The organism is Bifidobacterium sp. M3-N-101 (assembly GCF_023656805.1).
GTDB classification, from domain to species: Bacteria; Actinomycetota; Actinomycetes; order Actinomycetales; family Bifidobacteriaceae; genus Bifidobacterium; species Bifidobacterium breve.
This window is the reverse complement of the sequence record NZ_JAMOKQ010000013.1, coordinates 1-57,671: the sequence shown is the minus strand read 5'-3', so window position 1 is coordinate 57,671 and position 57,671 is coordinate 1. Positions and strand designations below refer to the sequence as shown.

The 57,671-nt window shown below is 57.3% G+C and carries 45 protein-coding genes, 1 tRNA gene and 2 pseudogenes (1 of these 48 running past the window's edge); 26 read left to right on the top strand and 22 right to left on the bottom strand.

The genetic code is table 11. The features are described from left to right. Positions 1-949: the 3' portion of a LacI family DNA-binding transcriptional regulator gene (locus tag NBH12_RS10345; RefSeq protein ID WP_250819459.1), read on the top strand. It extends 65 nt beyond the left edge of the window; only the last 949 of its 1,014 coding nucleotides appear in the window; its start codon lies beyond the left edge, outside the window; it ends in the stop codon at positions 947-949. A 73-nt stretch (positions 950-1,022) separates the two neighbouring features. Here NBH12_RS10345 and NBH12_RS10340 read toward each other — a convergent pair whose 3' ends face one another. The 7 genes from NBH12_RS10340 to dnaA all read right to left on the bottom strand — a co-directional run bounded on the left by NBH12_RS10340 (position 1,023) and on the right by dnaA (position 11,596). Next, on the bottom strand, positions 1,023-1,574 hold the full coding sequence (locus NBH12_RS10340) for a DUF3566 domain-containing protein (protein ID WP_003833080.1): 552 nt from the start codon (positions 1,572-1,574) through the stop codon (positions 1,023-1,025). A 68-nt stretch (positions 1,575-1,642) separates the two neighbouring features. Then, the gene (gene gyrA / locus NBH12_RS10335; protein ID WP_250819458.1) at positions 1,643-4,333 is read right to left on the bottom strand and encodes a DNA gyrase subunit A; all 2,691 of its coding nucleotides are present in this window, start codon (positions 4,331-4,333) and stop codon (positions 1,643-1,645) included. A 174-nt stretch (positions 4,334-4,507) separates the two neighbouring features. After that, the gene (gene gyrB / locus NBH12_RS10330; RefSeq protein WP_003827872.1) at positions 4,508-6,646 is read right to left on the bottom strand and encodes a DNA topoisomerase (ATP-hydrolyzing) subunit B; all 2,139 of its coding nucleotides are present in this window, start codon (positions 6,644-6,646) and stop codon (positions 4,508-4,510) included. 134 nt (positions 6,647-6,780) lie between these two features. After that, a complete protein-coding gene (locus NBH12_RS10325) occupies positions 6,781-7,251 on the bottom strand; it encodes a DciA family protein (RefSeq protein WP_003827871.1) in 471 nt (156 codons plus the stop codon). Then, the gene (gene recF, locus NBH12_RS10320; RefSeq protein ID WP_003827870.1) at positions 7,248-8,405 is read right to left on the bottom strand and encodes a DNA replication/repair protein RecF; all 1,158 of its coding nucleotides are present in this window, start codon (positions 8,403-8,405) and stop codon (positions 7,248-7,250) included. Before recF ends, NBH12_RS10325 begins: the two co-directional genes overlap by 4 nt. A gap of 24 nt (positions 8,406-8,429) precedes the next feature. Next, the gene (gene dnaN / locus NBH12_RS10315; RefSeq protein WP_250819457.1) at positions 8,430-9,554 is read right to left on the bottom strand and encodes a DNA polymerase III subunit beta; all 1,125 of its coding nucleotides are present in this window, start codon (positions 9,552-9,554) and stop codon (positions 8,430-8,432) included. 575 nt (positions 9,555-10,129) lie between these two features. Beyond that, the gene (dnaA, locus tag NBH12_RS10310) at positions 10,130-11,596 is read right to left on the bottom strand and encodes a chromosomal replication initiator protein DnaA (protein ID WP_003827867.1); all 1,467 of its coding nucleotides are present in this window, start codon (positions 11,594-11,596) and stop codon (positions 10,130-10,132) included. A gap of 318 nt (positions 11,597-11,914) precedes the next feature. Between dnaA and rpmH the strand changes: the two genes are divergently transcribed. The 8 genes from rpmH (at position 11,915) to NBH12_RS10270 (ending at position 17,693) form a co-directional block, all read left to right on the top strand. After that, the gene (gene rpmH, locus NBH12_RS10305; RefSeq protein ID WP_003827866.1) at positions 11,915-12,049 is read left to right on the top strand and encodes a 50S ribosomal protein L34; all 135 of its coding nucleotides are present in this window, start codon (positions 11,915-11,917) and stop codon (positions 12,047-12,049) included. Between the two features lie 31 nt (positions 12,050-12,080). After that, entirely contained in the window at positions 12,081-12,431 is a 351-nt protein-coding gene (gene rnpA, locus NBH12_RS10300) for a ribonuclease P protein component (RefSeq protein WP_014484450.1), read from the top strand. Between the two features lie 3 nt (positions 12,432-12,434). After that, on the top strand, positions 12,435-12,752 hold the full coding sequence (yidD, locus tag NBH12_RS10295) for a membrane protein insertion efficiency factor YidD (RefSeq protein WP_003827864.1): 318 nt from the start codon (positions 12,435-12,437) through the stop codon (positions 12,750-12,752). Further along, a complete protein-coding gene (yidC, locus tag NBH12_RS10290) occupies positions 12,752-13,759 on the top strand; it encodes a membrane protein insertase YidC (protein WP_025263371.1) in 1,008 nt (335 codons plus the stop codon). The genes yidD and yidC overlap by 1 nt, the downstream gene beginning before the upstream one ends. A 122-nt stretch (positions 13,760-13,881) precedes the next feature. After that, positions 13,882-14,418: a Jag family protein gene (locus NBH12_RS10285; RefSeq protein ID WP_015439373.1), complete on the top strand. Its 537-nt coding sequence runs from the start codon at positions 13,882-13,884 to the stop codon at positions 14,416-14,418. 123 nt (positions 14,419-14,541) lie between these two features. After that, on the top strand, positions 14,542-15,207 hold the full coding sequence (rsmG, locus tag NBH12_RS10280; protein ID WP_021648866.1) for a 16S rRNA (guanine(527)-N(7))-methyltransferase RsmG: 666 nt from the start codon (positions 14,542-14,544) through the stop codon (positions 15,205-15,207). Between the two features lie 252 nt (positions 15,208-15,459). Continuing rightward, positions 15,460-16,428 (top strand): ParA family protein, encoded by a 969-nt coding sequence (locus tag NBH12_RS10275; RefSeq protein ID WP_021648865.1) that lies wholly within the window; start codon positions 15,460-15,462, stop codon positions 16,426-16,428. Next, the gene (locus NBH12_RS10270) at positions 16,428-17,693 is read left to right on the top strand and encodes a ParB/RepB/Spo0J family partition protein (protein ID WP_021648864.1); all 1,266 of its coding nucleotides are present in this window, start codon (positions 16,428-16,430) and stop codon (positions 17,691-17,693) included. Before NBH12_RS10275 ends, NBH12_RS10270 begins: the two co-directional genes overlap by 1 nt. A 116-nt stretch (positions 17,694-17,809) precedes the next feature. On the opposite strand, the gene NBH12_RS10265 is transcribed toward NBH12_RS10270, so the two are convergent. From NBH12_RS10265 to NBH12_RS10250, 4 genes are all read right to left on the bottom strand, one after another. Beyond that, entirely contained in the window at positions 17,810-18,829 is a 1,020-nt protein-coding gene (locus tag NBH12_RS10265) for an NAD(P)/FAD-dependent oxidoreductase (protein WP_021648863.1), read from the bottom strand. A gap of 201 nt (positions 18,830-19,030) precedes the next feature. Then, positions 19,031-22,810, bottom strand: a complete 3,780-nt coding sequence (gene murJ, locus NBH12_RS10260) for a murein biosynthesis integral membrane protein MurJ (RefSeq protein ID WP_250819456.1) — start codon at positions 22,808-22,810, stop codon at positions 19,031-19,033. After that, complete coding sequence (locus tag NBH12_RS10255; protein WP_003833069.1) at positions 22,807-24,876, bottom strand: DUF6049 family protein; 2,070 nt, start codon at positions 24,874-24,876, stop codon at positions 22,807-22,809. Before NBH12_RS10255 ends, murJ begins: the two co-directional genes overlap by 4 nt. Before the next feature lie 80 nt (positions 24,877-24,956). Further along, entirely contained in the window at positions 24,957-25,928 is a 972-nt protein-coding gene (locus tag NBH12_RS10250; RefSeq protein ID WP_014484443.1) for an NUDIX hydrolase, read from the bottom strand. Positions 25,929-26,014: 86 nt separating this feature from the next. Here NBH12_RS10250 and NBH12_RS10245 point away from each other — a divergent pair, with 86 nt between their 5' ends. Then, positions 26,015-27,433: a CCA tRNA nucleotidyltransferase gene (locus NBH12_RS10245; protein WP_052789025.1), complete on the top strand. Its 1,419-nt coding sequence runs from the start codon at positions 26,015-26,017 to the stop codon at positions 27,431-27,433. A 128-nt stretch (positions 27,434-27,561) separates the two neighbouring features. Here the strand turns inward: NBH12_RS10245 and NBH12_RS10240 are convergent, their stop codons facing one another. The 7 genes from NBH12_RS10240 to NBH12_RS10210 all read right to left on the bottom strand — a co-directional run bounded on the left by NBH12_RS10240 (position 27,562) and on the right by NBH12_RS10210 (position 35,435). Continuing rightward, the gene (locus NBH12_RS10240; RefSeq protein WP_014484442.1) at positions 27,562-28,191 is read right to left on the bottom strand and encodes a LytR C-terminal domain-containing protein; all 630 of its coding nucleotides are present in this window, start codon (positions 28,189-28,191) and stop codon (positions 27,562-27,564) included. 45 nt (positions 28,192-28,236) lie between these two features. Next, positions 28,237-29,184, bottom strand: a complete 948-nt coding sequence (locus NBH12_RS10235; RefSeq protein ID WP_003827850.1) for a 4-(cytidine 5'-diphospho)-2-C-methyl-D-erythritol kinase — start codon at positions 29,182-29,184, stop codon at positions 28,237-28,239. Next, the gene (rsmA, locus tag NBH12_RS10230; protein ID WP_250819455.1) at positions 29,181-30,110 is read right to left on the bottom strand and encodes a 16S rRNA (adenine(1518)-N(6)/adenine(1519)-N(6))-dimethyltransferase RsmA; all 930 of its coding nucleotides are present in this window, start codon (positions 30,108-30,110) and stop codon (positions 29,181-29,183) included. The genes NBH12_RS10235 and rsmA overlap by 4 nt, the downstream gene beginning before the upstream one ends. Positions 30,111-30,130: 20 nt before the next feature. After that, complete coding sequence (locus tag NBH12_RS10225) at positions 30,131-31,621, bottom strand: aggregation-promoting factor C-terminal-like domain-containing protein (protein WP_025332548.1); 1,491 nt, start codon at positions 31,619-31,621, stop codon at positions 30,131-30,133. Positions 31,622-31,937: 316 nt separating this feature from the next. Continuing rightward, positions 31,938-32,011 (bottom strand) — tRNA-Thr (locus NBH12_RS10220). A 132-nt stretch (positions 32,012-32,143) separates the two neighbouring features. Next, the gene (locus NBH12_RS10215; protein WP_025301510.1) at positions 32,144-33,121 is read right to left on the bottom strand and encodes a DsbA family protein; all 978 of its coding nucleotides are present in this window, start codon (positions 33,119-33,121) and stop codon (positions 32,144-32,146) included. Between the two features lie 112 nt (positions 33,122-33,233). After that, complete coding sequence (locus tag NBH12_RS10210; RefSeq protein WP_065464004.1) at positions 33,234-35,435, bottom strand: serine/threonine-protein kinase; 2,202 nt, start codon at positions 35,433-35,435, stop codon at positions 33,234-33,236. 552 nt (positions 35,436-35,987) lie between these two features. Between NBH12_RS10210 and NBH12_RS10205 the strand changes: the two genes are divergently transcribed. The 6 genes and pseudogenes from NBH12_RS10205 (at position 35,988) to NBH12_RS10180 (ending at position 43,920) form a co-directional block, all read left to right on the top strand. Beyond that, the gene (locus tag NBH12_RS10205) at positions 35,988-38,954 is read left to right on the top strand and encodes a beta-glucosidase (protein ID WP_250819454.1); all 2,967 of its coding nucleotides are present in this window, start codon (positions 35,988-35,990) and stop codon (positions 38,952-38,954) included. Positions 38,955-39,107: 153 nt separating this feature from the next. Next, positions 39,108-39,506, top strand: coding sequence for a response regulator (locus NBH12_RS10200; protein ID WP_021648855.1), 399 nt, complete (start codon positions 39,108-39,110; stop codon positions 39,504-39,506). A gap of 133 nt (positions 39,507-39,639) precedes the next feature. Further along, positions 39,640-39,843: pseudogene (locus tag NBH12_RS10195) on the top strand (DUF3990 domain-containing protein); the annotation flags it as partial. Further along, positions 39,824-40,474, top strand: a complete 651-nt coding sequence (locus tag NBH12_RS10190) for a helix-turn-helix transcriptional regulator (RefSeq protein WP_014484433.1) — start codon at positions 39,824-39,826, stop codon at positions 40,472-40,474. The pseudogene NBH12_RS10195 and the gene NBH12_RS10190, both read left to right, overlap by 20 nt. 298 nt (positions 40,475-40,772) lie before the next feature. Next, positions 40,773-43,274, top strand: a complete 2,502-nt coding sequence (locus NBH12_RS10185) for a glycoside hydrolase family 3 C-terminal domain-containing protein (protein ID WP_052828939.1) — start codon at positions 40,773-40,775, stop codon at positions 43,272-43,274. Further along, entirely contained in the window at positions 43,267-43,920 is a 654-nt protein-coding gene (locus NBH12_RS10180) for a hypothetical protein (RefSeq protein WP_016461976.1), read from the top strand. The genes NBH12_RS10185 and NBH12_RS10180 overlap by 8 nt, the downstream gene beginning before the upstream one ends. 47 nt (positions 43,921-43,967) lie before the next feature. Here the strand turns inward: NBH12_RS10180 and NBH12_RS11050 are convergent, their stop codons facing one another. Continuing rightward, positions 43,968-44,063, bottom strand: coding sequence for a hypothetical protein (locus NBH12_RS11050; RefSeq protein WP_115775816.1), 96 nt, complete (start codon positions 44,061-44,063; stop codon positions 43,968-43,970). Positions 44,064-44,470: 407 nt separating this feature from the next. On the opposite strand from NBH12_RS11050, the gene NBH12_RS10175 reads away from it, so the two are divergent. The 4 genes from NBH12_RS10175 to nrdF all read left to right on the top strand — a co-directional run bounded on the left by NBH12_RS10175 (position 44,471) and on the right by nrdF (position 48,735). Next, positions 44,471-44,737 carry a glutaredoxin family protein gene (locus tag NBH12_RS10175; protein WP_015439360.1) on the top strand — a complete coding sequence of 89 codons (267 nt, stop codon included), beginning with the start codon at positions 44,471-44,473 and terminating at the stop codon, positions 44,735-44,737. Next, positions 44,734-45,231, top strand: coding sequence for a class Ib ribonucleoside-diphosphate reductase assembly flavoprotein NrdI (gene nrdI / locus NBH12_RS10170; protein WP_250819453.1), 498 nt, complete (start codon positions 44,734-44,736; stop codon positions 45,229-45,231). Before NBH12_RS10175 ends, nrdI begins: the two co-directional genes overlap by 4 nt. Before the next feature lie 11 nt (positions 45,232-45,242). Then, entirely contained in the window at positions 45,243-47,438 is a 2,196-nt protein-coding gene (gene nrdE / locus NBH12_RS10165; RefSeq protein WP_065465591.1) for a class 1b ribonucleoside-diphosphate reductase subunit alpha, read from the top strand. A 304-nt stretch (positions 47,439-47,742) separates the two neighbouring features. Continuing rightward, positions 47,743-48,735: a class 1b ribonucleoside-diphosphate reductase subunit beta gene (gene nrdF, locus NBH12_RS10160; protein WP_003827836.1), complete on the top strand. Its 993-nt coding sequence runs from the start codon at positions 47,743-47,745 to the stop codon at positions 48,733-48,735. A gap of 3 nt (positions 48,736-48,738) precedes the next feature. On the opposite strand, the gene NBH12_RS10155 is transcribed toward nrdF, so the two are convergent. Together NBH12_RS10155 and NBH12_RS10150 are read right to left on the bottom strand one after the other, a co-directional pair. Next, a complete protein-coding gene (locus tag NBH12_RS10155; RefSeq protein WP_134859124.1) occupies positions 48,739-50,061 on the bottom strand; it encodes a sensor histidine kinase in 1,323 nt (440 codons plus the stop codon). Beyond that, positions 50,061-50,852, bottom strand: coding sequence for a LytR/AlgR family response regulator transcription factor (locus NBH12_RS10150; RefSeq protein ID WP_134859123.1), 792 nt, complete (start codon positions 50,850-50,852; stop codon positions 50,061-50,063). Before NBH12_RS10150 ends, NBH12_RS10155 begins: the two co-directional genes overlap by 1 nt. Positions 50,853-50,955: 103 nt before the next feature. Here NBH12_RS10150 and NBH12_RS10145 point away from each other — a divergent pair, with 103 nt between their 5' ends. The 6 genes from NBH12_RS10145 (at position 50,956) to NBH12_RS10120 (ending at position 56,966) form a co-directional block, all read left to right on the top strand. Beyond that, positions 50,956-52,116, top strand: coding sequence for a glycosyltransferase family 2 protein (locus NBH12_RS10145; protein ID WP_015439357.1), 1,161 nt, complete (start codon positions 50,956-50,958; stop codon positions 52,114-52,116). Between the two features lie 278 nt (positions 52,117-52,394). Then, positions 52,395-52,829 carry a PTS sugar transporter subunit IIA gene (locus NBH12_RS10140; protein WP_003827832.1) on the top strand — a complete coding sequence of 145 codons (435 nt, stop codon included), beginning with the start codon at positions 52,395-52,397 and terminating at the stop codon, positions 52,827-52,829. Between the two features lie 48 nt (positions 52,830-52,877). Further along, complete coding sequence (locus NBH12_RS10135; protein WP_003827831.1) at positions 52,878-53,174, top strand: PTS sugar transporter subunit IIB; 297 nt, start codon at positions 52,878-52,880, stop codon at positions 53,172-53,174. 96 nt (positions 53,175-53,270) lie between these two features. After that, positions 53,271-54,650: a PTS ascorbate transporter subunit IIC gene (gene ulaA / locus NBH12_RS10130; protein ID WP_052792154.1), complete on the top strand. Its 1,380-nt coding sequence runs from the start codon at positions 53,271-53,273 to the stop codon at positions 54,648-54,650. A 127-nt stretch (positions 54,651-54,777) separates the two neighbouring features. Beyond that, positions 54,778-55,518, top strand: a complete 741-nt coding sequence (locus NBH12_RS10125) for a GntR family transcriptional regulator (protein ID WP_014484428.1) — start codon at positions 54,778-54,780, stop codon at positions 55,516-55,518. 320 nt (positions 55,519-55,838) lie between these two features. Continuing rightward, positions 55,839-56,966: an ABC transporter ATP-binding protein gene (locus NBH12_RS10120; protein ID WP_003827827.1), complete on the top strand. Its 1,128-nt coding sequence runs from the start codon at positions 55,839-55,841 to the stop codon at positions 56,964-56,966. Between the two features lie 221 nt (positions 56,967-57,187). On the opposite strand, the pseudogene NBH12_RS10115 reads toward NBH12_RS10120, so the two are convergent. Further along, positions 57,188-57,487: pseudogene (locus NBH12_RS10115) on the bottom strand (IS3 family transposase); the annotation flags it as partial. Between the last annotated feature and the right edge of the window lie 184 nt (positions 57,488-57,671).

Below are 57,671 nucleotides of genomic sequence, written 5' to 3'. Positions count from 1 at the left end.
CAACGGCGATCCGACGTTCTCCGTCAAAGAAGAGACCCGCCGCAAGATTCTGCAGGTCTGTGAAGAACTCGGTTACGAAACACAGGAAAGGCGACTGGTGGCTCCGCACGATATCGCCGTACTGGACGCCATTCCCAGTGATGAGGAGCTGAGTAACGCCTATTACAGCGAGCTGCGCAGCACCTTGATCGCCACAGCGCAGCAGATGCATATCACCCTGTCGTTCTACACCGATATCAACAAACTCATTGACAACAGCACCCAGTATGACGGCTTCGTATCCATCGGCCCCGAACCGCACTCCTACGAGAGCCTGGAAAGGCTTCATGAAGTACTGCCACATGGTGTGTTCATCGATGTGAACCCAGCCCCGAATCTTTTCAGCTCCGTGCAGCCGGATCTGCTGCAAACCATACTGGACGCCTTGAGCGAAGCCAGAGCCCGCGGCATGACCAGAATCGGATTTATCGGCGGCGAAGGCCGCATGATGGGCACCTACGAGTACCCCGAAGACATCCGTACGATGGCATACCGCGACTGGTGCGAACGCCTTGGCCTGGAAACCGCAGGGCTGATATTTACCGGCGGCCAGGTCAGCGTGGAAACCGGCCGCAAGCACGGCGAAACGATTGTGGCCAAGCTCGGCAGCAATATGCCTGACTGCTTTATCGTGGCCACTGATTCCCTGGCTGTGGGCGTGATTCAGGCCTTTACCAAGGCCGGCATTTTGGTGCCGCGCGATGTCAGCATCATCAGCATCAACAACCAGTCCATCGCCCAGTACATTTCACCGCCGCTGACCACGTATGCCATCGATCAGACGGCATTAGCCAGAAACGCGCTGCTGATGCTTTCCCAGTCGATCAGTTTCAATGATGACATCACCTGCCATACCATGCTCTCGACCAAGCTGGTCGCCCGCGAAAGTTTTGTGCCGGCCGAGCACTAATGACTATGAATATACGAAACTCCCCTCAGTCCATGAATCGGACTGAGGGGAGTTTTGTTGGTATAGCTAAAACTCAGTCATCGCCGAGGGTGACGTGCACGCCACCGACCAGCGAGCTGACCACGTTGTAAATCAACGCAATAATGGTGGCCAGAATGGTGAAAATCACCACTTCGATAATGGAGAAGATGGTCACACCAGACACCACGGTGGTCAGGGACAGCACATTCTTCAGATCAAGACCGCCAGCATCCAAGCCAGTGGAAGAAACAATCTGGGTAATCTGACTGAATACACCAACCAAATCGAGCAGCAGCCAGACGACGGCTGCGGCGACAATCTGGATAATGGCGCCGGCAATCGAAAGCATGAATGTCACCTTGGCCACGGACCAAGCATCCACACGGGTCAGGGATAGGCTCATGCGGCGGGCGCGTGGAGTGCTGCGACGAGCTGCCGGACGAACAGTCTTCGGGCTGCTGGTAACCTCTTCCGGCTCGCTGGAAACAGAACGGGCCTTGCGCGGTGCCTCCCGAACGGGTTCAGGTGTCACCACATCATTCACCGTATTGTCGATATTGGGCTGAATCACCTCGGACTCGTTATTGTCGAACTGATCGTTCATCGTTTCTCCTTAAGAGCCTGCTGGTAGCCTCTGCTGTTAGTGAGGTTACCAGCCTTTCGGGACTCGGCTCACGCCTCGTCCACGTTGTTCACATTCTCACCGGATTGTGCGGTCTCGTTGGACTCGTTCACCGGTTCGGCGGGGGACTGGCCTGCTTCGGCAGTGCCGTTGTCGGCGACCTCCTCTTCGGGGCCATCCTTTTCTTCGTTGCGTGCGATGGAAAGGATTTCGTCGCCCTTATCAGGCTTGGCGAAGGTAACACCCTGGGTGTTGCGCCCGGTGCGCTTGACCTCGTCCACGTTGGAACGAATCACCTTGCCGGACTTCATGATGGCCATGACCTGATCGTCTTCGGACACCACGAGCGCGCCGACCAGAGAGCCGCGGCCTTCGACCAGCTGCACGGCCTTGATGCCCAGGCCGTTACGGCCCTGCAGGCGGTATTCGCTGATGGCCGTACGCTTGGCGAAGCCTTCGTTGGTCACTACGAACAGATCCTTGTCGGAGTCGCCCCATACCACATCCATGGCCAGTAGCTCGTCGCCCTCGCGGAACTTCATGCCCTGCACACCGGCAGTCTGACGACCCATCGGGCGCAGCTGCTCATCGTTGGCCTGGAACTTCAGGCTCATGCCGAGCTTGGAGACCAAGATGATGTCATCCTCGGCGTTGCACAGCGCGGCACCGATCAGCTCGTCGGCATTCTCGCCATTCTCGTCGGCCATCAGGCGCACGGCGATGAGGCCGCCCTGACGCGGGGAGTCGTACTCGGCCAGCGGGGTCTTCTTGACCTTGCCGGAACGGGTGGCGAGCACCAGATACTTGGCCACCTCGTAGTTCGGGATGGACAGCACGGCCTGGATGGACTCGTCGGGCGCGAATTGCAGCAGGTTAGCCACGTGCTGGCCCTTGGAATCACGAGAACCCTCGGGCAGCTCATAGGCCTTGATGCGGTAGACGCGACCCTTGTTCGTGAAGAACAGCAGCCAGTTGTGCGTGGAGGTCAGGAAGAAGTGATCCACCACGTCGTCCTCGCGCAGCTTGGTACCCTTGATGCCCTTGCCGCCACGGTGCTGGGCGCGGTATTCGTCGGCCTTGGTGCGCTTGATGAAGCCGGAGTGGGTCACGGTGACCACCACGTTCTCTTCGGCGATCAGGTCTTCGACGTTCATCTCACCGGAGAACGGCAGGATCTTGGTACGGCGTTCGTCACCGTACTTGCCCACAATCTCGTCGAGTTCGTCACCGATGATCTTGCGTTGGCGTTCCGGCTTGGCAAGAATGTCGATGTAGTCGGCGATCTTGCGCTGCAATTCCTCGTGTTCGGCCACGATCTTGTCGCGGTTCATGCGGGTCAGCGTGCGCAGCTGCATGGCTAGGATGGCATCGGCCTGCACCTGATCGATGTCCAGAAGCTCCATCAAACCGGTACGGGCGGTATCGGTGTCTTCGGAGGCTCGGATCAGGGCGATGACCTCGTCCAGCATGTCGAGAGCCTTGAGGTAGCCCTGCAGGATGTGGTCGCGTTCCTCGGCTTCACGCTTCAGGTATGCGGTACGGCGGGCGATCACGTCGAGCTGGTGGTTCACCCAATGGCGGATGAAGGCGTCCAGGCTCAGCGTGCGCGGCACGCCGTCGACCAGGGCCAGCATGTTGGCACCGAAGGTCTGCTGCAGCTGGGAGTGCTTGTACAGGTTGTTCAGCACCACCTTCGGCACGGCGTCACGCTTCAGCACCAATACGAGGCGCTGGCCTGTACGGCCGGAGGTTTCGTCGCGCATGTCGGCGATGCCCTGAATCTTGCCGTCGCGCACGGCCTCACGAATGGAGACGACCAGACGATCCGGGTTGACCTGGTACGGCAGCTCGGTGACCACCAGGCACATGCGGCCGTTGATCTCCTCAGTGTTGACCACGGCACGCATAGTGATGAGGCCACGGCCGGTGCGGTAGGCCTGTTCGATGCCCTTGTGACCGAGGATGGTGGCGCCGGTGGGGAAGTCCGGTCCCTTGATGATGCGAATCAGGTTTTCCAGCAGCTCTTCGCGGCTGGCGTCCGGATGCTCAAGCGCCCAGTGCACGCCTTCGGCCACCTCGCGCATGTTGTGCGGCGGAATATTGGTGGCCATACCCACGGCGATGCCGGCGGAGCCGTTGACCAGCAGGTTCGGGAAGCGGGCCGGCAATACAGTCGGTTCCTGGGTTTTGCCGTCGTAGTTGGGCACGAAGTCGACGGTGTCCTTGTCGATGTCGCGCACCATTTCCATGGCCAGCGGGGCCATGCGGCATTCGGTGTAACGCATGGCGGCGGCAGGGTCGTCGCCAGGGGAACCGAAGTTACCCTGACCGTCGACGAGCAGGTTGCGCATCGACCAGGACTGGGCCATGCGCACCAAAGTGTTATAGATGGCGGAGTCGCCGTGCGGATGGTATTTACCCATGACGTCGCCGACCACGCGGGAGCACTTGTTGTAGCCGCGGTCGGGGCGATAGCCGCCGTCGTACATCGCGTAGATCACACGGCGGTGCACGGGTTTCATGCCGTCGCGCACGTCCGGCAGAGCACGTTCCACGATGACGGAAAGGGCGTAGGCTAGGTAGGATTCGCGCATCTCCTGCTGCAAATCCTTGCGCTGGATGCGTTCGCCGCTTTCCATCAGACCGTAGTCAGTGGTGTCCGCTTCCTGCGGGCTCAACGGCTCCATCGAGCCATCCGGGGTGAACTGTTCGTCACCGGTGTTGTTTGTTTCGTCTGCCACTTATACCGTTCCTTTAGTCCTATCTGGCTCCCCTCTCTGAGGGGGAGCTGTCAGCAAAGCTGACCGAGGGGAGTCCATGTCGCAGTGACTGCTCCCCTCAGTCTCACTGCGTTCGACAGCTCCCCTCAAAGAGGGGAGCCAAGGAATTGTGTCCTCCGCTTGCGGAGGATTCCTTTACGCGTCGATCCAACGCACGTTCTTGGCGTTGCGCTGGATGAAGAGGCGGCGCGGCTCCACTTCGTCGCCCATCAGCATCGAGAAGGTCTCGTCGGCTGCGGCCGCATCCTCGATGTGTACCTGCTTCAGAATGCGGTGTTCGGGATCCATGGTGGTTTCCCACAGCTCCTGATAGCTCATCTCGCCCAGACCCTTGTAGCGCTGAATGCCTTCGCCCTTGGGCAGCTGGCGACCGTTGGCCTTGCCTTCGGCAAGCACACGGTCACGCTCAGCGTCGGTGTACACGAAGTCGTGCGGACCCTTGGTCCACTTCAAGCGGTACAGCGGCGGCATGGCCACGTACACGTAACCGGCGGTGATCATCGGACGCATGTAGCGGAAGAACAGCGTCAGGTTCAGGGTGGCGATATGCGCACCGTCCACATCGGCATCGGCCATGATGATGACCTTGTGATAGCGCACCTTGGAGATGTCGAAGTCTTCGCCGTAGCCACCACCGACCGCGGTGATCAGCGATTCGATGGTGTCGGACTTCATCATACGGTCCAGGCTGGCACGTTCGGTGTTGAGGATCTTGCCTCGCAGCGGAAGGATGGCCTGTGTGATCGGGTTGCGGCCCTGAATGGCGGAACCGCCTGCGGAATCACCCTCCACGATGAACAGCTCGCACTCTTCCGGGTTGGAGGACTGGCAGTCCTTGAGCTTGTCGGGCATGCCGGCGGACTCGAAGATGGACTTGCGGCGGGTGTTTTCGCGGGCCTTCTTGGCGGCCAGACGGGCGCGGGAGGCTTCGATGGCCTTCTGAATGATGTTCTTGGCCTCGGCAGGGTGGGCGTCGAACCAGTCGCCGAGCTTGTCGGTCATCACGCGCTGCACAAAGGTCTTGGCTTCGGAGTTGCCGAGCTTGGTCTTGGTCTGGCCTTCGAACTGCGGGTTGGTGAGTTTGACGGAGATCACGGCCGTCAGGCCTTCACGCACGTCGTCGCCGGACAGGTTCTCGTCCTTGTCTTTGAGGATGGCCTTGTCACGCGCGTAACGGTTGACCAGCGAGGTCAGTGCCGCACGGAAGCCCTCCTCGTGGGTGCCGCCTTCAGTGGTGGAAATCGTGTTCGCAAAGGTGTGCACAGCCTCGGAGTAGGCGGTAGTCCACTGCATGGCGAGTTCAGCGGAAATGCCGAGCTTGAGGTCTTCGGCCTCGAAGCTGATGACATCCTCTTCCACCGGTGTGGCCTTGCGCACCTTGACCAGGTAGTCGACGTAATCCTTGATGCCGTTGAGGTACTGGTAGGTGACGGTTTGGTGCTTCTCACCGGGCTCGCCTTCGGCGTCGCCGGCCACTTCGTCGCCGGCCTGGTCAGTGACGCGTTCGTCGGTCAGGCTAAGCTTCAGGCCCTTGTTCAGGAAGGCCATCTGTTGGAAGCGGGAACGCAACGTCTCGAAATCATAGATGGTGGTTTCAAAGATCTTCGGGTCGGCCCAGAAGGTCACGGATGTACCGGTGGATTCGTCCTCGGCCATCGGCTCGCCCTGTTTCAGCGGCGCAACCGGATGTTGGTCGACATAAGTCTGGGTCCAGTGGAAGCCCTGACGGCGCACTTCGATGTCCACGTGAGTGGACAGGGCGTTCACCACGGAGATGCCCACGCCGTGCAGACCGCCGGACACCGCGTAGCCGCCGCCACCAAACTTGCCGCCGGCGTGCAGCTTGGTCATCACGGTTTCAACACCGGAGACGCCTTCGCCAGGAACCTCATCAACCGGAATGCCTCGGCCATCGTCCACCACGCGGATACCGTTGTCCGGCAGGATAGTGACTTCAATATGGCTGGCATATCCAGCCAGCGCCTCATCGACCGAGTTATCGACGATTTCGTAGACCAAGTGGTGCAAACCACGCGGACCGGTGGAGCCGATGTACATACCTGGACGGATACGCACGGCTTCAAGACCTTCAAGCACTCGAAGGTCAGAGGCCTCATAATGCTCGGGAGCCATGGATTCGTCAAGCTCGCCTTCGGTCAATTCCGCATTGTTGATGCGTTCCGCAGCCGCCTTCAGCTGCTCCTCTTTGCTGGTTTCTTCTGCCAACAGGCTTCCTTCCGTGACTACGGGGTCAACCTCTGTAATGAAGGTCATTTGCAGAGGCGATATGGCTTATGAGGCCCGTAAAGGGCTCTTCCAGCCATTTGACCATATTGCATGTGATTCTACTCGTCTACTACGACGAGCGCCATAGCGGGGCTTCTACGAATTTCCCCTATTCTAGGGTGTTATCGACGCCGGGCCCATTTCCGGCTGTATCCGACCGCCGGACCGGTGACTCTGATTTCGTTGATGGTCAGTCCTTTGAGATTCCTGCGAATGGTATCGGTCAGTTGCGGAATCAAATAGGTCAGTTGAGTGGCCCACACTGTGGATTCGGCACGAATAGTCAAGACTCCATCGGTGAAATCAGCGACTGCCGAATGATTGGCGATTGCCTCGCCTACCACCTGATCCCAATGGTTGCGCAATTGCGCCAATTTCATGTTCGCAGCCCATACGCCACCGCCTGCGATTGAGCTCATCACGCTGCCCAACTCGGCCGGATCACGGCCGGGCTTGCCGAAGTTCTCAAAGGCTTCCTCGCGTCTGCGGCGTCGGTCTTTCAGTATCGCCCCGCGGTGAGAGAGACGTTCAAATATTTCTGCGGGTAGTTTGGTTTCGTCCACATGCAGCTGACAGGCAATGGGAGGCTTCATGATTGTGTCTCGCTCCCGCCCCCAGACTGCGCGGCGGATGGCATCAATTGCGCAATATCAAGCACATTGTCCGATTCATGCGTGGGCACATCGCCTTCTGACGCCACGGTGATAAGCACCTGATCTTGCCGGCGCGCAAAATCCAGAATCTGGGTACGACGGTTGTCGTCAAGCTGGGCGAACACATCATCAAGGATAACGATGGGCTTAAGGCCCAATCTCTGGCGTATCACTTGGAATAGCGCCATTTTCAAGGCCAGCGCCATGGTCCACATCTCGCCGTTCGAGGCGAATTCGCGGGCTGGCATATCAGCAAGATTCAGGGTCAAATCGTCACGTTGAGGGCCGATAAGATTGACGCCTCGAGCCACTTCTCCAGGGTAGATGCGCTGGAAATGTTCACTGATGCTCAATCGTGGATCGTCTTGCATCAGCACTTCGTCAAATGACGGCGCATACGTCAGGCTGACGGTGTCATCGTTGCCAGTCAACTCAGCGTACAGCGCGGCAAACGGCTCAGCCAGCAAGTCGATGACTCTCGCACGCATACGGGTCAGTTCCACACCCGCTTCGATAAACTGTCCGGTCCATATTTCCAAACCGCTTAATACGGCATCCACCGGTTGCCCAGTATTCGCGCTGGCGCCAAGCTGCTTCAGCAATGTGGCGCGCTGCTTGCCGATGCGTGTGAATTGATGCAACGACTGCATATAGCCGGGTTCCAGCAGGGCTCCGGCTTGGTTGAGCAACGTTCGCCGGGCACCAGGATCACCCGATACCAATCTCTGGTCTTCAGGAGTAAACGAAACGCTGGGAATGCGGCCGATGATATCGCGTAAATAGAGCGAGGTTCCTGAATTGATGCGTGCCCGATTCGCGCCGCGAGCATGAATCGATGCCTCATACGTGGTGCTTTGCCCATCGTCGTCTACTACGTTGGCGCGAATAGTGGCAGTGGTTTGGCCGCGTTCGATAAGCGGCAGCATGCTGGAGGCACGATGACTAGCTCCGGTGGAGAGCACTTCAACGGCCTCCACCAGATTGGTTTTGCCCAAGCCGTTCTTGCCGACCAGGATATTGACTCCTGGTACGAAATCGACCACTACCTGGCTCCATGAGCGGTAGTGGTCGAGTGCAAGACGGGAGATATGCATGTGCAGTATGTGAGAGATTCTGCGTCAGCTGTTAAAGCGCATCGGCACCAGCAGGTAGCGGTAGTCCATCGATTCATCGGAATCGGCTTCCTGCTGCCCGTTGAATTCCACCGGCTTGACCGGCGTGGTCATCTTGATGCGTACAAACGGCTCGGCAATCGCGGACAAACCTTCCTTGAGGTAGGACGGGTTGAATGCCACGGTGATTTCGTCGCCATCCATATCGATATCGAGTGTTTCATTGGCTTGCGCTTCGTCGGCGGAACCGGCGGACAAGGCGAGCTCCTGGCCGGTGAACATCATGCGGATCGGGGCGTTGCGCTCGGCGACTAGAGCCACACGGCTAATGGCGTCAAGCAGATCTTGCTTGTTCACTACGGCCTGAATCGGGTATTCATCGGCGAACAAGCGGTCGACAGCCGGGAACTCACCGTCGATGAGCTGCGAAGTGGATACGCGACCGGCATTTTCAAAACCGAGCAACGTGGGGTTATCGGCATCGAAATCAAGGCGGATGTTCTGGTGTTCGTCCAGAGAACGAGCCACGTCCTTGAGCAAAGAGCCACGCACTAGGGTGATGGTGTCCACGCTGGCGTCTTGCGGGGTCCAGGTGAACGTGGCACGAGCCAAACGGAAGCGGTCGGTGGAGGTCATGATGACTTTGTCGTCCTGGAACTGCATGCGCACGCCGGTCAGTACCGGACGGTTTTCTTCGCGGGAGACGGCGACGGATGCCTGGTTCACGGCTTGGACGAAAGTTTGGGCATCAACTTGGCCGAGCATAGGCGGCACAACCGGCAAATCAGGGTATTCGGCATCGGGCATGAGCTGCAACGTGAACTTCGACTTGCCAGAGATGATGGTTAGCGTGGAGCCATCGGTGGTCAGGTAGGTTTTTTCGGAACGCAGCGACTTGGTGATATCAGCCAGAAGCTTGCCCAGAACCAGAGCGGAACCGGCTTCATCAACACCAGCTTCGATGTGGTGACGAGCGGAAATCTCGTAATTGAATGCAGAGAACTGCAGGGTGCCGTCAATGGCTTCAAGTTTTACGCCAGCGAGAATTGGGTTGGAGGGACGAGCGTCAATGACGCGGGAGGTCCAGGCCACGGCATCAGCCAATGCGGCGGTATCGATTTCGACTTTCATGTCAGGTTGTTCCCTTCGTCGGTTTTGCTGAAGAACATTCTAGCGGTTGGTTGGTTCTTTTGCTTGCGTGCTTGATGCGGCCGATTATCACCATGACGGTGATCTTATGTATGCAAGTAAGTAATCGTCGTAATAAGTGCGGTGGATAGTGTGGATAAGTGGATGGAGGGCTACTGCGGTAACGGCTTATCCACTGGGGAGTGTTGTGGATAACTTCTGTATAGCGTGTGGATAAATAGGCGACTTATCCACAGGAAAAAGTCAATTGTTAAGTTTTCCACACAGAAGACCATGTTATGCACCAATTTTCCACCGAAAAATAGTGGGTAATCCACGAGTTATCCGCCGAGTTTGCCCACATTTGTGAACAACTATGTGGATAACTTTCATGATTATTGAGTCTTTGCACGGCGTGTTGAACATGATTATCGGCGAGGAGAATCGATTCTGAGGACGGTTTTCGGCACTTTTTCTGGCTCGGTTTGAAAAAGTGCCAAAATCGGTCTTCAGGAACGATTCTCTCGGATATGCGCAGATATAAAAAATGGCTCCCGTAAAGGAAGCCATAGGCATACTCAGTCTGCGTTCTGCTTCAAACGCACAGTCAGTTCCATAACGTAGTTATAGATTTCCTGTTTCTGCTGCATTTTGTCGCCAATACGGGTGCAAGCATGCATTACCGTAGTGTGATCGCGACCTCCAAACACCTCGCCGATATCCATCAGGCTCATGCTGGTCATCTCGCGAGCGAGATACATGGCTATCTGTCGGGGAATCACCACGTTCTTGGTACGTGATGAGCCGACGATATCCTCAAACGTCAAGTGGAAGTACTTTGCCACTTGACCGATGATGTCGGTGGGCTTGATTTCCACATCGGTGGTAAAGAAGTCTTGAAGCGTTTGCTCCGCCAAAGCGCGGGTCACCGGCTGGTTGCTCAGCGAGGCAACGGCGGTGACGCGGGTCAGCGCGCCTTCCAATTCACGTATATTCTCCGTGAAACGTTCGGCAATAAGATCCAGAACGTCATTGGGAATCTTCGATCCGTTCATTGCGGCAATCATGCGCAGAATGGCGATACGTGTCTCCAAATCCGGCGGCTTGACATCCACGGTCAGGCCGGATTCAAAGCGGGAAATCAGTCGAGCCTCAAAACCTTTCAGGTTTTTTGGAGCCACATCAGACGCAATGACAATGCGTTTATTCGCTTGATGCAGCGAATTGAACGTATGGAAGAACTGATCCAGAGTGGCTTCCTTGCCGCCTAGGAACTGAATATCATCAATAAGCAGCACATCTACCTGGCGATATCGGCGGTTGAATTCCGCTATCTGGCCTTGACTCTGATTGGTATTTTGCAGAGCGTCAATAAAGTCGTTGGTGAATTCCTCGGAAGTGACGTATCGAACCTTCAGGCCGGGATCCTTTACCAAGGCGTAATTGCCGATGGCGTTGAGCAAATGTGTTTTGCCCAAACCGGAACCGCCATAAATACACAACGGATTGAAATCCTGGCCTGATCCCTCTGCCACAGCCAATGCAACAGTTCGCGCGAAGCGATTAGAGTCACCGGGAACAAACGAATCGAAAGTGAAACTCTTATTGAGATGAGTTTCCGGATCGCGATTCATTTTTTGCTGCGGCACAGAGAACTGCTGTTCAACAGCAGGAATCACAGGTTCCGGCGCGCCATACGGTTCCTTGCCGAAATCAGTGAGAGTCGGCGAAGCATTCGTTGGATAAGGGGAGACCGGTTGCGGTTCACTGCGCGGCACTACTTTGAACGCGGGGAACATGTTCTCACCGGTTGCGGTGTGCAGTGCTTGCAACAATGATTCGTTGAGATTGCCTTGAATGGCCTGCAGTGTGTCATTGTTATCCACACACAGCACGATGGTTGAGCCGAACACACCTTCAGGAACTATTCCCTCAAGCCATCCCTTCTCTCGTGCGGTCAGAGTGCTGTTGCGCTTAAGAAGGGTAAGTGTGTTTGACCAAATATGGGCAGCTTCGATTGTGGGGTCACCGGAAACATCAACCATGGTCGGCCCCTTCTGAACTACTCAACGAATGAATTACGTAGATAATGTTTACTCCGATGTGAGGAAGTTATCCACCGAGTCGCGTGTTGGAATTGCTCAAATGTGAATAACATACATGTAATTTGTGGATAACTTTTGGGGTGAGATGGTTGAGTTTATGCCGATTCAAAGAGGTGAGCCGAGATTTCCTCGACGTGTCGAAATGTGAAAACTCTTGACGTATTTTGACTTGAGGGTAGGGGTCAGAGTAGGTTGGTATAGCTTGACTCACGTGAGGGCAGCGCGAAGCGTTGCCAAATAGACCTAGGAGCAATTGATATGAAGAGGACGTTCCAGCCGAACAACCGTCGTCGTCACATGAAGCACGGTTTCCGTGTGCGTATGCGCACTCGTTCCGGTCGCGCGCTGATTAACCGTCGCCGCGCCAAGGGCCGCAAGAGCCTGTCCGCCTGATCCCTCGGATCAGTTCCTCGAGGCTGTCGAGGTGGAGCGGCTGCAAAGCCATCGTGATTTCGTTGCCGTACTTAAACGCCGGCGCAAAGTGGGTGGCAAAGACATCATTGTGCATTACCTGATGCGTAATGATCATCAACCTGATGATCGGACGACGTATCGTCGTCTGGGTTTGGCTGTCTCCAAATCGGTGGGCAATGCGGTTACCCGTAATACGGTGAAGCGCAGGTTCAGGGTTCTGGCTAAGGCTCATGAAGAGAGCCTGCCGCCTTACTGCGATATCGTGGTGCGCGCAAAACCAAGTGCGGCATCCGCATCGTTCTCATCGTTGGATGAGCAGTTTGCCACTGGCTTTGCCAAAGTGGCTCGTAAGGCGGAATGACACATGTCTACTTCCATCAGGGCGGTAATGATTCGTGGTGTACGTTGGTACCAGCGTCACATTTCTGCGAACCGACCGCCCTGTTGCAAGTATTACCCAACATGTTCAAACTATGCCATTGAGGCTTTTGAACGGTATGGCGCTTGCAAAGGCGGAGTGCTTGCCGTATTGCGATTGCTTCGTTGCAGGCCGTGGAGCCGTGGGGGAATTGACGACGTGCCGCAACGTTATTCCATTTTTTATCGATTTTCGTGGTCGAAGGCTCATGAGGAGCCTCGACTGACGCCATTGGCCACAACCCAAAGAGAGGCCCAACGATGATCAATCAAAACCAATTCCTGCTGGATAGCGGGTTCTGGGGATTCCTGTACAAGATTCTGACCCCTGTTGAGTGGCTGCAGACTTGGATCATGAAGATCGTGCATGACTTCTTTGTCATGTTGGGCATGAGCCCGGTCGGCGTCTCCTGGATTCTTGCCATTATCATCCTAGTGCTGGTGGTGCAGGCGTGTATCTTCCCGCTGTTCTACAAGCAGATAAAGTCGATGCGCAAGATGCAGGCATTGGCTCCGAAGATGCAGCGCATTCAGAACAAGTACAAGGGCAAGACGGATCAGGCTTCCAAGGAAGCCATGAGTCGTGAGACCATGAAACTATACCAGGACAATAACGTCAATCCGGCAGGTTCCTGCCTGCCGATGCTCATTCAGGGCCCGGTGTTCATGTCCATGTTCTACACGCTGTCCGCCATTCCATACATCGCCAACGGCAAGCGAGATCCGCTCGGTGCCTTTGATGTGGCCACCGCCAAGCAGTTCACCCAGACCGATGTGTTCGGCATTGTCAGTGTGACCGATAACTTCACCCGTGCAGCTACTGCCGGCAAGGTGGTCATCGGTGTCTTTGTGTTCCTGATGTGCTTCTGCTTGTGGCTCATGCAGTACATCAACATGAAGCGCAACATGGCAGCTGCTTCGATGAACAAGCAGACCGAGACCATGCAGAAGGCCATGCTGTGGCTCTTCCCGGTGATGTACATCTTCTCGGGTGCTTCCTTCCCGTTCGCCGTGTTGGTGTACTGGCTGACCAACAACGTTTGCAACTTGTGCCGTACGCTGTGGCAGGTGTATTGCTTCCCGACTCCAGGTTCTCCTGCCGCAGAAGATAAGGAAAAGCGTGACCATCGCAACGAGAATGCTCGTCGTGAAAAGGCCGGTCTTCCTTCCCTTGAAGAGGAGGCTTTGGCTAAGGCTAAGGAAGAAGCCGCGCGTAAGGCGAACCAAGGATTCCAGAGGCAACAGCCGGTTCGTAAGCGCAGAAAGAAATAATGAGGACGGGGGCGTGTCCGATGTTTCACGTGAAACATCGGACACGCCCCGACACTAACCAATCCTGTTCGGGGGAGCAGGGCTTAGACTTGAGAATCAGACCTGACATGAAGGAGTAGCGTATGGCACAGGATGACGTGAAGTCGATTGATCAGCTCAACGAAGAGGCTGACATCGCTGCCGATTACCTTGAAGGCTTGCTGGATATCGCCGACTATGAGGGCGATATCGAAATGGGTGTTCGTAACAACCGCCCAACTGTTCAGATCGTCGCTGATGACGATACAGACATCAAACATCTGATTGGTCGCAATGGCGAAGTGGTTGATGCGTTGCAGCAGCTTACTCGTCTGGCTGTGCAGCAGAAGACCGGCGAACGTTCCCACCTGATTGTGGACGTGGATGGTTTCCTGAAGCGTAAGCGCCAGCACCTGCGCGATGTGGCTCTCGATGCTATTGATGCCGTTAAAGAGAGCGGCGAACCGATGGATCTGAAGCCGATGAATTCCTTTGAGCGTAAAGTCGTTCATGACGTGGTGCGTGATGAAGGTCTGAAGTCTCGCTCCCATGGTGAAGAACCGCATCGTTATGTGACTGTATATCTTCGTAACAAGAACGAAGATAACGTCGAAGAAGAAGAGGTCGACGATCAGGAGTGAGTATACACCTGCACCACAAAGGTATATGCTGAAGTTTTCTGTGCGGTGATATGTGAGGCGTCGTTATAAGCGGCGCCTCAAGTTATGCCACATGTTTCACGTGAAACATAGGAGGGGACTGTCATGGTGGATGAGTTACAGGAATCGCCGGTGCTGGCCCGTGTATTGGGGGATGCTTTACCCCGATTAGAGAGATTCCATGACAAGCTCTCCCAAGAGGGAGAACCTCGCGGCTTGATTGGACCTCGTGATGTGGACATTATTTGGGAACGTCACATTCTCAATTCCGCAGCGGTAGTTCCTTATGTGCGCAAGGCCACAGATGGAGCTCGTTTTAGAACCGTTGCTGACGTTGGCAGTGGTGGAGGTTTCCCTGGGCTGGTGACGGCGTGTTGCTTGCCGGAGTGCAGTTTTACGCTGATTGAACCGATGGAACGCCGTGTTGAATGGCTTGCCGAGTGCGTTGATCTGATGGGGTTGAAGAATGTATCTATTATCCGTGGTCGTTCCGATGAAGTGATCAATAGGGTTCGCAAGCGCGAGATGCATCCTTTTGCAGTGGTGACCTGCCGTGCAGTGGCACCGATGACCAAGCTTTCTGGATGGACATTGCCTCTGCTGAAACCCACCGGTCGGCTTATTGCGCTCAAGGGTCGTTCGGCACAAGCGGAACTGGACAAAGCCAGTGGACAGATTTCACGCTATGGTGGCCGTCGTCCCCGAGTGGTGGAAGCGGAGGTCGGTCCAGGTCTGGAACCGACACATGTGGTAATTGTTGACAAACGTTGATGATGGTACCGATGTTGAAGTTATCCACATTTGTACTTCATGAATTGAGTTATCCACAACTCTATCCCCTATGGTGGGTATCGGTGAAAACCGTTGAAAAACCTCACTTTTGCGATGGTGGATTGTAGATGTGACCGTTGTGATTATCCACTTGTCCACACTTATCCACAATAGGGGATAGGGGATGTGGATAACACAAATCATGTCCATACGAATAGGAACACTGGAACGTACATTGAATAAGGAGGAACGATGACAGCAGACGATCATCATGACACAATGATGGAATCGCCTTCCGAAACCCTCCGTCGTATTTTTGATGGGCAGAGTTCTGCGCTGGGTAGTCAGATGGCCGACGAAAGCTCCCGATATGACGCTTTGACCCATGCCTCCTTTCCCAAGCCGAGACGGACACGCTTGATCGCCGTGGCCAATCAGAAAGGCGGCGTCGGTAAGACCACGTCGACGGTAAACCTTGCCGCAGCGCTGGCTCAGCACGGAGCGCATGTGTTGGTCATTGATATGGATCCCCAGGGCAATGCGTCAACGGCATTTGCTGTTTCACATTCTTCAGGAGATAGGTCGATTTATGATGTAATTGAAGGGCGAGCGGAAATCGCGGATGTCATCACGACAAGCGCTGATTTTTCTTCGCTCGATGTGGTTCCTGCGTCCATCGATTTGAGCGGTGCCGAACTTGAAGTGGCGGACTTACCGAATCGTAACACGTTGCTGAAAGAAGCGCTCGATCGTTTTCTGGAACAGACAGATACCGCGTACGATTACGTGTTCATCGATTGTCCTCCGAGCTTGGGTTTGCTGGTAATTAACGCCATGTGCGCGGTCACTGAGATGTTGATCCCCATTCAAGCCGAATACTATGCGTTGGAGGGATTGGGCCAGCTGATCAACACCATCGGCCTGGTGCAGCAGCATTTCAATCCGGTTCTGCTGGTCTCCACCATGCTGGTCACGATGTTCGACCGCCGTACACTGTTAAGCCGTGAGGTTTATGGTGAGGTCAAGTCCCATTACCCCAATATTGTCCTGGATACCACCGTTCCCCGATCGGTGAAGATATCGGAAGCTCCGAGCTTTTCACAGCCTGTTATTGCCTATGATCCCCGCGGCATAGGTGCCATAGCATATGGCGAAGCGGCATTGGAAATCGCTCGACGTTCACAGCATGTGCTTGAAGCCATTGATGCGAGGAGGAAGTAATGGCAACCAAATCACGACTCGGTAAAGGACTTGGCGCGTTATTCCCTGCATTGCCAGGGGAGGAGGATCCCGCGGAGCTCGCGAAGGCACCAGATGAAGCGGTGAAGCCTAAGTCCAAGACCGCAACGACTCCATCACAGCCCAAGAAGGGAGCTGCTGTCAAGAAAACTGGTGGCAAGCGAGCGGCCATGCCCGCGTTGGACGATATCGCACATCCGAGTGACCTATTCTTCGGCAGTGACGATAAGCCAACCACTCGAGCCGCAACGAAATCATCGAACAATGTTTCACGTGAAACACCGAAGAACAAGCATGCGGCTGAGGATAAGGCCAACAAACAAGAGGCTCCAGAGGAACTGAAGCCCGTTGAAGGCGGCTATCTCGCTGAACTCAGCTTGCAGGAAATCGGCCCTAATGCGCATCAGCCGCGTACGATTTTCGACGAAGACGAACTCAATGAGCTTGCCGCTTCCATCAAAGAAGTGGGTGTATTGCAGCCCATCGTGGTGCGTCGTCGTCCCAGTGAGCAGATTGCCGAGGCCAAACAAGCACAGCCCGGCGAGCAGTCTTCAACGAACCCGTTCACTGGCCATCTGGACAGCCCCTATGAACTGATCATGGGCGAACGCCGCTGGCGCGCTTCTCAGCTGGCTGGATTGACCACGATTCCAGCCATCGTGAAAACCACCACGGACGACGATATGCTCCGTGATGCCTTGCTGGAGAATTTGCATCGTGTGGCATTGAATCCTCTGGAAGAAGCAGCTGCATATCAGCAGATGATTAAGGAGTTTGGTCTGACTCAAGCGCAGCTGTCGAAATCGATTTCGAAGTCACGTCCTCAGATTGCTAACACGCTTCGTTTGTTGAACCTGCCGGCAACAGTACAGAAAAAAGTGGCCGCTGGCGTGCTCTCGTCCGGCCATGCGCGTGCTTTGCTGGGTCTGAGCGGTCCAGAAGCGATGGATAAGCTGGCATCTCGCATCATCGCGGAAGGATTGTCGGTTCGCAGTACGGAAGAAATCGTGGCTATGGCCGTTGCTTCGGGAGAGCAGCCTAAGAAGCCGAAGACTTCAAAGACTAATCCATGGATGGGATCCGCCGTTCAGCAGAGCCTGGAAAATCATTTTGATACCAAGGTCTCCATCAAGGGCAGCGCCAAACATGGCCGTATTGAAATCGTATTCTCGTCCCCTGAAGATATGGACCGCATCCTGCAGTTGCTGGTGCCCAATCAGTCCAGCACCGACGGCAAGTGGGTGTGAGATAAAACGGTTGTAAGGCATCACGTCTGATATATCAGATATACACAATGGCGCAGTACGAATTCATCTGTACTGCGCCATTGTGTATATCTGATTACTGAGTAATGCTCTACCAACTATGCGGTCAGATACTGCTGGGCATCCAATGCGGCGCGGCAACCCATGCCCGCTGCGCTAATGGCTTGACGGTAGGTGCGATCCACGCAATCACCGGCGGCAAAAACGCCAGGGGCGCTGGTGTGTGTACCGGCTTCTGCAACCGTGATGTATCCATCATCATCAGTGCTGACCACATCGGCAATGAACTCGGTAGCCGGGGTATGACCGATGGCCACGAATACCGCACTGGTATCCAAAGTCCCAGTCTCACCGGTTGCCGTATTACGAATATCAATGCTGCTCACGTTTTGGGGAGCCGTGGCCGCGGGCAGCTTCAGGCCGCCAATGGTAATGGCCGGGGAGGCGGGCTTTGCTGCCGAGGCGCTTCCGTGGATGGCGGTAACCACGGTATTGGTCAGCAAGGTCAACTTGGGATTCGACTGTGCGCGGTTCACCATGATCTGGGAGGCGCGGAACGAATCACGACGATGAATCAGCGTGACTGATGAGCCAAATCTGGTCAGGAACAGTGCTTCTTCAAACGCCGAATCACCGCCGCCGACCACCACAATGGGCTTGTCCTTAAAGAAGAAACCGTCACAAGTGGCGCAGTACGACACTCCATGACCGGAAAGTTCGCGTTCGCCAGGTACGCCAAGCTTACGAAAATTCGAGCCAGTGGCCACAATAATGGCACGAGATTCCAACACCGAGCCGTCAGATAGGCTCAGTCGGTACCGGGGCTGCGGTGCGTCAGCGGCATCTGCGGCTTCCACCTGTTCCACGGATTCGACATCATCGGCAATGAACTGCGTGCCGAATTTCTCAGCCTGATCGCGCATGCGATCCATCAAATCAGGACCCATAATGCCATCAGGGAAACCAGGGAAATTCTCCACTTCCGTGGTGTTCACCAGCTGCCCGCCCGGGGCCAGAGCGCCGGTGACCAGTACAGGATTCAATCCGGCGCGACCAAGGTAGATGGCCGCTGTGTATCCAGCGGGACCTGAGCCGATGATGATGACGTTATGTTCCATATGATTCCCCTCCGTCTGTTATGAAGTGCAGTGCTCACTCCAATAATTAGACACAGTGTCTATTATGTAGTCTGCAGCCGACTGCCGTCGGTAGCGGCAGGCAGCACGTTATGTGGCGCAATGGCATTCAGCATACGTCATCCGAAAGCCAATAGACACCTCTATGCCAACAGCGTGACGTTGCCGGCATAGTCGCGACTTTTAGAAGACTTCAACCTTCTGAATGTACAGCTGGTTCTGCGGCAGGCTATCCAGCGGCACCCACAGAACCAGATCCTGTGTGTTGACGACCTTATCGAACTTCACCTCAGTGGTACCGCCCTCGGCGAATACAAACTCGGCCACCTGTTCGCCTTGGGTCGGATCCTCCGTGGTATTGGCACGGACATAGCCCTTGCCGCCAGATGTGCGGATGGTGATATTCATGCGGTACACATCATGAGGCTGGTCAAGATGGACGTGGTAGCCGTAACCGGACTGCCCGGCAGGGTTAGACAGGAAGTTCCCGCTGGCCACCGTAAAGGCGGTGTTGTTCTCGTGACGCGGCTTGGGCACCGACTGGGAGTCCTTATCCTCGGTGACCTTCTTGGGCTTCGTCTCCGTCTCTGTCTTGGTTTCGGTCTTCTCCTGAGATGAAGACGTAGAGGAATCCTTGGACGAGGAAGTGCCATCTTCCTCACCGAACGGCACATCATCCACATTGACATCCGGCCAATTGCCTTCCGAATTCTCAGAAGAGTTCGCCGCATCTGCAGGGTTTTCCCCACTGCGCTGCAACGCATGCATGGCCCAGAACGCTGCGGCAACCACCACAATCACGGCCACGATAATGGCAACAACCTTGGTGGTCATCGATCCGAAAAGCGTCTCGTCTGGCAGAGCATCATCCTCATTGCCAGTGGGATGATCCTTCGGGATAAAGCTCGGCGGCACGGACTGGACTTCCGCCGCACGTGCCTGCTCTTCCTCCAGCGCGCGCTGCGACTCCTCACCAGGGCGGATTTCACGGCCGGAAGCATCAAAAATCGGAATACGGCTGGTGGTCTCAGCAGCGGTGGGTTCAGGCACGCCGGCCGCGGTGGGAATCGGCACGGTCAGCCGGGAGTTACCGGTCGAGTTGGTCGGAGCCAGTCGGTTGTACCAGTCTCCGGTGTCTTCGCCGGAGAGGTTCTCCTTTTCCCAGGCTTGCGAGAAATTGAAGTCGAAAATGCTATGAGCATCTGCCTGACCATTGGTGCCGGATTCAGCACCAGCGGCCACTGCAGGTGCCGCGATGGACAGTGAAGGCAGCTGCTGGCTGGTGACAATGTCATCAGGAATCGGAACGATGTCGGCCTCGTCCGTAGGGCGCAGCTGCACCTTGACGATGGAGGATTCGCCGTCAGTGGTCGGCAGGGCGATGTCAGTGCTCGACAGCGCAGTCAGAGGCTTCCAATCACCCAACAGTGCGTCCAGTTCGGCCAGTGAGGCCATCGGCATGACCTGCTCGCCTTCATCGGCCAATGCCAGGCCACGCTTGCAAATAACACGGAACTCGCTTGGAATATCCTGCCCAAGCAGATGCAGATCGAATTGCGGATCTACCTGGCTGGTCGTGTTGGTGAGCAGTGCATATAGCAACGCAGCAAGCTGACGCACGGCATGACGCTCGGCGCCATCATCGTTTGCCGGATCGGTGCCGGACATATCTGCCAGAATCGGAGCGAACGGAGCATCGGAAATCTCGATGCCGGAGGCAGTGAGACGCACGGTATCAGTGGTCAGCATGGCAGTGCCGGCGGTACTGGTCAGCATGGGGCGGATGGCCTGAACGGTTTCGCCAAGAATGGAGCGCATGGCGTCGTAGCTCAGTATGTCGCCGGTGGCACTGGCACGGTAATCGGCCACAGACAGGCCACTGTCCATTGCGGTGACGGCAATGAGCACATCGGACTGTACGCGGTACTTCAGCACCGGCACATAGTGCTCGGGGCGGGTGGCCGCAAGCTCGCCGGCAATGGTGTTGACCGTGTCCAATGCCTTGCGATTGGACACTAGGAACAGCTGGCAATCCTTTGCCAGCACACGATCATTGGCCTGCCAAGCCTCGAGGCCGGGTTCCTTACGCAACGAAGACACCAAGGTGTAGCGGTTAAGGATAGTATCTCCCAATTGCGGTTTCATCTGCTCGTCAGGCTCCATGTGATCGGCATTCGTCATCGCTGACATTCTAGCCGTGGGACTGGCCTGAATGCCATCGGCCTCAGGCATGATGCTCGCAGCAGTATCAGCATTATTATTGTCTTCTTCAGATTGCGGTTCGTCAACGGATGTGTTGGCGGGTTTTCGCCTGAAACGGGCGGTTATCGAGTGGACGGCATCGGTCAGTTGTGTGGCGCGCAGTGCCCAGAGCACGCCGATATACACCACGGCCAGCACGAGAGTCAGTACGATGCAGATTCCCAATGCGGACAGCCAGCTCATCTGGCCGCCGGTCTCTTGGATGGAGGCACCGAAGAGGTCTGCAACAGGGGTTTTCGCCAGCCAGACCACAACGCCGCCGATTATGGCCGCTGCCAACGCCTTGCCGTATGTCTGCACAACCGGCTTGCCTTCCAGGCTGCCGCCGAATCGTTTGCGCAGCATAAACAGCATGAACGGCAGCGCCAATAGCACACCGGCGGATACGGAACAGGCAATACCCACGATCCACCGATTCGGCGGAAGCACCAGCATGCCGACAATCATGAGTGCCGTGGTGAAGCCGTATTGCAATACCGCGGCGAGGAACGGGTGCAGGCCGTCCTCAAAGGCATAGAAAGTACGTTGAATCAACAGGAACGCCGATATGGCGGGGATGCCGCAAGACAGCGGAATCAGGGCGTAGGCGATGAGCACGGTCTCATTCATCGAGACCGAAGGCAGCAGCGCACGAATGATTGGTTCAGGGTAGACCACCAGCGCCGTGGCAAAGAACAGCACCAGCAGCCCCACGTTGCACAGCGCGTTGCCCAGCTGCTGACGTGCCGCATGGAAGTCCTGCGCTGCTATCGACCGCGAGATGAGGGGGAATACGGCGGTGGAGACGGATACCGCAATCAGCGAATACGGCAGGATGTACAGGGTGAAGGCGTTTTGGTAGGTGGCGTTACCGGCAACGTCGTACAGACTGGCTCCGGTGAGCTCATGCGCACGCTGTGGGGCCAGCGTGGCGATTCGGGTCAGCACGATATCCGAAATCTGAGTAATCGCCACCACACCCAGCGATCCCAGCGCCACTGGTCCCATTGCCTTGAGACCAAAGCCGGTCAAGCCAAAACTGGGACGGTATTTGAAGCCCAGGCGAATCAACGGCACGAACAGGATCAGTGCCTGAAAAGCCACGCCGAGCGTCCATGTACCTGCGGTAAGCGCGACTTTGCCCGAGGTCCAGAAATCAAGCGGCTGTTCGTTGGCCTTGCCGAACAACATGATGAATGCGGTGAATCCGGCGCAGCTGATGACATTGGCTCCGGTGGAACTCCACGCATAGGATGCGAAATGATCTTTGGCAGCCAGAATCTGACCAAGCACCGTGTATAGGCCGTAGAAGAACACCTGCGGCATGCACCAGAGCGTGAACGCAGTGGTCAGGGCAATCATCTCATGATTGCTGCTGCCCACGTACAGACGCGCCAGCAGCGGTGTGGCTGCGGCCATCACCACGGTGACGGCCAGCAGAATGCCGATGGCCAGAGTAATCAGTCGGTTCAGTCGCTCCTGAGCGTCCTTCTCCTTCAACGTGCGCACGATTTGCGGCACCAGCACGGCATTGAAAATACCGCCGGACACCAGTGTGAACACGGTTTGCGGAATCATCGCACCGGCCTGATAGGCATTGGCCGCCAGACCGGTAGTGCCGATGGCTGCCGCCAGCAAAATAGTGCGGATTTGGCCGGTCACGCGAGAAGCCGCGGTACCGGAGGCCATAATCAGGGAATTGCGGCCTACGGTAGAACTCATTCGTCAGGATCCTTCTTACGGTTGAACTGGCGCCATAAACCAACGAGGCCCAGCAGTACTGCAAAACCAATGATGACGAAACCACTGGCATCGCTGATGCGCAGCACACTGGTGATGGTGGTGTCCTGTGTGTTGCCGAAGGCGGTGTTGTGCCGATCGGCCAACGACACATGTGCGACGGTGGTGCCGGAAGTGGACACACGGATGGTGAAGGTCACCTGAGCCTCACTACGTGCGGGAATCACAACATCATTGGAACGGGAGGTCACGATTTGCATGGAATCGGTAATCGAATTGACCTTGACGCTGACGGCGTAAGGCAGCTTATTGCTTACTGTCACCGGCATCTGGGCCGATTCGCTGAATACCGATACCGATTCGGATGGGGTGATGTACACGCTGCCCAACACCGTATCGGCGAACGTCCGGTTGGCTTTGGCTATCTGGCTCTGATACTCGGCATCGCTGGAGCCGGCGAACGCATGCAGAGCGATGTCGTCATGCGCGTTCAACAGCGTGCTCACCCATTGTGCGGGATCATTGGTGTGGCTGGCGGTTGAACTGGCATCTTGACGGGCAAGTGCCTGCGGGTTCAACGATGAGACATCGTCTTCATCAAGACCCTTCTTCAGTATGGAAGTGGCGAGCCGCAGGATGTCCTTACGACTTGAAGAAAGCTGTTCCAGGGTGGCACGGGTTTGGGAGACGTCGGCGGCATTGGAGTCGTCCTGGTTCACCTCGCTGCTGACGCTGTATGGGTCGGCAGCGGCCATAGTGTTCAGATCAGTCAGATTCAGCCACGATGCCTGTTCCATAGCGCTCATGACCTGATTGATCCATGACGCGCTGCTATTCCTGGAGAAGGTCATCAGCAGGTTTCGGGTGGCATACGGCTGTTCCATTTGATAGAACGCGCTTTGTGCGAGCATTCTGGCCAGCCTGCCCGCATCGCTGGCTTCGGCCGTTGCCCGTGCGCTGGTAGCTTCGCCATGCGCCAACGTGCCGAGTTCCGACTGTTCCTTGAGCACGGTGATGTCTCCGGCGGAGGTATTGACCACATAGGTGCCGGTATGCACGGTGTCGGTTTGCTCACCGTCAAACGTGGAATCCGCAATAACGGCGGTATATCCCTGAGCGCGGGCCTTGGTCAGGGCGTCCAGGCTCCACGTGCCGGATCCCTGCCAGGCATAGGTGGCAGTCGGCGTGACGGTGGATTTGGCCACAGCATACAACGTCTGCGCCTGTTCGGCGTTCCATGCTTCGTCGGCGATGCCGGCTCTGGTATAGGCATCGGCATCATTCAGCGCCGCATACGCCGTGACATCAAAATCACCGGGTTGCATGACTCCCGCGACGGCAGGTCTGGTATCGGAGGGGAGTTCCTGGAAATACAACGGATCGGCCACCACTTGCAGGCTATGGTGTTTGGCCAAGGTCTGGTTGAGTTCCTTGACCGTGGTGGTTTCCTGCTGGTTCACCGATAACACCGGCTCTGCGGATGCATTCTCATCTTCGGAGACAAGGCCGGACAGCGCGGAGGAATCAACCTGCCAGTCAGTGGTGGTCAGCGGCATCGCCACGGTGAGGTTCATCGCCGGAGTCTGCGCGGTGTCGAGCCCGTCAGGAGAACGGGTCAGGAAGCTGGGGAGCATGGTTGGCGGCTGGTTTCCGGCGCTGTACGACAACTGCAGGGGCTTGGGACCCCAGCTGCGCATACTCTGCAGAGCCTGCTGGTCGGCCGCCACGTCGAGGGTGACGGTTGCAGTGTTGCCCGGCGTGATTTCAGGAACATCAATGCTGCCGAGCACATCCGGGGTGGGAATGGCGGTATCGCCTTCCGCCCATTTCTGCATATCAGTGCGTGAGACGAATGTGAACCGTGAATTTGTGCTGAGAATCAGTGACCCCGCCGGTGCCGTATCCGATGAGGCATTGGTAATCGCTACCGTGATATGGAATCCGGAAGAAGCGGTGACTATGGGCGTACTCTGCTCGATGGCGATGGTCTGACCGGCCTGATCATCAGGCGAATCATCGGCATATGCGGTCAGTGGGGCGGCCAGCATCGCCGTGATGACAAGAATGGCCGCAAACGCGCGTACGAATCGTCCACCATGGCGTGAGCGGCATAAGACTGCGGGTAGGTTCACTCGTTTGCCTGCCTGTTCTTCTTTCTGGCGTATAGCCACGCGATTTTGCGCTCGTTGGGGTAGCTCAGCACGTCGTCCAAATCATCGAACCGCACCCAGATGGCGTCTTCGGCTTCATGATCCGGATCGCCTTCCACGGTGAGCTCACCGCCGGTCTGCCGCAAGGCATAGTGATGCACCAGCTTGTGCACGCGCTGCGTGGTTCCGGTGAACCAGTAGTCGATGGTGGCGATGGAATCGATGACCTCGCCCAAAATGCCGGTTTCCTCGTGCACTTCACGCACGGCGGTCTGCTGTGGAGTCTCGCCCTTCTCGATATGCCCCTTGGGCAGGCACCATTCCAGATGGCCGGAACGAGAATGACGGGCGATGATGGCCACGCGATTCTGATCGTCGAAGATCAGTCCGCCAGCCGAATATTCGCGTACCACCGGTAGTTCCTGTGCATCCAGGGACGCAAACGTGGTGGGGCCGTCGGAAGTGCGGCGTTGCGGCATCATAGCCGGTGTCGGGCCAGCGGGAGTCGGTGTTGTGTCGGCGGCGCGTCGGCCGAATACGGTGGCCGGCGTCGGCCCGGTTTGGGCATGAATGGGCTGCGATGGTTCCTGATGAATCGGAGCGGGTGATGTCTCGGTTTCGATGCTGCTCTGCGCGATCGATTCGGTTTCGGCCTCGCTGTCAATGCCGTCGGCTTGCCCCTCGATGGTTTCGCTTGAGGTGGCGATGGTAACCGTGGCATGCATGCCAAACACGGTTGCCGGCGTCGGCATGGAACGTTCGGTTTTATCAGTGTGGTCAGCCGGCTGCGTGTCAGTGCCGGCTACGTTGTCCATAGTGTCGTCGGATTGCGCGGAATCGGCGGAATTCTGCGGCGTCTGAGACGTATACAGCAGCTGGTCTTGGGTATGGTTGTCCGTCGAATCGGGTGTTTGCCCAAGCATGCGGGCAAGATCGGCGGGCGTAATCATATTCTCCACCTTACTCAACCCCGTGTGCAGGTGGGGTAACGGTATGCTGGTAAGGCAGAAAAATGTCACATACGGGAAGGTGCCCATTGGATTTCGAAGTGTGGCCCGAGGCCATCGAACTCGGTCGACTGTTTGCCGAACAGGGTTATGAGCTGGCATTGGTCGGCGGCCCGGTCCGCGATCTGCTCCTGCACCGCAAGAGCCACGATCTGGACTTTTGCTCATCCGCGCGCCCGGAACAGTTCGAGCCCATTCTGCGCCGTTGGGGGCATGACGGTTTTTGGGATATGGGCCGCAAGTTCGGTACGTTGGGTGCCATGCGCCGGCGTGCGGACGGCACCGAGGTCAAGGTTGAGGTGACCACCTATCGGTCGGATACCTACGATCCGGATTCGCGCAAGCCTGAAGTCAATTATGGCGACACGCTTGAAGGTGACCTCTCACGCCGCGACTTCACCGTCAACGCCATGGCCCTGCGTGTGCCCGATCTGGAATTCGTTGATCCGTTCGGCGGTGCCAGCGATTTGGCCAAAGGCGTGCTGCGTACTCCTGTTGATCCGAGCCAGTCATTCGATGATGATCCTCTGCGTATGATGCGTGCGGTCCGATTCGTGGCTCAGCTGGGCTTTTCCATTGCTCCCGATGCTGCGGAGGCGATTTCCTCGATGCGCGATCGCATTGAGATTGTATCCGCCGAGCGCGTACGTGATGAACTGACTAAGATGCTGTTGTCTGACCGCCCTCGCGCAGGGCTGGAAGCACTGGTCGAATCAGGTCTGGCGGATATCGTGTTCCCCGAGATTCCGGCGTTGCAGTTGCAGATTGACGAGCATCATCGGCACAAAGATGTCTTTGAGCACACGATGATCGTGCTTGAACGGGCCATCGCTCTGGAAACCGGCCCGGATGGCCCGGTGCCCGCTCCTGACCTCACGTTGCGTCTGGCCGCAGTGATGCATGATATCGGCAAGCCGAAGACCCGACGTTTCGAGCCGGGAGGCAAGGTGAGCTTCCATCATCATGATGCGGTGGGTGCCAAAATGACCCGCAAGCGTTTGAAGGCTCTGCGATTCGATCATCATCTGGTGGAGGACGTCTCGGAACTGGTGAACCTGCACCTGCGTTTCCACGGGTACGTGGATGAGCCGTGGACCGATTCTGCCGTGCGCCGTTATGTCAAGGATGCCGGGCATTTGTATGAGCGTCTAAACCGACTCACTCGCGCGGATGCCACTACGCAGAACAAGCGCAAGGCGATGGTGTTCTCCCAGGCGATGGATGAGATGGAGGCGCGTGTTCGCGAGCTCAAGAAGAAAGAGGATTTCGACGCCATTCGCCCTGATGTGGACGGCAACGAGATTATGGAACTCTTGGGTCTGGAGCCCGGACCGATGATTGGCCGCGCCTACAAGCATATGCTGGAATACCGTCTGGATAACGGCCCGGTGGATCACGATGTTGCCGTGGCCGAACTCATGCGCTGGTACGCCGAGATAGAGGCGTAATGCATAAATGAGAGCTCCCGCTGGTGGGAGCTGGCTCACGGAGTGAGACTGAGGGTGGTCAACATATGTTATATAAACCACCCTCAGTCACTTCGTGACAGCTCCCGCCAGCGGGAGCCAAAGTGGGATTACTGCGCCGGGTAAGCGGTGTGCTGCGTATCGGCGGGAAGATTCGTCATCTTATCGGCGGCCACGCACCCCGTGAAATCAGTGATTTTCTTGCCTTCCTGCGGGGATGACTTCTCATCTTTCAGATCGTTGAAGGTAGCGCCGAGCACCACGTCGATAAGCTGGTCCTCGCGGGCGTTCATCACCATGGCGGCATCGGTGAAGTTGCCGGCCACAGTGTAGGCCTGATTAATGGCGTTCTTGCCAAAGTAGATAGTGGTGCGTTCGACGTTGGTGCTGGAGTAGTTGGTTGCCTCCTGCATCACGAAACCGCGGGCTTCCAGTGCCTTGCTGACCGCTGCGGCAAATTGGCTATGCTCGGTGCCGTTCATCACACGCACGCCGACAGTTCCATTGGCCACGTACGTTGCCTTGCCATCATCGCCCTTGACAGCGCAGGGAGCGGCATTGCCGTAGTTTGGCGCGGTGGCCGGTGTGTTAATCTGCCCCAGGCCGAACACATGGAAATTAAAGAGAATGGCAACCACCAGAATGGCTGCAAGCACTACGCCACTGATGGAGAACACGATGGTCTGGCGGTGGCGTACATATGTCTTGCGTGCCTGCCGTTCATCAATTTGCTGCGTCATCGTTAGACTTCCTTCATGATCATGTGGCTTGTTGCTACATTAGCGTTACTGGCTGACTCCGATAATGGGGTGCGCTGGTGCACTGGCCTTGATAATGCGGTCGACCATACCGCCGTTGCGCCAGGCGTCGATAATGCGCTGCGCTGTGGTGCTGTCCGGTACGAAAGCCACCACCGACGGCCCGGAACCGGAGACGAATGCATGACGGGCACCGGCGTTCACAGCGGCGTCAATGGCCTGACCACTGCGCGGATGCAGACTGATGGCCGCCGCCTGCAGATGATTGCGATCGTCATTGCCGGGACCGACCGCATCAAACGTGTGATACACCTCGGGAGTGCTGAGCTGCGACTGATACGCGCCGACCAGTACCTCTCCGGCATATCCTTGGCCGATGAGATTGCGTTCTGCGGCACTGCCTGCATCAATGACCTCGATGCGTTCGCCGAATCCGGTGCCGTGCGCGAACCCGCCGGACAGACAGAATGGCATATCAGCGCCCAGTGTGGCGGCAATGGTACGCAGGCGTTCCATTGGCCAGTGTAATTCCCATAGCTGATTGACGGCCAGTATGGTTGCGGCCGCGTCTGCCGAGCCGCCGCCGAGACCGGCGCCTACGGGGATGCGTTTGGTGATGGTCAATGCCACATCGGAATCGCGGCCGGCCGCCTGGGCCATGGCGAATAATGCCAGGACCGCGTGGTTGCGGCGCATGTCGCTGCTGGATGAGGCCAAATCGCCCAGATGCGCGCCTTCGAGTTCCAGCGAGAAGCCGGCTCCCGGATGTTTGGCGGTGGCGGTAATGGTGTCATATACCCCGATGGCACAGTAGATGGTGTCCAGTTCGTGACGACCGCCCCATTCATCGTGCGTCGGGCCGACCTCCAGGGTGAGGTTGGTCTTGGCCGGGCAATCCACGCGCACGGTCAGTGCTGCCGGCTCATCCAATTGATCGTCATAAGCGGGGCGTTGACGGACGGCTACCGGAATCATTGCTCCACCTCGTCAGTGGTAGGCGTGGCATGTGATGTGGATTGAACCGCTGCCGCCAATGCCGCAAATTCGGTGACCGTCAGCGTTTCACCGCGTCGGGTCGGGTCAATGCCCGCCGCTGCGAACGCTTCGGCGGGAACAATGGTTTTCAGCGCGGCATGCAAGGTCTTGCGGCGCTGCCCGAAAGCGGCATCGATGAGGCGGAATACCAGTTCACGGTCCGCGGAGGACTTGCCGTGGGAAGGTGCCTGCGTATCATCTGCGGCGTATCTGGTGAACTTCACCAGTGCGGAATCCACGTTCGGTGCCGGCCAGAACACATTGCGCCCAATAGCGCCCACTCGTTCGGCAGTGCCGTACCATGCAAGTTTCACGCTTGGGGTGCCATAGATCTTCGAGCCGGGCTTGGCGGCCAGCCGGTCGGCCACCTCTTTCTGCACCATCACCAGGAAAGATCCGAGGCTATCGAAGCGTTCAAGCAGGGTGAGCAGAATCGGCGTGGCCACGTTGTACGGCAGGTTGGCCACCAAGGTGAAGCTGGTATCGCCGTTGAAATCAGGCACATTATCCGGGGTGACTGTCAGCGCATCCCGATTGACGACGGTCAGGCGATCGGCGGCTTCGGGCATGAACTCGGCTACGGTGCGGGGCAGGCGTTCAGCCAGTGGCGGGTCGATTTCCACGGCGGTCATCGTGGCACCGGTTTCCAGAATCGCCAACGTCAATGAACCGAGGCCCGGACCCACCTCCATGACATGATCATTGGTCGTGACATCCGCTTCGCGCACGATACGACGCACAGTGCCGGGGTCAATAACAAAATTCTGGCCGAATTTTTTGGTCGGACTGATGCCGGCCTCGGCTGCGATGCGGCGAATATCGGCCGCACCCAGTAGATGGCCAGTGGTGGAGGTGTTGTTGCTCATCAGTGCTTCCTTGTGTCCGATTAATACCAGCCGGTTTGTTCCGAATGCTGCCAGGCTACGGACGGGCTGCCGTAGCGTTGGGCGATGTACCACAAGCCCCAATCGATTTGCACGGCGGCATCATCGCGATAGTTGGCGCCGAATGCGGCCATTTTGCTGGCCGGCAGCGACTGCGGTATGCCGTAGGCGCCGGATGACTTATTTTCCTTGTACCAGAGCCAGCTGGATTCACGGTTCCACAGTTTGACCAGGCAAGTCCAGTCGTTGCCGGTCCAGCCGCGCTGGGCTGCGGCGCCGGCTGCATAGGATTGCGCCTGAGCCACGGTAGGATGCCAAAGACGGCCCGATGGAGCCGGATCAGGAGTGGGAGTCGATGGCGAGCTATTGTCGCTTCCGGTGTTCTCATTTTGAGAGTTATCGGTACTGCCTGTGTTGCCGCCGGTATTACCGGTATTGCCACTGGTATTGCCCGTGTTGCCCGTACCGCTGTCGTTCTTATTGTCAGTAGTACCGGTGTTCTCGGGCTTGTTGGGCTTATTGGTATCGGTGGGTTTGCTGGATTCGTTGGACGAATTATCTGCGGAATCATTTGGCTTATTGGATCCGGAATTGCCCTGATTGTTGTCAGTGCTGCCGGAATCGGTGGTGGATGATTCAGCCTTCGCTGGACCGATGGCGATGATCTGGTCAACGGCCATCGTGGTGACGTTCTCGGATTGTAGTGTTTCCGATTCGGCAACGCCATCTACATAGGTGACGTTATAGATCTGCGTCTTCTCGCCGTTTTGCCCTTGCTGGCGGATCTCGGACTGCCCCGGCGCCAGATTAGGGTCGATGACGGTCTGTGTGGAGAACGGTACGACCACGGTGCGGTTTTCCACGCCATGCGTCACGCGCTGCACGCGCAGAATGGTCTCATCGCCGTTCTTTTCCACGCTGATGCGATCCTCTTTGCCCAGCGTGATGCCTTTGGAATCCAGAATGGATGCAGCCGGCAGTTTGCCATTGGGGGCTTCGGAAGTCTTACCGTCCGCGATGACGGTGACCGGGCCGGATTGGTTGATGACCAGACCGCCGGTGAGCTGGTTGTACACGTTATTGATATTGACCGTGATTTTGGCGGCGTTGGCGTTGTTCTCCTCAAAGAAGCCGAGCAACTGGTCTGCGCTGGTGGCCACGGTCCAGAATGGTACGGAAGTGCCGTCAATGGTGATGGTGGTTTGGTATGCGGAACGCACGGTGACCACGGCATGATCGGCAAGCTGATTGCCGGACGAGGTCTCGACGATGTCATGGGTTTTCACGTCGATGCCCTGCTCCTCGAGCAGGCGGGATGCGGTCATAGCGTAGGTGGTGACCTGGGTGGTCTGGCCATTGATGTTTAGGGCCACGGATTTTTTTGCGGTGAATGCAAACGAGCCGACCATCGCCACGGTGAGTGCCGTAGCACAGGCAATTACGCGGATGCGACGCAGTGTAACAAACCGCTGCGGGGTCCAACGCCGTGCCATAGATGTTCCTCTTCCTTACTGCTGACAACTACGCCACCCATCGTAACGGCTGGTCTGGTTTGCATGGCTTATTCGTTCGGCACTATCACCATTCCTGCTCGGTTGCAGGACGGCAGAGAAAAGAAAAAAAGGGGGGGCGGGAGAGAAGGGGATGTTCCCGCCCCCTTTAAGGCGCGGAGCTAGTTGGGGGACGCTCCGCCCTCATTCCAGGAAGCCCATAGTTGGGGGGAAGGCTCCTGGAGCACTTACCCAAGGTAAGAATGATGTGCGTAGAAAAAACTACGTATACCCATAATACGCTTTTTCCTGCGCGACGAGCCTCTTGTCGGGATCGAACCGACGACCTGCCGCTTACAAGGCGGCCGCTCTGGCCATCTGAGCTAAAGAGGCATAATCCCAACGTGCATAAGCAGTGTTGCGAACAAATGACTAGTATACCGGTAGTTCCCGAGTGGTCAATTCGGGCGGAGCCGTGAGCGGCCCGGTCGACGCCGGTCCTAGGGCATCGACCGGGCCGGTGCATCAGGAAGCCACTGAAATCGGCTTGCCGTCCGCGCCGATTGAAGGCATCTTGCCTTCCGCGCCCACCTGGTCGGCGTCCAATCCGATGGACTTGAGGAATCCGTCCACCATGCTGGTATCCGCCAACGTGAGCTGCTTCAGATCCCAGTATTCACCGTTGATGGTCAGGGTGGGGGAGGAGAAGGCGCCGGAGCTGTTGAACAGTTCGGGGCGCAGGATCGTGTAGTTGTTGGAGGCGGTGAGCCAGTCGAGGTATTCGTTCTTGCCGCTGAACGCCGCGGCGGCCACATCCTCGCTCACGCCGGCCTTGACGGCCTGCTTCTCCAGCTTGGCGTTGCTTACCGGCTCGTAATTGGACAATTCGCCCGGCTGGAAATCCTCAGCGTAGATGTTGGAGAGGTAGCTCATGAGGTGGTCGGGATCGTCATCATGCTCGGCAATGTAGATGGCACCGTTGAACGCGCGGTTGGAGTAGTTGTCGGAGCTCTTGTTGTCCTGGAAATTGAGGAAGTGCAAATCGATGTTGAGCTGGCCGGCGTTCATCAGCTTGACGAGCGTTTGATCGAGCTGGCGGTTCACCGAGGCGCAGCCGGGGCACAGCGGTTCCATATAGATGGATATGGTGGGAGCCCCCTCGGCCTTCTGGCCATACCCTTTGTTGGAGATTACGAAGCCGGCCTTGTCGTCGGCGTTAGCCGGCTGGGTGCTGACTTTCTTGAGCTTGCTGTAGGCCTCGTCCACGGTCATGTTGCTTTGTTGGCTACTGCTGCTGGTGTTGGACGGCTGCATGGCCTTGTATACGGCGAATCCAGCGATGGCCACCAGCACCACGATAATGGCCACCACAATGCAGCCGATGATGGTCTGCTGCTTACGCTCCTTGGCTGCCTGTTCGGCCTGCGCCTGCTGGGCCGCCGCCTCGGCCGCACGTCGCTCGGCGCGGGTGGCGCGCTTAGCCTGACGCTTCGGATCTGACATGGATCTCCCCTTGAAATCGCTTCGATATTTGGGGCCCATCATAATGACCGGCCCTGAGGAAGACCGCGTACAGATCAGCTGGGAGGTGAATTCCCTGTAAAAGTAATGCAGATTACGCCAGCGGGACCCAACTGATTGGCATGCCCAGCAGCGGCAGCGCGCACAATACCAGCGTGATGATGATCCATAGGGTGAGCAGCACCGTGCCGCGGCTGCCTTGCCGAGGGATTGATGCGGCCGGCAGACCGTCTGCCCCTGGTTGCGCCATCGGCTCGAGGTCGTTGTGCCTGATGCCGCGCAGCACGCCGGCACCCAACCGGGGCATGGCCGACTGTGGCCCGAATACGGTGATCAGCCAACCGATGGCCATGAACCCACCAAGTGCCAGACCGGAGACGGAGAACGGCATATCATCCAGCAGCGGAACCGGAACGCCCCGGCTCGCAGTGAAATACCACGAGATGGTGCGCACCGGCAGTTCCAACGCGGCCACGGCCACGGCGATACCGGCCAGATAGACGATGGTGAGCAGCAGTAGTTTCGGTATCGACAGCAGCAGCGCCTTGACGATGTGCCACGGCAGCGTTGCCACGCGAATCAGCGAATCGGAGCTTTTGCGCTCGCCGCCGCGTCGGCCTTCGCGCTCCAACTGAGACTCAGTGTTATACGCCAACGTCAACAACAGCCAGAGCAGTATTTCGGCTGCAATCAAGGCGATCAGCGGGAAACTCGCAGCCAGCACGGCCAAAGGCACAGCGAACAGGAACAGCGGCAATACCCCGCGTTGCAGATACATTCCACGACGCACATCCGCGGGATTGGGTGCAGGCGGGCCTTGGATAAGCGCCTCGGTGGGAACGCATTGCGCGGTCTGGTTGATGACATGCTGCAATGCGGGGCGAATCGCCGGATCCACAGCCGTGCTTTGCCCGTCGGCCGGGTTCCATCCGTTCTGGCCTAGTGGCACTGGTTGCGGTGTGGGTTGCAGGGGTTGTGGCACTGGCTGTGGTGCAGGCAGTACGGCGGTACGTTCGGATAGTGGCGTGGTAGGAGCAACCGGTGGTTCATCGCTGATGGGCACCGTACGCTGTGCGGCTGGGCGTATCGCCTCGGTGGCGTTTTCGGTGGCATTGCCTACGAGTTGTGTTGCTTCATCATCCGACGAGAGATTGCTCCCAGCGTTGGTAGTTGCCGGGAATGCTTCGGCTGCCGTGCCGTCGCTGAGCGTCGGCGAAGACGATGAGTCGATTGCCGCCGTGGCATAGTCGTCCTGACGCCAGATGGCCCGCGGATTATCGCTATCCGCGTCGGCGGTTGCGCCAAAAGGGGGCATCGCCTCGGTTCCAACTGCATCGGCGGCAATTGTGGTAGCCGTTCCGGCAATGGCGCCGGCGGCGAACGGTCCGGCCTGAGTGCCTTGCCACACGCTCGGATCCAGTGCGTCCACAGCGATGGCGTTCAGCAATTGGTCCGGCGTGCAACGCTTTGACCGGTCGGGGTTCAGGGCGGATCGGAACGCGGCCATCGTGCCGGCCGGCAGTCCGGTAAGGTTCGCGTTGCCCGATGCTTCGCGCTCCAGCACCGCCATCATCGGCTTGGTGCCGAATACCGGTGCGCCGATCGCAGCAAAAGCGAGTACGGAGGCCACCGACCACCAGTCGGTCATCTCATCGGATTCAGCGCCGTCAATGATTTCGGGGGCTATGAACCCCGGTGTGCCCATCACCAGTCCAGTGCGGGTCACGTGGCTTTCCCCCTCGCCCATGGCGATGCCGAAGTCAACCAGCACCGGGCCGGCGGCGGAGACCATCACATTGGTGGGTTTGATGTCGCGGTGGACGATGCCGGCCGCATGCACGGCTTTGGTGGCGTCGATGAGTTTACGGGCCAGACGTTCCAGATCGTCGCCGATGTAACGGCCGTTGACCTCCACGTCTTCCTTGAGATTGCGGCCCTCGATGAGCTCGGTGACAATGAACGCCAGCGAATCATCGAGTTCCATGTCAACGATGCCGCATACGCCCGGATGATTGACCTTCTTCAGCGCCATGGCCTCACGACGTAGGCGCTCGCGCGGCGTGATGTTGGGTTTGAGGTCCGGGTCGTGCGCTGCTGTGTTGGCGGAGTTCGAGGTTCCCGATTCGTCGGCCAACGAATCGCGCAGAATCTTCATGGCATAGGTAGTGCCGCCATCGTCGCGCACACGCCATACCGACCCCATGGCACCCGCGCCGAGTCGGGAGACCAGCGTATACCCGCCAACCACTTCGCCCGGTTCAAGATTCAACGCGTTCAAATCGCTCATGCCCTCCATCCTAGCTTGGTGGCGTCTTTGGAGTGGTGCTTGGGCGTTCAGCGTCACAAATTCAGGAAATAAGGCGCAGTCTCCTGAATTTCTGACGCTGACGGTGCCTCAGTGACAGATTTTCAGGAAATATGGCCTTGTTTCCTGAATTTGTGACGCTGACGGCATCTGAGCGACAGAAATTCAGGAGGGGTGGCCTCATTTCCTAGATTTCTGTCGCTGAGCGACCGGTAGCGACAGAAATTTGAGAAAAAATGCCGTTTACGTATCAAGAAGTGCCATTTACGTCATATTGGATGAGTCGTGGGCGCGAATGTGGTAGCAGATTATGCGCTCGAAATGACAGGATAGGTGTGTGGGCGGGTGCGGGCCATGCGAATCTGCCACCCTAGAATCATCGGCATCAAGGATGTGTCGGCGTAGCGACCCGATGGAGAGCCAGGCAGACATATCCCAGACGATGACCGCGATGCAAGGCAGTATCGCGCAATCGTTGATTGAACTCGATGAAGATCGGACTCGGATGCCGCAGTTTGGTAAGAAACAAGGAGGAGAAACACCATGCTGAAGATCAACATGGCCGACGTTATGAACGTCGTTGGTTCGCTGGTCCCCTATCTGGTGGTTATCGGCGTGTTGCTGGTATTGGCCATCATCATCACATTCGTCGTCAACAAGAAGACGGTCAAGAACGTGGGCTCTCGCAAGCTCATTCATTCTGAATCCTGGATCGTTGCCTTAGTGGGCGTCGTCGTGGCCATTTCCATGATGCTGTCCGGCCCGCTGGCCACGCTGCTGAACAACGCGACGATCACCAAGTACATGCTTTCCGACAGCACCGTCTCCGCCGCCAACGAGCTGGCCAAGGAAGTGCAGTCGGAAGCTATCACCATGCTGAAGAATGATGATTCCAACCTGCCGCTGAGCAACAAGAAGGTCAACGTGTTCGGTTGGGGCTCCACCAACCCGGTCTATGGAGGCACCGGCTCCGGCTCCATGTCTGACCAGTACGACACCGTTTCCCTGCTTGATGGCATGAAGGAAGCTGGTCTTGAAACCAACGCCGATCTGAGCAAGCTGTACACCGACTACCGTGCGGACCGCCCGGTTGTTGCTATGTGGTCCCAGGATTGGACCCTGCCTGAGGTTCCGGCCGACCAATATTCCGATTCGCTGATTTCTGACGCCAAGAGCTTCTCCGATGAGGCTGTTGTGGTGATCACCCGCGTCGGTGGCGAAGGTGCTGATCTGCCGACCAACATGAAGGCCGAAACCATTACCTACAAGAACAACTCCAAGGATTATGATGACTTCCAGGATGGTGAGCACTTCCTGCAACTGAGCAAGACTGAGCGCGACATGATTGACTTGGTCACCAAGAACTTCGACAAGGTCACGCTCGTCTATAACGGTGCAAATGCTTTCCAGTTCGACTTCCTGAGCAACTACCCGCAGATCAAGTCCGTGTTGTGGTGCCCGCCTGCAGGCCAGACCGGCTTCTCCGCACTCGGTGACGTGCTCGCTGGCGAAACCAACCCGTCCGGCAAGACTTCCGACACGTTCGTCAAGGATCTGACCAAGACCCCAGTGTTCAACAACACTGATGGCGCTGCTGCTGCCAGCTCGTCTTCCGTTGGTGCCGATGGCGCATTCGTCTACGATAACGTCGGCGATCTGGCTGCTAAGTACACCGGCTTCACCGGTCAGGAAACTACCGTGCTTCCGTCCTTCGTCAACTATGTCGAAGGTATTTATGTGGGCTACAAGTTCTATGAGACTGCAGCTGATGAAGGTCTGATCAACTACGATGACACGGTCATCTATCCGTTCGGTTACGGCTTGTCCTACACCAGCTTTGAGCAGAAGATGGGTGACGTTTCCCACAAGGATGGCAAGGTCACGTTTGATGTGACCGTCACCAACACTGGCGACACCGCCGGCAAGGACGTTGTTGAGGTCTACTACAACCCGCCGTACACCGATGGCGGTATCGAGAAGGCTTCCAAGAACCTCGTCGCTTTCGAGAAGACCGGGAAGCTTGAGCCGGGCGCCTCTGAGACTGTGAAGATCGAGTTCGATGATGACGATATGGCTTCCTATGACAACAAGGGTGCCAAGGCTTGGGTGTTGGAGAAGGGTGATTACGCCATCTCCATCCAGTCCGATTCCCATCATGTGATCGATTCCGAGAAGATCAACGTTGCTGACACCATCACCTACGACTCCGAGTCGAACACCCACAACGATGATCAGACCGTGGCTACCAACCAGTTCGACTATGCCGCTGGCGATGTGACTTATCTGTCCCGTGCCAACCACTTCGCGAACTACGCTGAAGCCACCGCAGCCCCGACCAACTTCTCCATGAGCGACGAAGTCAAGGCTGCTTTCACCAACAACGGCAACTATGATCCGACCAAGTATGACGATGATTCCGACGAAATGCCGACCACCGGTGCCAAGAATGGTCTCCGCTTGGCTGACATGTACGGCAAGGATTACGACGATGCTGATTGGGAGAAGCTGCTTGACCAGCTGACCTTCGACGATATGGACAACCTCATCGCCAACGGTGGCTACGGAACCCCGGCCGTCTCCTCCGTCGGCAAGATCCAGCTCACCGACGCTGACGGCCCGGCCTCGTTGAACAACAACTTCACCGGCGTTGGCTCCATCGGCTTCCCGGCTTCCACCGCATTCGCCTGCACTTGGAACAAGGATCTGGCCAAGCAGTTCGGCGAGATGATCGGCGATATGGCTCACGACATGCATGTTGCTGGTTGGTACGCTCCGGCTATGAACATCCACCGTGGCGCATTCTCCGGTCGTACCTTCGAATACTTCTCTGAGGACTCCCTGCTCTCCGGTGTTATGGCTTCCAACGAGATCGCCGGCGCTAAGGAGAAGGGCGTGTACTCCTTCATGAAGCACTTCGCTCTGAACGATCAGGAAACCAACCGTACCAACATGGTGTGCACCTGGGCGGACGAGCAGGCCATCCGCGAGATCTACCTCAAGCCGTTCGAGATGAGCGTGAAGGAAGGCGGCGCACAGGCTGTGATGAGCTCCTTCAACTACATCGGTTACACCTATGCCGGTGCCTCCAACAACCTGCTGAACACCGTGCTCCGTGACGAGTGGGGCTTCAAGGGCTTCGTTCTGACCGATTACTTCGGCGGCTACGGCTACCAGAATGGTGATCAGGAGATCCGTAACGGCAACGATTCCATGCTGGCCACCACCAAGATCACCAACCACATCACCGACAAGTCCGCCACCTCCGTCAAGGCAATGCGCACCGCCGCCCACAACATCTTGTACACCACCGCTAACGGTTGGCAGTACGAGAACGGTGAGCCTGAGGTTGATACCCCGATCTGGCGCATCGCGATGTACGTGGTCTGGGGCGTGACCGCTGTCCTGGCAGTCGGCCTCGAGGTCCTGACCATCATGAAGTACCTCAAGCGCCGTAAGGCCGTGGCCGCTGTCGAAGCACCGGCTCCCGCCGATGCCCCGACCGAGGCCTGAGATTTCGCAATATCCCGATAACTGAATAGCTAAGCGGCTCGCCCCAATACCGGGCGAGTCGCTTAGCATATGCGAAAACTAAAATAGAATCTTGGCTCCCCTCTCTGAGGGGAGCTGTCGCCGAAGGCGACTGAGGGGAGAGGAGGATCGCCGATGATTCACATCGCTATCGTCGATGATGACGATACAGACGCCGCCAACACCACGTCCCTGATCGGCCGGTACTACGAATCCGATCGCAGTGCCTACCACATCACCCGGTTCACAGACGGCGACACCTTCCTCGACACATATAGAGCCGGCTTCGACGTCCTATTCCTTGACATCGAAATGCCCGGCATCGATGGGCTCGAAACCGCCCACCGTCTGCGCGAGATCGACGATCATGTGATGCTCGTCTTCACCACCAAAAGGCCCAATACACGGCCATCGGATACGACGTGGACGCAGTCGGCTACCTCGCCAAACCAATCGACTACTTCGGCTTCGCATTCAAGATGCGCAAGGTGGAGGACTTGGTGGCCAAGCGCCAAGGCGTCACCATCCCACTGACCGTGGGTACCGGTACGCAGTTCCTCTCCTCGCACGACGTGCGGTACATCGAAGTGCTCGGCCACGAGGTCATCTACCGTACGGACACCACCGCCTACAAAGTCTGGAGCAGCCTCAAAGACGCCGCAGCGCTGCTGGAACCCGTGCATTTGCCGCACTCCAATTCCAAGATTGTGAGATCGCCCGCGCTTCGACCTACCACGTATTGCGCAATGAGCGCGACGTCACGGCCCGTGAAGCCTACCATCGCAAAAGTGCGGAAGCCGATATTGACGGCTTGTTCATGCGTGACATCATCCGTGAGAAAGTGACCAACGATGACCCCCGCTTACGATGAGACGTATCTGCCTGATGCCATGGTCAACTTGGCCGGCGCATTCGATTATGCGCTGAGCGATTGCGGATTGCCGGCCAGCTTGTTTATAGATTTCTTTGTTACTTCTGATGTTGCTGAACTCTTCGGTCGGGGCGTGCCCAAATATGTGTGCGGCATGTCCGGCGAAGAGCTGGTGGCCGAAATCATGCGGCAAACCGGCTGGACTCGCATTATCGATATGCCACCCGCCACGCCGCGTACTGGTGCAACACTCGAATACTGGGCCGGCTGGGTGCTTGCATACTGCCAATGGGCCAGGGGAGTGCGGTTCGAGGATATTCTCGAGGTGCTGCCGTTTGACGATATTGTGCGACTGTACCCGACTTTGCACGAAGCCGGCGAAAGCCGATTCGTCGACGTATACGACGAGCGGGCCGCCCGCAATCGCATTGAAGGCGACTCCCGGCTGCACACGATTCGCGTGCGCGCCGGACTCAGCCAATCCGAACTGGCCCGTCGTTCTGGCGTCACTTTGCGCTCCGTCCAAATGTACGAACAGCGCCACAAAGACCTCGGCAAAGCCGCTGTCTCTAGTGTGCTTGCTCTAGCCCGCACACTTGGTTGCCGTATCGAAGATTTGTTGGAACCGTAGCTTCTCAAAAAGATTAAGAAGCTACGGCACAAACTTCTCAACAATTTTGAGAAGCTGGACACTGAGTCGTTGCTTTCTGGAACTTGGCAGCACCGCAATGTGCGCCTCTCCCGACCGATTGTGCGCGCGAAACGACAGGTTGTGTAATACGGGCAGCGCGGCCCGGCCGAACCTGATTCAATCAAACTAGCGGCGAATCGTGTGCAACTCCAGGCACTGCGCGGATGCGGTGCCGGCAATGTGGCGCAGGACGGTTCGTCAGACAGGCGTACAACAGTGCAGTGCAAGGGAGAACGATATGGAACTTGAAGAACTGTCGGTCGCCGAGAAAGCCGCGATGCTCTCCGGCGGCTCCGAATGGGATTCCCGCGGCAACGAGAAGGCCGGCATCCCCAGCTTCGTGATGAGCGACGGTCCCCACGGCGTGCGTCGCCAGCTCGGCGAAGGCGATCATCTGGGCCTGGGTGCTTCCAAGCCCGCCACCTGCTTCCCGACCGCCGGCACCGTGGCCAACTCATGGGATTCGGCGCTCGCCGAAGAGATGGGTGAGGCCCTCGGCACTGAAGCGCACGATCTGGACGTGAATGTGCTGCTCGGCCCGGGCCTGAACATCAAGCGCAATCCGCTGTGCGGCCGCAATTTTGAGTACTATTCCGAAGACCCCATCGTGGCCGGCCGCATGGCCGCAGGTCTGATCCGCGGCATCCAGTCCAATGGTGTTTCCGCCTGCCCGAAGCACTTCGCGGTCAACAGCCAGGAGTTGCGTCGCCAGGCCTCCAACTCCGTGATCGATGAGCGCACGATGCGCGAGATTTATCTGACCGCGTTTGAAATCGCCGTGCGTGAGGCCGCTCCGATGACCATCATGACTTCGTACAACGAAATCAACGGCGTCTACGCGCATGAGAACAAGCACCTGCTGCAGGATATTCTGCGGGACGAATGGGGCTTCGACGGCATGGTCGTCTCCGACTGGGGCGGCTCCAATTCCGCCGTGGCCGCGGTCAAGGCCGGTGGCTCACTGGAGATGCCGTCTCCTGGCTACACCTCCGTGCGCGAACTCGAAGGTGCGGTCACGGTCGGTACCTTGTCGGAAGCGGATTTGAATGCCCGCGCGGCTGAAGTCGCCAAGATTGCGCGGATGACCAAGACCGAGGGTGTTGGCCGCGATGATCTGCTTAAGGATGCTGTCGCCGCCGCACACCACGAGGTGGCTCGTAAGGTGGCTGAGAACTCGTCCGTGTTACTCAAGAACACTGTCATCGGCGCTCCGGCCCGCAATGGCGAAGCCAATGACGCTGGAATAGCGAATTCGGCGGTCTCCCCGGTCCTGCCCCTCGCCGCAGGCACCCGCGTTGCCGTGATCGGTGACATGGCCAAAACCCCGCGATTTCAAGGCTCCGGCTCTTCTAAAGTGAATGCCACCCGTGAAGAAAACATCCTTGATGAGCTCAAGAACGCCGCAGCAACCACCGGCGTGACCGTGGCAGGCTACGCGCAGGGTTACGACCGTCAAGGTGCCAAGAACCAACCGTTGGTTGACGAAGCCGTGACGCTCGCTGCCTCTCAGAATGTTGACGCGGTAATCGCCGTCGTCGGCCTCGACGAACGCAGCGAATCCGAGGGCCTCGACCGCTCCACCATGGCCATCCCGCAGGTGCAGAACGACTTGGTCGATGCCCTGACCGCCACCGGCAAGCCCGTCATCATTGTGCTCGTGGCCGGATCCCCGGTCGAGCTGCCATGGTTCGATGCCGTGTCCGCAATCCTGTACGTCGGCCTGTCCGGACAAGCGGGCGCATCCGCCACCGTGCGCGCCCTGACCGGCCAAATCAACCCATCCGGTCGCCTGGCCGAAACCTGGCCGATCAGTTACGCCGACTGTCCGTCCGCTGGCTGGTACCCGGCCATCGGCCGCGACGCCATCTACCGCGAGGGCCCGTTCGTTGGCTACCGCTACTACGAAACCACCAACGTGCCGGTTCGCTTCCCATTCGGCTACGGCCTGAGCTACGCCACTTTCACCTACAGCGACCTGACCGCCGACGAAACCGGCGTCCAGTTCACAGTGACCAACGATTCTGACGTGTCCGGCGCCACCGTCGCCCAGCTGTATGTGTCTGGCCCCTCCGAAGGCGTGCTACGCCCGGCCCGCGAGCTCAAGGGCTTTGCCAAGGTTCAGCTTGACGCGCGCGAATCCAAGACCGTGCGCATCGAATTTGATCGCTACACCTTCCGTCACTTCGACACGGCTGCTAACGCATGGCGCACCGAATCCGGTGTATGGACGCTGGCGGTCGGCACCAACGCCGAAAACCTGCCGCTGACCTGCGAATTTGCAGTCGCCGGCGATGTGGACGCCACCCCCGCCAACCCGGCGCTCGGCCACTACCTCACCGGCGACGTCAAGCACGTGACCGACGCCGAAATGGCCGTGCTGTTCGGCCACGAGGTCATCGCCCCCGGCAAGCCCACGACCTTCGGCGTAAACGATCCGATCTCCAGCTGGGTCGATTCCAAGGGCTTCACGGCCCGAACCATCGCCAAAACACTGGCCAACCGTGAGGCCAAGACCCGCCAGAAGACCGGCGCGCCAGACCTCAACATGCTGTTCATCCTCAACATGCCCCCCAGGGCCATGAGCAAAATGACCCAGGGCATGGTCGATTCGGCTATGGTCGACGCCATCGTCAAAATCGCCAACGGCCACACTTTCCACGGCCTCGGCAGTATCATCGCGGGCCACTTCCGCAACCAATCCGCCAACAAGCGCACCGCAAAGGAGCTGAACAATGACTGAGAACGCAAAGCAGCCCGCCGCCAAGGTGAGCACGAACGGCATCGTCGCATGGTGGATGCACACGTGGGGTGATTTTCAGAGCAAGCACCCTGTGCTGGCAAAGTGGGTCTATCAGATCTTCTACTTCTTCGTGTTCAGCATGGGTGTCACCATCGTGCAGTACCTGATTTTCACGTTCATGCCATATCTACTGGGTAAGGATCTGGCCGGTACGGAATTCATGTGGCCACAAGTCAACATGAGCCTGTTCGGTGTGGACTTTACGTGGAGCCTGCTCGGTTACAACGTGGTGCGTGACGCCGCCGGTGCTGTGGTCATTGGCGGTGGCCTGGGCTACTTCATTAGCTATGAGGTGGGCTCGTTCATCGCCCAGTGCATTAACTTCCCGCTGCAGCGCAATATCACCTTCAAGAGCCATGGCAATCCGGTGTATCAGGCAATGTGGTACTTCATTGCTTGGGCGGCTATCTCGCTGATTTGCAATGGCTTCAATAATTTATGGATGCCGATTGCGCAGGCGTATGTGCCGTTGGCCGTGTACAACCTGCTGGTCACCTTTATCACGGGTGGAGTCTCGATGATTATCTTCTTCTTCGTGTTCAAGATAATCTTCCCCGAAGGCGAAGCTAAGGCCGAGGCGGAGTAATTCGTGCCACATCAATTCTGATAACTGAATTTCCTCATCTCCTTTCCTTAAGGCCTGGCCGTATGCTCGTTTGGACATCCGGTCAGGCCTTTTGACGTCATATGGGGGGCGTCAGCGTTCATTCTCCGTTTCGAGGGGCTGATTTTGTTTTTTGGGAAGCTCTATCTCCGTTTCGAGGGGCTGGTGCCCAAGTAGAAGCGGTCCAAGAATGGCGAAATGACGGTGGCAAGAAGGCGTTTGTACTTGTGTTTCGGCGGATGACCGGCCCCTTGAAACGGAGATAGACCTCCGGAAAGGTTCAAATCAGCCCCTCGAAACTTAAATATGACGATCAAAGCGCAAATGTGAACAATGCCACATATAACTTGGTGAGTCGCTGCACGCTGATTTTCAGGGCTTCTCAAGAATGGCGGAATATCAACAGAAACCACTATATCTAGGTTTGTTGTGTGATACACGCCACTACATATAGTGCATTGATTTCAAGCTACACAGATGTAATATGGCCATCGTTTCACTGTTCAACAGAGATAGATGGAGGGGAGTCGCCATGACTGTCACCGTGTTCACCAAGCCGCATTGCCCGCAATGCAACGCCACCAAGCGCCAGCTCACCAAGCTTGGTGTGCCGTTCGAGACCGTGGACCTGACGGAGAACCCCGGCACTCTCGAGCAGCTGCAGGCCGCAGGCTTCCAGCAGGCTCCAGTGGTGATCACGCCGAACAACTCATGGACCGGCTACCGCCCCGATTTGATTCGTGAGGTTGCCCAGCAGGTAAGCGCTGAGGCCAATGCTTCGGCCATGGTTTCCGCGTGAGCCAGACCGAATCCGGCATCGTCGCGGAAAGTGTTCCCGGTGCCAGCCAGCCTGAATTCGCCGCCACCAGCAATGTGATCGGAGCACTGGTCTACTTTTCGTCGGCCTCCGAGAACACCGCGCGATTTGTAGCCAGCTGCCGGTTACAGGACGAGGGCATCAACGTCTACCGCATTCCACTGCGAGCAGCTGATCCGGCTCTCAACATCCGCGAGCCATACGTCATCATGGTGCCCACATACGGCGGTGGCGTGGTCAAGAAAGCAGTGCCGATTCAGGTCAAGCGTTTCCTGAATGACCCCGACAACCGCGCATGGATTCGCGGCGTCATCGCCTCAGGCAACACCAACTTCGGCGAGGCCTACTGTGCCGCCGGCGACATCATCGCCGCCAAATGCCACGTCCCCTACCTATACCGCTACGAACTCATGGGTACGCCAGAAGACACCGCTGCCGTCCGCAACGGCCTCGTCCGCTTCTTCACTCAACAGTAATAAGGACTCCAATGACCGACCTCACCAACACCGAATTGTCGCTCGACAACACCACCGACACCTCGGCAGAACAGTACGATCCGGCACACGACTACCACGCGCTCAACGCGATGCTCAATCTCTATGATGCCGACGGCAAGATCCAGTTCGATAAGGACAAGGCCGCCGAGCGTGAATACGTGACCGGCCATGTGGCCGCCAACAGCAAGCGGTTCGACTCCACCGCCGAGCGTCTCGAATACCTGATCAGCAACCAGTACTACAACCCTGCGGTCTTCAACCAGTACCCCGCTGAATTCCTCGACCGCATCTACGAGCACGTGGAATCCGCCGGCTTTGAGTTCGGCACTTTCCTTGGTGCGTTCAAGTTCTACACGTCCTACGCGCTCAAGACGTTCGATGGTCGCCTCTATCTTGAGGACTTCCCGCAGCGTTGCGCCGCTGTGGCCCTGGAGCTCGCCGCCGGCAACGAGCAGCAGGCCATCGAATACGCCGACGAAATGCTTGCCGGCCGTTTCCAGCCTGCCACCCCGACCTTCCTGAACCTCGGCAAGGCCCAGCGAGGTGAGCCGGTCAGCTGCTTCCTGGTGCGCATCGAAGACAACATGGAGTCGATTTCGCGCGGCATCAACGCGGCCCTCCAGCTTTCCAAGCGCGGCGGCGGCGTCGCCCTGCTGCTGAGCAACCTGCGTGAGCTCGGCGCCCCGATTAAGCACATCGAAAACCAGTCCAGCGGCGTGATTCCGGTGATGAAGCTGCTGGAGGACTCCTTCTCCTACGCCAATCAGTTGGGCGCACGTCAAGGTGCCGGCGCAGTGTATCTTAACGCCCACCACCCGGATATCCTGCGTTTCCTGGACACCAAGCGAGAGAACGCGGACGAGAAAATCCGCATCAAGTCGCTGGCACTCGGCGTGGTGATTCCGGACATCACCTTCGAGCTGGCCAAGCAGAAGGCGCAGATGGCGCTGTTCAGCCCCTACGATGTGGAGCGCGTATATGGCAAGCCGTTCGCCGACATCTCCGTCAGCGAGCACTACGACGAGATGGTGGCCGACGATCGCATCAAGAAGACCTACATCGACGCCCGCAAGTTCTTCACCACCATCGCCGAGCTGCAGTTCGAGTCCGGCTACCCATACATCGTGTTTGAGGACACGGTCAACCGCGCCAACCCGATCGAAGGCCGCGTGACCATGTCTAACCTGTGCTCCGAAATCCTGCAGGTGCAGGAGCCGAGCGCATACAACGAAGACCTCACCTATGCGCACGTGGGCCGCGATATCTCCTGCAACTTGGGTTCGCTGAACATTGCCAAGGCGATTGATGGCGGACTGGCGTACACCGTGGAAACCGCGATCCGTGCGCTCACCTCGGTGGCCGAGCACACGAGTATCGACGCGGTGCCCTCGATCCGCCGCGCCAACGAGGAGGGTCACGCCATCGGCCTCGGCCAGATGAACCTGCACGGCTTCCTGGCCCGCGAAGGCATTCACTACGGCTCCGAAGAAGGCCTCGACTTCACCGACATGTACTTCATGACCGTGGCCTACCATGCCTACCGTGCCTCGCACGCGCTCGCCGTGGAACACGGCCATCCGTTCAAGAGCTTCGCTACGTCCGACTACGCCAAGCCGGCTGGCCAAGGCAATTACTTTGACAAGTACACCGATGGTCGCCGCTCGCTTGAACCGCGTACCGCCAAGGTTCGTGAGCTGTTCGCCAAGTACGGCATCGAGATTCCGACCGTGTCCGATTGGGAGACGTTGCGCGACGCGATCTTGAAGGACGGCATCTACAACCAGAACCTGCAGGCCGTGCCGCCAACCGGTTCGATCTCCTACATCAACCACTCCACGAGCTCGATTCACCCAATTGCCTCGAAGATCGAGATTCGCAAGGAAGGCAAGATCGGGCGCGTCTATTACCCGGCGGCCTACATGACCAACGACAACCTTGAGTACTACGAGGACGCCTACGAAATCGGCTGGAAGGCCATCGTCGACACGTACGCTGAGGCCACTCAGCACGTGGATCAGGGACTGTCGCTGACCTTGTTCTTCCCGGACACCGCCACCACCCGCGACCTCAACAAGGCGCAGATCTACGCCTGGCGCAAGGGCATCAAAACCCTCTACTACATCCGTATCCGTCAGCAAGCCCTGGAAGGAACTGAAGTCCAAGGCTGCGTCTCCTGCATGCTCTGATTGTTCGATGGAGCGTCCTCGTCGTTGCTCCTCGGTCGACGTACCTTCGTACGCCTTCCCTCGGTGCGCCTAGAGGCCGCACGCATCGAACAACCAGAGATGTCCATTCATATATCGGGCTCCCTTTCTTGGCTCCCCTCCCTGAGGGGAGCTGGCCGCAAAGCGGACTGAGGGGAGTCCAACCACTCTAAGGAACCACAATGTCACCAATGATTTATAAGGCACTGCTCCGGCTGACCGCGCCGGAGGAGTTCGAAAACAAGTCCAACGACGATAACGACAACGAGTAAAAGGAACACTACTCATGGCACCTATCTCTATTCCGCGTAAACCCCTGAAACTCATCGATCGTGTCTCCGCAATCAACTGGAACCGTCTTGAAGACGAGAAGGACCTCGAGGTCTGGGATCGCCTGACCGGCAATTTCTGGCTGCCCGAAAAGGTCCCCGTCTCCAACGACATCCCCAGCTGGCAGAAGATGACCGAAGATGAGCACACGCTCACCATGCACGTGTTCACCGGCCTGACCCTGCTGGACACCATCCAGGGCACGGTCGGCGCCGTCTCCCTGATTCCGGACGCGCTCACCCCGCACGAGGAAGCCGTGTACACCAACATCGCCTTCATGGAATCCGTGCATGCCAAGAGCTACTCGTCCATCTTTTCCACCCTGTGCTCCACCGAGCAGATCGACGCGGCCTTCGACTGGAGCGAGAACAACGAGTTCCTGCAGAAGAAGGCGGAGATTGTGCTCGACTACTACGAGGGCGACAACCCGTACAAGCGCAAGGTGGCCTCCACCCTGCTCGAATCGTTCCTCTTCTACTCCGGCTTTTACCTGCCGATGTACTTCTCCGCGCACGCCAAGCTGACCAACACCGCCGACGTGATTCGCCTCATCATCCGTGACGAGGCCGTGCATGGCTACTACATTGGCTACAAGTACCAGAAGGGCATCGCCCAGCTCACCGACGCCGAGCGCATGGATATGCAGGACTACACCTACGACCTGCTCAATGAGCTGTACGACAACGAAGTGGAGTACACCCAGTCCCTCTACGACCGTGTGGGCTTGACCGAGGACGTCGAGAAGTTCCTGCGTTACAACGGCAACAAGGCTCTGATGAACCTTGGCTACCCGGCGCTGTTCCCAGCTGAGATCTGCGACGTGAACCCTGCGATTCTGGCCGCGCTGAGCCCCAACGCCGACGAAAACCACGACTTCTTCTCCGGCTCCGGCTCCTCCTACGTGATGGGCAAGGCCGAGGAAACCGACGACGACGACTGGGACTTCTGATATCTACCGCGGCAGCAACACCGTCAGCATGAACCAGTGATCTTCGGTGCGAATCGTCACTTCGCCGCCGTACTGCGCGGCGATGTGACGAATCGACTTCACGCCGAACCCATGCCGGGATGAATCGCGCTTGGTGGTGCGCAAAGCCCCGGTCGAGTCCTTCTTCAGCGCGGAATCGTAGTAATTCTCCACGCGAATCACCGTGAACTGCCCCTGCCCGTACAGCGCGAGCCGAATCAGCCGCTGCTGCTTATCCGGCAGCTTGCTGGTCGCCTCAATCGCGTTATCCAGCGCGTTGCCGAACAGTGAAGCGATGTCCATCGATGACATGCCGTCCAGCAGTTTGCCGTCTGCCACCGCGGTCAGCGTGATGCCGCGATCCGCGCATGTGCGCATCTTGGTGGTCAGAATCACGTCCAGCACCGGGTTACCGGAATGCTGCTGCGCGCTGGCTTTGGCCACCGACGCCTCCAACTGCTCGAAACCGGCAGCCGCATGCTCCGGATCCACTTCCGCGCGCAATGCCGCGATCTGATGCTTCAAGTCATGTGCCAAGCGCCCAATCGATTCGATGTTTTCCTTGGACGCCAGATATTCCTGATGCTGACTTTCCAATTGCGCGTTTATGGAGGCCAGTTCGGCGCTCGCAGCCATGCGACGGGCCTGCTCCTGCTGCGCATACAGAATCGCGAAACCGCAGAAATCCACCAAAGTGCGAATATAGAACACCTCTTGGCCCACCGTGCCAGAAAATGGCGTATTGGTGGATATGAAGCTCAGATTGCTCATGGCGAACGTCACAATGGTGATGGCGGCCGTGCCAATCGACAGCTGTGCGGTAGTGGTCGTCGGAGCATCACTGGCAAAATTCCCACGCTCGATCAGCCATGCTATGGCGAAGCATGCGGCATACACTATTGCCAACATCACCGAGGCCATTAACCGTGCTTCGCGTATGCCATCACCGGAATCCAGAAACATCACCAATTGCCAATGCAGCGAGGCAACCAGTTCAGCAAGCACGAATGCGCGTGCCGCAATATACACCCCTTCGCGTTTGCCGGTCCCGGCGCCAAGCCAAATAATCGCCCACATGCCGGCGAATGCCAGCAGCATGCCGATCACCCAGAACCAGATCGGCATAGCGCCATTGAAATACTGGATGCCAATCATCGCCAGCAAGCCCACGGCGCCGACCGCAACCGTGCGCTGCCACGGTACGCGCCGGCAAATAACCAGCAGGTAGGTTACGCATGCCAGCCATTCGCAGATTGCCGTGTAGATGCGGGGAATATCCGGCAATGCATTGGTAATGGTGGTGCCCATCAGTCCTCGTTCTCACTGCTGCCAGCTGCTGCGCCCTTGTTCGAAGTGGCAGTCTGCGTGCTTGCCCGAGATGTCGGACCGGCTGCACCCATATAGTTTGCCAGCGTAGTCAGGAACGCCTTCTTGCGCGGACGACTCACGCGCAGCGCCTTCCCGTTCGACATCACGCAGTCCTGCCCTTCCACGCCGACCACATGTCGCAAGTTCACCAGATAGCAGGAGTTCGAGCGGAAGAAATCCTGTTCGGCCAGTCGTTCCTCAAAATCCTTCAGCGTGCCGGAAACCGGCAGCTTGCCACTGAGCGTATGCACAATAATCGTGTGCCGAATCGACTCGATATACAGCACGTCCGCCAATTCCACGCGCATCTGGCGCCCGCTGGCCTCGATCAGCAGCGACTCACTGCCGCGCCTGTGCACCATGTCGATCGACCGCTTGAGCTCCTGACGGAACGCAAAATATGGCACCGGTTTGAGCAGGTAGGAGAGCGCCTGCACCTCGTAGCCATTGATGGCATATTGCGGGGCGGCGGTGATGAACACAATCACCACCGAATCATCGCGCTCGCGGATACGCCGAGCCGCAGCCATGCCGTCCATATGCTGCATCTCGATATCCAGAAACAGGATGTCATATATTGGCGTGTATTTCTCGACGATTTGCTCACCATCGTCGAATACGGAAATCGTGAATTCCGTTCCGGTTTCGCTGCGGTATTGATTGAGATAGTCGAGTACTCGTTGGCAGGCTGCGGGATCGTCTTCGACCACGCCAATTCTGATATCATGCATGACCACGCCTCCTGTCATGTTGCCCTCATTGCATCTTATCCCGAGACTCTTGATATTGGCCGTAAGAAGAGTGCTCTTCGCATTTCGGCGTTACGCTGGAGATATGGAACATGAGCCGTTGGTCAGCATCATCATCCCGGTATATAAGGTCGAGAAATTCCTTGATGAATGCGTGAAGTCTGTGGTTGCGCAGACCTATCGCAACCTCGAGATTCTGCTGGTGGATGATGGCTCGCCTGACGACTGCCCGGCCATGTGCGACGCTTGGGCCACCCGCGACCCGCGCGTGCGGGTGATTCACAAGCCCAACGGCGGACTGTCCGACGCACGCAATGCCGGCATCGCCCAGGCGACCGGCTCATACATCTACTTTGCGGATTCGGATGACACTGTGGCGCCCACGCTGGTGGAAGACTGCCTGAATGCCATGCGTGAATACGATGCCGATCTGGTGATGTTCCAGTTCGACACCATCTCCGAGAACGACAAGCCGCTGCTCTCCAGCTATCGTCACAATGATTTCGATGAAGTGCAGGTGCTGACTCCGGTCGAAGCCATCAAGAAGCAGGTCAAAGCCGAGATTGATGGCTATTTCTGGGCCTTTCTGGCACCCGCATCCACATATCAGGGGCATGGTTTCTCCTTCCCCGTGGGCCGTAAGATCGAGGATCTTTCCCGCATCTGCAATGTGATCGGCGAAGCCACGCGCGTGGTGCGTATTCCTAAGGTGCTATATCACTATCGTCTGCGCGAAGGGTCGATTACCGCCACCTTGGATCCGCAGCTCACCCGCGATTGGACGCGCGCCGCCGATGACCGCGAAGAATATGTTGTTCATCGATTCCCTGAACTCAAGGGATTCATGACTCTGCAGCAGCTGAACTTCTTTGCCAACCTCGATTACGAGACCATGCGTCAGTCGTTGATTGCCGGTCTCAAGATTGATCCTGAAGATGCGGATGCGCTTCGCCGGCGTATCGAAGGGCTGACCAAGTCTGCCGATGAGGGCGAAGAGCCCATGCCGGAAGCCCTGAGCGAATTACTGGGTCTATTGAAACTGGGAGTCACCAAGTTCGCAGGTATCGAGGCCGATGCGGACTCGGCTAATGCCGCCGCTGATAACGACGACGTGACACTGGCCGAATGCTTCCGCGATATGCGCGAGGATTGGCGCCAGCTGCGCATCCAACGCATCGAAAATGCCGAGGAGCGCAAAGCCGAACGCAAGGCCGCCCGCAACGGCGTGACTTTCAGGGCAATCTAGGTTCTTACTGTTGCATTTGCCGGTTGAGCCGGCCTCGATGCTTCATTGGTCGGTGGTTAACAGTCTTGTTGAGACTGAATTCGAATCTGATTCTGGCTGATAAAAGGAGCATACGGATTGCGGTTCGCCATAGCGACACGCCGATATGACGATAATACGTTATGACGATATGATGATAATACGAATTTGGTGAAGCGGAATGAACCTCAACATTAAATTCGTCTGATGGCCGTAGCTGGCCGCAGTGGTTTAATGCATTGCAAGGAGGCATCGTGCTTATGTCGTATTTTCAACCGAACGGCATGCTGTATGTCGATCAGGTATCGGATTGGCGCGAAGCAGTCGACTTGGTGACGCGTCCCTTGCTCGACGCCGGCACCATCGAGCGGGGCTATGTCGATGCCATTAAGACATCGATTGCCAGTCCAGGAGGAACATATATAGATCTCGGGGGAGGTGTTGCCCTTGCACATGCGAGGCCTGAAAGTGGAGTGGTCTCCACATCGCTCTCTGTGCTGCGAGTGGGTAAGCCGTTCCTGCTGGCCGATGATGAGGACCATCCCATCAACACCATGTTTTGCTTGGCCGCGAAAGACTCAAACGCGCATATCGATCTTATGCAATCGCTGGCTCTTTTGTTGACCGATTCAGGCAAACTAGCTGCTTTGAACGCGTCCTCCAACGTCGATGAATTGGCCGCTGCGCTGGCCTGACAGACTGCACTTCCATCTCATCAAACAACTCATACGAAAGGTACTTCAATGAAAATCATCACCGCATGCAGCACTGGCCTTGGATCTAGCTTTATGACCCAACTCAACATCGAGAAAGCGCTGAGCAATCTTGGTGTGACCGGTGTGGAAACCGATCATATGGATATCGCCTCCGTTACTCCTACCTCTGCTGATGTGTTGTTCGTCGGGCGCGACATCGCTGAAGCTGCAGAAGGTCTGATGGATGACGTGGTCGTTCTGGACAGCCTTATTGACATGGACAACATCACCGCACAGGTAGCTGCTGCGCTGAAGCGACACGGTGTCGAGGTTCCCAATAAATAACCCTTTTCGGTGGTGGGAAGAGACATTGTTGCCCCGACCCGGCGCCAAATCCGGAAAACAACAATACAAACAAGCATAAAGATTAAAGGAGAGAGCATGAACGGCGTGTTATCGGTGCTACTTGATATTTTCCGGCAGCCATCCATTATTGTGGCTTTGATTTCGTTGGTGGGTCTTGCCGTGCAGCGCAAGAAGGCTACCGACATTATGAAGGGCACCATCCGAACCATGGTGGGATTCCTGGTGTTGGCAGCAGGCGCTTCCGTCGTTTCCGGCGCACTTGATCCCTTTGGCAGCATGTTCCAGCATGCATTCAATGTGCAGGGTGTGGTGCCGAACAACGAAGCCATTGTCGGCACGGTCTTGGTGAAGTATGGTTCTGAAGCCGCCCTTATCTTCTTCTTCGGCATGATTGTCAACATCCTGCTGTCTATGACCTCGCGTTTCAAGTACATCTACCTGTCCGGTCATGTGGCGTTCTACATGGCTACGATGGTCGCCGTGATTCTCGAGGTTGCCGGTATGTCGACTTGGGGTGTGATTCTGTGGGGCTCCATCGCACAAGGTTTGATTGTCACCATCTCTCCCGCGCTTGTACAGCCGTTCATGAAGGATGCCGCCGGTACCAATGATGTCGCCCTTGGTCACACCGGTGGTGCGGGCATTGCGCTCGGCGGTCTCGTGGCTCGTCTGACCCGCTCTAAGAAGCACCCGTCCAAGTCCACTGAGGACATCAAGTTCCCTACAGGCCTTGGTTTCCTTCGCGACACCACCGTCATCATCGCTCTGTCGATGGCCATTATTTATGTTGTCGTCGCGCTGTTCGCGGGTAGCTCCTACATTGAATCTGAGCTGAGCGATGGGCAGAACTTCATCGTGTTCTCCATCCTGCAGGCTGCCACATTCTCTGCTGGCGTGTTTGTCATTCTCGCTGGTGTGCGCGTGGTACTCGGTGAGATCGTACCTGCGTTCAAGGGTATTTCCGAGAAGCTCGTGAAGAACTCGAAGCCGGCCCTTGACGTGCCGATGATCTTCACCTTCGCCCCCAATGCTGTGCTTATCGGCTTCATCTCCAGCTTCGTTGGTGGTGTGGTCGGTATGGGAATCATGGCTCTGGCCGGTTCCACCATCATTATCCCGGGTATTGTGGCTCACTTCATGACCGGCGGCGCCACCGGTGTAATCGGTAACGGACAGGGCGGCGTACGTGGTGCGGTGATTGGCTCCTTCGTCAATGGTTTGGCGATTACATTCCTGCCGCTATTCCTGCTGCCTGTGCTTGGCGACACCGGCATGGCGAATGCCACATATTCTGATGCGGATTATGGTGTTGCTGGTATTCTGCTTGGCCAGTTCGGCAAGGGTGGTCAGATTGGTCTCATTATTGGTATTATCGCTTCGGTCGTGGTGTTCTATGCCGCATCGTTTGCGATGAGTGCGCGTGAGAAGAAGAAGGCTGCCGTAGAAGCGAAATAATCGGTGCATGGCCGCTCTGCAGATATATGGAGGGCGGCCTGCGAACCGCCGGGAATGGGTTGCCAATCCCGGCGGTTTGTGTATCCGTGGCACAGTACAGTCGTAAAGGAAGGCAAGGAGGACAACCATGGCGGAAGGTGTACCGAAGTATATTGCGGTTAGGGACAATCTTCGCCAGCGTGCGCAGGCGATGTATTCAGGCGAACAATTGCCGCCCGAGCCGGAGCTCTGTGACCAGTATGGGGTAAGTCGTATCACGCTGCGTCATGCAGTGGATGATTTGATTCAAGATGGCCTGTTGGTTCGAGAGCAGGGTAGAGGTACATTTCGCACTGCCAAGCAAGGTGAGTCCCAGCATGAGGTGATTAGCGACCATATTCGAGGTTTTTTTCGTCAACAGGCCGATCTTGGCAATACGGTGGACACCAAGGTGCTTGACAATGCCGTGGTGCGTAACGCAAAGGCCGCGCAACGTCTGGGATTGCCGGATGATGCCGACTTGGTTCGACTGGAGAGGCTGCGATACGTGGATGATAAGCTCAAGCAGCATGTGATCACGTTCTTGTCGGCGGCGCGGTTCCCGAAGGTAGTCGATCAGGATTTCAGCCATCAGTCGCTATATGACTTTCTGGAACATAATTACGCGGTGCGTTTGGTAGAGAACGATGCCGCCGTGCGCGTGCATGCGTTAGATACGCGGATGGCATGGTATTTCGGAGTGCCCGATGGTACCCAGGTTTTGGAGATGGACTCCACCGTAATCGATGCATTCGGCTCCACGATTGCGTTCGGTACCACGTTGCATGCGCCGGGTAGTGGCGAGATCACGTTCATCGTACGAGCCCAGAAAGATTCCTCCGCTGCATAGAGGAGCATCGTCTTGCCCGAGGCACCCTGGTTGCTCTTATTTTCGTTCCATACGGGAGAAGCACTCAACACAATATGGCGGAGTGCTCAAATGTTACCTACATTTCAGACACGCCACTTGCCTTGGTCGCAAGGCCGTGTATAGTGAATCTTGGCTCAACGAAGAGAACCTTCACTGAACCGGAAAAAAGTAAACGCTGAAGCTTGCAGTTTCCGAGAGCAAAGTTGTATGTCGGTAGCGAGGGCGGAAGCACAGTAAAGAACAAATCCCTTTACAACGGATCGTGAGGCACGTACCTGCCTCTGAAAGGATTAGTAATTATGGCAGAAGTCGTCTTCGACCACGTCACTCGTATCTACCCGGGCAACGACAAGCCCTCCGTGGATGATCTGAATCTTGATATCAAGGATGGCGAGTTCCTCGTCCTCGTCGGCCCCTCTGGCTGCGGTAAGTCTACGACCCTTCGTATGCTCGCCGGCCTGGAAGAGGTCAACAAGGGCCGCATCCTCATCGGTGGCAAGGATGTCACCACGATGCAGCCGAAGGACCGCGACATCGCAATGGTGTTCCAGAACTACGCCCTGTACCCGCACATGACCGTGGCCGACAACATGGGCTTCGCTCTGAAGATCGCCGGCACTCCGAAGGAAGAGATCCGCAAGCGCGTCGAGAAGGCCGCTGAGATCCTCGACCTGACCGAGTACCTCGATCGTAAGCCGAAGGCTCTGTCCGGTGGTCAGCGTCAGCGCGTGGCCATGGGCCGTGCAATCGTTCGTGAGCCGAAGGTCTTCCTCATGGATGAGCCGCTGTCCAACTTGGACGCCAAGCTCCGTGTCCAGACCCGTACCCAGATTGCTGCTCTGCAGCGCCAGCTGGGTGTCACCACCCTGTACGTGACCCACGATCAGACCGAGGCTCTGACGATGGGCGATCGCATCGCCGTCATCAAGCTCGGTATCCTGCAGCAGGTCGGTGCTCCGACCGAGCTGTATGATCGTCCGGCCAACGTCTTCGTCGCCGGCTTCATCGGCTCCCCGTCGATGAACCTGAACACCCACCCGGTGGTCAACGGCAAGGCGAAGATCGGTGAGGACACCGTGGATCTGCCGGCTGATGCCGTCGCCAAGCTCACTCCGGAGGACAACGGCCAGATTGTGGTCGGCTTCCGTCCTGAGGACGCTGGCCTGGCTCCGGCTGATGACCCGAACGCCTTCTCCCTGAAGGTCGTGAACGTCGAGGATCTGGGCTCCGATGGCTACATCTACGGCAACATCGTCACCGATGGCTCCGCAGCTGAGGCTTCTCAGGTCATGTCCGATCAGAACAAGCTCACCACGATTCGTGTGAACCCGCGCGCTCTGCCGCAGGTTGGTGCCACGGTCAAGATCAAGATTGATCCGGCAAAGATGCACCTGTTCGCACCGTCCACCGAGCTGCGTCTGAACTAGTAGATACTTGGCGAGGTCCTAAAGCTTCGTCAACCATTAAACGGGGTCGTTCTCTTCCTCTCTTATGACCTCGTTGGAAAAGCCCTGCATAGCTGCGGGGCTTTTCTTTTTGCCCAGAAAGACATACGCTAACTGGCCCCGCAAATGAACGTTTTTTGTTCTTTTGTCAACTTCTTCCTAGAAAGGGGGATAAGGGGCTGCGGACGTTTTCTTGGAGATGATCATGCAGCCGTTCCTTGGCTTTGACGGTATTGTACCGGGCTCATCCAACCTGGTGATTGTTTGATGCGCTCGTGGTCGTGCCAATGGATGTACTCGTCGATCAGGGCGAGCACCTCGTTGCGGGTGTGTTCCTCCCACTTCTCGGGGTGGACGGTCTCGACCTTCATCCGTCCGAGGAAGCCCTCCGCGGCCGCGTTGTCCGGGCTGTAGCCCTTCGCGCTCATGGAGCGCGTCAGCCCATACCATTCCATGAGCCCGAGCCACCCCGGCCACCGGTAATGGCAGCCGCGGTCACTGTTAAACCGATATCGGTTTAACAGTGATTAAGCCGGGTTTGTTGTTAAGCCGGGGAACGGTTCGGGGTCTTGGTGGCTGGCCGTGTCCCATGTGGTTTCCCGGCTTAACGTTCCGGGTTATTTGAGGGTGTGTAGTTGTCGGAGTCGTTGCTCGCTGAGCCATGTCTCCTTGGAGGGGTCGGGGCCG

Coding starts and splice junctions, on each gene's coding strand:
- NBH12_RS10340 (WP_003833080.1), bottom strand. CDS start 1,574: ATGAACGATCAGTTCGACAATAACGAGTCCGAGGTGATTCAGCCCAAT.
- gyrB (WP_003827872.1), bottom strand. CDS start 6,646: ATGACCTTCATTACAGAGGTTGACCCCGTAGTCACGGAAGGAAGCCTG.
- NBH12_RS10325 (WP_003827871.1), bottom strand. CDS start 7,251: ATGAAGCCTCCCATTGCCTGTCAGCTGCATGTGGACGAAACCAAACTA.
- recF (WP_003827870.1), bottom strand. CDS start 8,405: ATGCATATCTCCCGTCTTGCACTCGACCACTACCGCTCATGGAGCCAG.
- dnaN (WP_250819457.1), bottom strand. CDS start 9,554: ATGAAAGTCGAAATCGATACCGCCGCATTGGCTGATGCCGTGGCCTGG.
- dnaA (WP_003827867.1), bottom strand. CDS start 11,596: ATGGTTGATGTTTCCGGTGACCCCACAATCGAAGCTGCCCATATTTGG.
- rpmH (WP_003827866.1), top strand. CDS start 11,915: ATGAAGAGGACGTTCCAGCCGAACAACCGTCGTCGTCACATGAAGCAC.
- yidD (WP_003827864.1), top strand. CDS start 12,435: ATGTCTACTTCCATCAGGGCGGTAATGATTCGTGGTGTACGTTGGTAC.
- NBH12_RS10285 (WP_015439373.1), top strand. CDS start 13,882: ATGGCACAGGATGACGTGAAGTCGATTGATCAGCTCAACGAAGAGGCT.
- rsmG (WP_021648866.1), top strand. CDS start 14,542: ATGGTGGATGAGTTACAGGAATCGCCGGTGCTGGCCCGTGTATTGGGG.
- NBH12_RS10275 (WP_021648865.1), top strand. CDS start 15,460: ATGACAGCAGACGATCATCATGACACAATGATGGAATCGCCTTCCGAA.
- NBH12_RS10270 (WP_021648864.1), top strand. CDS start 16,428: ATGGCAACCAAATCACGACTCGGTAAAGGACTTGGCGCGTTATTCCCT.
- NBH12_RS10265 (WP_021648863.1), bottom strand. CDS start 18,829: ATGGAACATAACGTCATCATCATCGGCTCAGGTCCCGCTGGATACACA.
- murJ (WP_250819456.1), bottom strand. CDS start 22,810: ATGAGTTCTACCGTAGGCCGCAATTCCCTGATTATGGCCTCCGGTACC.
- NBH12_RS10255 (WP_003833069.1), bottom strand. CDS start 24,876: ATGCTGGCCGCCCCACTGACCGCATATGCCGATGATTCGCCTGATGAT.
- NBH12_RS10250 (WP_014484443.1), bottom strand. CDS start 25,928: ATGATTACGCCCGCCGATCTTGCCCGCATGCTTGGGCAAACACCCGAT.
- NBH12_RS10240 (WP_014484442.1), bottom strand. CDS start 28,191: ATGACGCAGCAAATTGATGAACGGCAGGCACGCAAGACATATGTACGC.
- NBH12_RS10235 (WP_003827850.1), bottom strand. CDS start 29,184: ATGATTCCGGTAGCCGTCCGTCAACGCCCCGCTTATGACGATCAATTG.
- rsmA (WP_250819455.1), bottom strand. CDS start 30,110: ATGAGCAACAACACCTCCACCACTGGCCATCTACTGGGTGCGGCCGAT.
- NBH12_RS10225 (WP_025332548.1), bottom strand. CDS start 31,621: ATGGCACGGCGTTGGACCCCGCAGCGGTTTGTTACACTGCGTCGCATC.
- NBH12_RS10215 (WP_025301510.1), bottom strand. CDS start 33,121: ATGTCAGATCCGAAGCGTCAGGCTAAGCGCGCCACCCGCGCCGAGCGA.
- NBH12_RS10210 (WP_065464004.1), bottom strand. CDS start 35,435: ATGGAGGGCATGAGCGATTTGAACGCGTTGAATCTTGAACCGGGCGAA.
- NBH12_RS10205 (WP_250819454.1), top strand. CDS start 35,988: ATGCTGAAGATCAACATGGCCGACGTTATGAACGTCGTTGGTTCGCTG.
- NBH12_RS10200 (WP_021648855.1), top strand. CDS start 39,108: ATGATTCACATCGCTATCGTCGATGATGACGATACAGACGCCGCCAAC.
- NBH12_RS10190 (WP_014484433.1), top strand. CDS start 39,824: ATGACCCCCGCTTACGATGAGACGTATCTGCCTGATGCCATGGTCAAC.
- NBH12_RS10185 (WP_052828939.1), top strand. CDS start 40,773: ATGGAACTTGAAGAACTGTCGGTCGCCGAGAAAGCCGCGATGCTCTCC.
- NBH12_RS10180 (WP_016461976.1), top strand. CDS start 43,267: ATGACTGAGAACGCAAAGCAGCCCGCCGCCAAGGTGAGCACGAACGGC.
- NBH12_RS10175 (WP_015439360.1), top strand. CDS start 44,471: ATGACTGTCACCGTGTTCACCAAGCCGCATTGCCCGCAATGCAACGCC.
- nrdE (WP_065465591.1), top strand. CDS start 45,243: ATGACCGACCTCACCAACACCGAATTGTCGCTCGACAACACCACCGAC.
- nrdF (WP_003827836.1), top strand. CDS start 47,743: ATGGCACCTATCTCTATTCCGCGTAAACCCCTGAAACTCATCGATCGT.
- NBH12_RS10155 (WP_134859124.1), bottom strand. CDS start 50,061: ATGGGCACCACCATTACCAATGCATTGCCGGATATTCCCCGCATCTAC.
- NBH12_RS10150 (WP_134859123.1), bottom strand. CDS start 50,852: ATGCATGATATCAGAATTGGCGTGGTCGAAGACGATCCCGCAGCCTGC.
- NBH12_RS10145 (WP_015439357.1), top strand. CDS start 50,956: ATGGAACATGAGCCGTTGGTCAGCATCATCATCCCGGTATATAAGGTC.
- NBH12_RS10140 (WP_003827832.1), top strand. CDS start 52,395: ATGTCGTATTTTCAACCGAACGGCATGCTGTATGTCGATCAGGTATCG.
- NBH12_RS10135 (WP_003827831.1), top strand. CDS start 52,878: ATGAAAATCATCACCGCATGCAGCACTGGCCTTGGATCTAGCTTTATG.
- ulaA (WP_052792154.1), top strand. CDS start 53,271: ATGAACGGCGTGTTATCGGTGCTACTTGATATTTTCCGGCAGCCATCC.
- NBH12_RS10125 (WP_014484428.1), top strand. CDS start 54,778: ATGGCGGAAGGTGTACCGAAGTATATTGCGGTTAGGGACAATCTTCGC.
- NBH12_RS10120 (WP_003827827.1), top strand. CDS start 55,839: ATGGCAGAAGTCGTCTTCGACCACGTCACTCGTATCTACCCGGGCAAC.